Origin of the sequence: Sporosarcina sp. E16_8 (assembly GCF_017347095.1) — a bacterium.
Classification (GTDB): Bacteria; Bacillota; Bacilli; order Bacillales_A; family Planococcaceae; genus Sporosarcina.
Window position 1 is genome coordinate 1 of record NZ_JADPRZ010000030.1, and the last position, 41,350, is coordinate 41,350.

A 41,350-nucleotide genomic window follows, 5' to 3' on the forward strand; every position below is an offset into this window, starting at 1 on the left:
CAGCGCCTAGCCCCTCGAGTCGCTTCAGTCCTTAAGTTAAAGGCAAAAAGCGCCTTTCTCTTAAGGCCCTCCAGCGCTTGTCGGGTCTACCAGGCGCTTGCGCTTTTCTCGAATCCAACTCTTATCATTGCCCTTTCTCGCATATACATAATTGGCAGGACTTACACCTAATTTGAAGATAAGGAATGTATGAGAGGGGGCATAGAAATGAAAAAGTTTTGGCTACTTAGCATAACACTATTGCTGTTGTTATGTAGTGCGTGTGAGCAATCAGAAATTGCTGAGGTGACAAAAAGCGAAGTTCAGTCGGTAAAAGCGGTGGAGATTGCTGCAAATTGGGCAGCGACAGCGAGTCTTGTGCAAGCGGGTGGGGTCTATGCAGAAGGAGAATATAAGAGGTTCAACTATAAAGGGAAGACATACCGCTACATGGCTAGCCAATTGGATACGAAGAAGGAAATGAGGGCTGAACTGGAGAAATCGGTGACAAAAAAAGTTGCTAAACAGTTCATGAAGGACCAAAATTTTATTAAACAAAAAAGGAGATTGGCGCAGGTAGAGGCCGACGGTGGTTCGCTTCTTCAGTGGAGCGAGGCGACAGCGATAGAGGTGAAATCGAAAAAGAATAAAAGCGTATTCGAAGTGCGTGTACCCGTTGGTTATACAGGCACATTTGATACCTTTACAGTTACGTACGAATACGTGAGAAAATTGGGTTGGCGTATCAGTAAGCTTCCGGAATATAAGAAATAAAACAAGACATCCTCTCCGAAAGCTGGGAGAGGATGTCTTGTTTTGAAATTAGTAGCTCAGCGTGCTGGATAACTGTCATCCAAGAGAGAAATCTTATCTACCTTGCAGTTTATCCGCAAATTGTTTCAAGTTCATGTTGGAGTGGATGCGCTGACGTTTTAGTTCAAAGAGGGAATCACCACGGAAGACATTGCCCTCATCAATTGTATAAGCGCTCGTTATACCGGCTGCTTGTAAGGCAAGAATCGCCGTTAGACTACGTTTGCCGTACGGGTAGGCGTGGGCCATGACTTGGTAGTCCCTGCCAATAATTTGTTCGATGGAGTCATTCGCTTGTTGGATGTCCTCTAAGATTACCAGTTCCGATTCATATTGCAAAAGGCTTAGGTTAGTAAATGAATTGAACATATGGAATAAATGTGTGTGATTTTGATAGGAATAGACATCCTGTGTTTGAAAGATGTCTTGTTCCGAGACCACGCCATGTCGATCGATACGACTTGTAATCAGGAAAGAGGTGGCTTGGAATCCGTGATTTTTCAAAATAGGATAGGCCATGTCGATTGTCGATTTATAGCCGTCATCGAATGTGATAAGGACTGATTTTTTTGGAAGTGTACCCTTTTTGGCAACCCAAGATTCTAATTGTTGTGGCGTGATTGTCGTCCAGTTGTTTGCCTTCAAATAATCCATCTGCTCTTTAAATTTAGCAACTTCTAATGTTGATGCATTTTGATCGGTTTTGTTGACTACAAGATCGTGATACATCAAGACAGGGATACCAGCTTCGATTAGCAGGTCGTTCTTATGTATATATCCTGTTTTACCGCCTAATAAGACGGGGTAATAATTACCCTTTACTCTCTGTACATTAATCGTCATATTCGGTTGGATGTGTCCAAAGCTCTTCGCTTTAACTGCTGGGCGATCCAAGACTTGTACAGCTTTTGAAGTTTTGGCTCGAACTGGATGTGCGGCTTTCCAGTTATTCGGTGTATCTTTACTAATAACTGCTTTCTTTTTCGAGAACTTAACTTGGTCGTTTCCGATGACCGTATGATAAAACAGGTTTGATTCATCCACCACGGTATGCGAAGTACCTTTTAGAAATACAGCGACTTTCTGGTAATCATCGAAAACGGGTGTGGTTTCGGTAATTTTTATCGATTTTACAGTGGATGCTTCAGTCGGTTCTATAAAAATTGGAAATGCTACAAAGAATAGTAGTAAAAAAATGATGAGTTTCTTCAATTTCAAGTATGCCCCTTTAATCTAGTATCTCTCTCTATAATAGATAGAATGGAAGGAACTAGCAAGAAGTAGTTGGTTTAAATGATAAGTATAGAATAATCAAAACTTATCAACAAAAGTGGTGGATATCCTGTGAGTAACTTGTTTGAAATGTTACTGAATACAGAAAACTCAGTTGGCAGGGTGTTAGTAACTTTATCCACAAGGGATTCAGGCAATTATATTCGACAGCGATCAATATTCAACTAAGCCGGTATAACTTGCATGTTCATAAAGGTTTCGTTGGAAAAGTGGCTTTATACGGAGAATTTCGCTTGTTTTTTTATGGCTAACCGTAACGTCTACCTTTTGGTTAAAAATTGAAAATATTTGAAGCCGAAGAGCTGACCGAGCGAATCCGATCTAAAGCTTGCCTACATGGCAGATACTCAAAATAACGCCTTCCATTCCGGGTTGTGGAACTAGCTGTCTAATTGCCATTTAATAGATGAGTAGATGAGATTAACTCCTTATATATACAAATAAGGGAATGCATTACGCTTGGTAATCCATTTGATAATAGCTTGTCGGGTGCAATACCTTTTGTGGTAAGCAAGCAATAAATAGCAGTTATTGCTGCAATTTCAATATCTAAAGGGTTTAGTTCACCCCTTCTAAAATGAACGCTATTTAAGGGATACTTCATGTTCACCGTTATCAATACCGATTTTATTAAAAACAATTACTTTTGTACTTTACGTCCCAATATCAGGTCCTACTACAATCAAATTTATCAATTGATCCACCCTCTACCTATAAAAAAATCTATTTAATCCGTTTCACGGTAATCGCATATCTAAGATTTTGTAGCGATGTTTTCATACGTTCTTTCAGTCGGATACTCACATTAACATATAACGCATCAATTATACTTAGCTGTGCAAGACGTGAAGCCAAGGCTTCAGATCTGTATTCTGTTTCCACAGAGATAGTCAGAAGCGATATATCGGCTTTTTCACTTAGTGGTGTTTTTCCAAATTGGGTAATACCGATGCTAGTAACACCCTTTAATTTCGCAATTTCCAACGCCTCGATTACGTCCCTGCTAGATCCCGAATGTGAAATACATATAACAACATCCTCTTCAGTCAATTGTGCAGCACTCATGGCCTGTAAATGACCATCCGTATAACAGCTAGTAAGTAATCCGCTTCTGAGAAATTTATGATGTGCATCCATTGCAATAGCTCCAGAGCCACCGTTTCCGTAAATTTCAATTTTTCTTGCGGCCACCAATGCATTTACAGCTAGTTGAAGTTGGTGTTGATCAAGAACTTGGAGCGTATCTTCTAACGTTCTAATATTTGATTTGAAAACTTTTTCGGCAATCGTTTTTTCATCATCATCTTCATCAATTGTTTCATGAATATCTTTCAAGGTGGTAATGATTTCGGACGCAAGGGCTATCTTCATTGATTGGTATCCTTTATAACCTAACCGCTTGGTAAAGCGGAAAACAGTTGCATCCGCAACGCCTACTTCTTCGGCAACTTGATTAATGGTAGAGTGAATAATTTTTTCTGGATGATCAAAAAAAAAGTCAGCTATTAATTTTTCCTTTTCGCTAAGTTGTGTATAGATTGCACGTATCAGTGTGAAACAATGTGGTGTCTTCGAATTAATCATATACTTTCTCTCCCTCGATGTAGATATCATCATTGCATTAAATCATTTATCAATCATACATGAAATTTTATTTCGCAACGTTTTTTTAGTGAGGATGCAATTACATGCTAGATTGACAAGGTTTACAACATCTGGAGTTATGAATTGCCTTCTTATTCAATCCTATTAACTTGAAATGATAATAATCCTCATTTCATTTTAACGGTTTTGAATGCTTAAGGAAAGTTTCGAATTGTCTAAATAATGCTTGTGTAAAAGAATATTCGGTATATACTGGTTTTAGGTGAAATATTATTTCATTCAGACTAATGAAAGGGGTTACAATCTTATGAAACTAGCTATGATTGGTCTGGGTAAGATGGGATATAATTTAGCATTGAAATAGATTGACCATCGTTATTAGGTAATTGTTCATGACGATGATGTGGCTGTAGTTGATAAAATTACGGGAGAAGGCGAGTTTATAGCGACTAGCTTGGAGGATGTTGTTCAAAAGTTAGAATTCCCTCAAGTAATTTAGTTAATGATACCCGCCGGAGACGTGACCGAAACGGTCCTATTACCTTTAGAAACGTAATTGGAAATAAGAATTCACTTTCTCGACTGTGGTGCGAGTGTAGGAGTAGATGGTGGAGGAAATAGTATTTGCACCATGATTGGCGTAGAAAAAGAAGTTACTGAGTCAATCGAACAGATTATTAAAGATACTGCAGTGGAAGATGGTTGTTTTTATGCGGGGGAATTGGGTAGTGGTCACTTTTTGAAAACGATTCATAATGGAAGTGACATTCTTGAGAATAGTAAATTTGACTATGGTTTTGAAGATGTGGCAAAAAAACAAAAATAGGAGGAATACAAAATGAAAAAGTTTTTAACTGTTATTCTATTAGCTGTTATGGTTCTGGCCCTTGCTGCTTGCGCTGAAGATAAGGGAGATGCTGGTGAGAAAAGTGCTGGAAGTAGTAAAGCTGAAGTGAAAAAGATTCGGGCAGGACTGGGTTTAAATGATTTACACCCCCAATACAAAGGTCTAATTAAATTTAAAGAAATTGTCGAAGAGAAAACAGACGGACAGATTATCGTTGAAACGTACCATAGTGGACAACTTGGCGATGACCGTACAATGACTGAAGCACTACAATTAGGATCGCAAGAAGTTACAATTCCTTCAACTGCACCATTAGCTAACTTTGTTCCTGAATTTGGTATATTCGACTTTCCCTTTCTATTCCCAACTGTAGAAGTGGCTGACGAAGTATTAGATGGTGAAGTCGGTAAGAAGATTTTAGATAAGTTAGAATCTCAAAACTTAGTTGGTCTAGCTTATTGGGAAAATGGGTACCGTGATGTGACAAACAGTAAGCAGGCTATCGCAACTGCTGCAGACTTTAAAGGATTGAAACTACGGACAATGGAGAATGAGCTTCATTTAGAAGCATTCCGTGCATTAGGTGCAAACCCGACTCCAATGGCCTTTACAGAACTATTTACAGCGCTGCAGCAAAAAACAGTGGATGGGCAAGAAAATCCGCTCGCAACTATTTATCTACAAAAATATTATGAAGTTCAATCACATGTTTCAAATACGAATCATGTTTACAGTCCTTTTGTATTCTTGATGAGTAAATCATTTTATGATGATTTAACAGAGGAACAACAAAAAATTGTTAAAGAAGCTGCAATTGAAGCAGGAATTTATGAACGCCAATTGAATCGCGAAGCAAACGAAACGAATCTAGCAGATCTTCAGACTGAAGGAATTACTTACACTGAAGTTACACCTGAAGCGCGAGAAGAAATGAAACAGCTTGTACAGCCTACAATTGATAAATTCACTAAAAAAATTGGTTCAGAGATTGTAAAGGAAGTATACGACGCAATTGAAGCAGCTTCAAAGAAATAAATCAGGGAAATGTATTTTAGAAGTATTTCTTGGAAGCGCCATTTAAGTGAAAAGTGGGATGTATATTTGATAGAAGCTGACTCTCTTTGTGGCAGAGCTGCAGGAGGGTCAACATTCTTTATTTAATAACGAGTTATTTGAATTTATTGTATAAAGGAGATTGGGATGAATATAATTCGATGGTTTGATCGACATATTGAAGAGTTACTACTAACAATCTTATCAACAATTATGGTGGCTGTGATTTTTGTTCAGGTGGTAATGAGACAACTTGATAGTTCATTATCGTGGTCGGAAGAATTAGCCCGATTCTGCTTTATTTGGTTAATTTATATTGGAATCAGCTATGGTGTTAAAAAACAAAGGCATATTAAAGTAGATGTCATTTTAGTGTTTCTTAATCAAAAAGGCAAAGTGATTATAAATATTATTGCTAATGTATTATTTATGGCGTTTGCAGTTTTTGTAATAATCTACGGATTTGAAATTGCAAATAAACTATTGGGTTTTGGACAAAAGTCTCCTGCATTACAAATTCCGATGGGACTAGTTTATATGTCGGCACCTATAGGAATGGGCTTAACGCTCATTAGATTAATTCAAAATCTTATTAAACATTTACGAGTTTTACAGGGCAAAGAAGAATTTGAGGAACAAACGATAATATAAATGTTTCAGGACATAGTCGCTGGAAAAATTTTGGAGGTTAAATGATGACAACTGCTATCTTGTTCGGTAGTTTTGCGGTGCTGCTATTTTTAAGTGTACCTATTGGTATCTCAATCGGTTTGGCAACGCTAATAACAATATTCTTTACGGGTACTTTACCAGTTGAGTTTTTGGCGAAAGAATTAGTTACATCTGTCGACTCATTTCCATTAATGGCTGTTCCTTTCTTCATTTTGGCGGGAGAAATTATGGGGAAAGGCGGCATATCTGAAAGATTGTTTAATGTGGCGAACGCGATTGTAGGGAATAAAACAGGTGGATTTGCCATTGCGACAATTATTACATGTATGTTTTTTGCAGCTATTTCGGGTTCAGGCCCGGCGACCGTTGCTGCAATCGGTGGGATTATGATTCCTGCAATGGTTCGTAACGGGTACGATATAAAGTTTGCAACGGCAATAGTTGCCTCAGCCGGATCAATTGGAGTCATTATCCCTCCGAGTATTCCAATGGTTATTTACGGTGTCGTTGGAAATGCTTCAATCGGCGATTTATTCATTGCGGGAATTGTTCCTGGGATTTTAGTTGGTCTCTCTATGATCATCTATGCGTACATTTACTCAAAGAAAAATGGATACAGGGGCATGGACGAACCAACATCGTTAAAGAAAATTGGTGTGGCTTTTTGGGACGCCAAATGGGCGTTATTGATTCCTGTCATCATTTTAGGCGGTATTTACGGAGGATTCTTCACACCCACTGAAGCAGCAGTTATAGCGGTTGTATATGGTCTATTCGCCTCAATGGTATTATATCGCGAGCTTAGTATTAAGGATTTGCCGAAAGTAATGGTCGATTCAGCGTTAACAACGGCAACAGTCTTAATTATTGTCGGAACGGCAACCGCATTCGGGCGGTTCTTAACGATTGAACAAGTTCCTACAAAAGTGGCGCAAGCACTTATGAAAGTATCAGATGAACCAATAATTATAATCATGCTCATTATGGCACTATTGTTAGTTGTCGGCATGTTTATGGATACACTTGCAGCGATTATTATATTAACACCGATCTTATTGCCAATTGCCGTTCAAATCGGTTATGATCCAATCCATTTTGGGATTTTGATGGTCGTTAACTTAGCAATTGGATTTATTACACCACCGCTTGGTGTGAACTTGTTTGTGGCATCAGGAATATCCGGATTATCACTTGAATCGCTATCACGTGCTGTTTTGCCATTCATTTTTGCCATGTTATTCACTCTAATGCTAATTACGTTTATTCCACAACTATCTATGTTTTTAGTAGGTCTATCAAAATAATGAATATAACTAAAGAAGGTCGGATTGTATGAGTAAAATAGATGTCTTTACGTTGGGAGAAACGATGGTTTTATTCCAACCGGAGAAAATGCTACCCCTTGAATATGTTCGCCAATTCCCAAAAAGTATTGGAGGTGCAGAATCAAATGTAGCAATCGGATTAACTAGATTGGGCCATTCAGTCGGATGGTTCAGTAAACTGGGGGATGATCCATTCGGACGGTACATATACAAGTCCATTCGCGGAGAAGGTGTAGACGTATCATCTTGTCTTTTTACAGATAAAGCACAAACTGGATTGATCTTTAAAGAACAACTATCAGCAGAAGATTTAAATGTATACTACTATCGTAAAAATTCTGCAGCAAGTTTAATGGAAGCTGCAGAATTGGATGAAAGCTACATTTCACAGGCGAAAATACTCCACATTACAGGCATTACGCCTGCACTAAGTGAATCGTGTTATCAAACTGTGATGAAAGCCATCCAAATCGCAAAAAGAAACAAGATGACAATTGTTTTTGATCCGAATTTACGCTTGAAACTTTGGGCAGCAGAACAGGCGAAAAGTGTTTTTAATGAAATTGCTTCTTATTCGGATGTTATTTTACCAGGACTTGATGAAGGTCAATTCATGACTGGAATGACAGAGGTGGAAGATATCGCCGACACATTAATGGGAATGGCCGAGGGCGATAAGACGATTATTATTAAACTTGGACATAATGGAGCTTATTTACGTACTAGAGATGAAAGTTCCTATATTGAAGGGTTCCCTGTTCAACATGTAGTTGATCCGGTAGGTGCAGGGGACGGTTTTGCGGCGGGTATAATTAGTGGAATCTTACGAAAAGAGCCACTCTCATTAGCCGTTAGACGGGCTAACGCAATTGGTGCAATGGTGGTCAGTGTAAATGGCGATGTGGAAGGTCTGCCAACACTACAGGCTATTGAAAGATTTATGGATCCAAGAGGCACGGCAAGAGATGTAAAAAGATAGTAAGGACGGGGGATTTTACGCATGAAAAAATGGGAAAACCTAATACGTCTTAAAGAGTCTGGACTGATAGCTGTTATCCGTAGCCCAAAGCAGTCGCAAATACAGTCTATTGCTGAAGCGCTTGTAGAGGGAGGCGTAGGAGCTTTGGAAATTACGTTGGATACACCAGGTGCGTTGGAAATGATAAAAAGTCTGAAAGAGAAGTTCAATGATAAAGTCCTTGTTGGGGCAGGTACAGTATTAGATGCTGTGTCAGCTAAAGGAGCAATTGATGCAGGCTCGGATTTTATTTTCTCCCCTACTTTTGATGTAAATACGATTCAGCTTACAAATCGTTACGGGAGAATATCGATTCCTGGCGTGATGACACCCACCGAAATTCTTCAAGCATACTCTGCAGGAGCAGACTTGGTAAAAGTATTTCCAGGAGAGTCGTTAGGCGTAAATTATCTTAAAGATTTGCAAGGACCATTGGGACATATACCAATGATGCCTACTGGCGGAGTAACTTTGGAGAACGTTGAGCAGTTCATAAAAAATGGTGCGATTGCTGTAGGTGTGGGGGGATCTTTACTTGATGCGAATGCAATTGCAGAAAAGCGTTATGATGTATTAACCCAAATTGCCAAAGCGTTCATCTGTAAAATTCAGAATGCTAGAGTTTAAGTGGTAACAAGAAAAGTTGGTAATAGGAGGTTTGAAAGTGAAGATTACTAAAATAGAAACATTCATTGTTCCACCAAGATGGTTATTTCTAAAAATCGAAACAGATGAAGGTATTGTCGGATGGGGAGAGCCAATCGTAGAAGGTCGTGCAGCTACAGTTCAAGCTGCCGTCAAAGAATTGAGCGAGTATGTAATTGGTAAAGACCCTCTCCGAATAGAAGATCATTGGCAAGTGATGTATAGGGCCGGTTTTTACCGTGGAGGCCCAATCTTAATGAGTGCAATTGCGGGAATTGACCAGGCACTATGGGATATAAAAGGGAAATTTCACAATGCACCAATTTCGGAGTTAATGGGTGGTGCATGTCGAGATTCTGTTCGAGTATATTCTTGGATTGGTGGAGACCGGCCAAACGATGTAGGGAAAGCGGCTAAACAGGCAGTAGAAGCTGGATTTACTGCAGTTAAAATGAACGGGACTGAAGAGTTGCAGTATATTGACTCCTATCAAAAAATTGATGAGGCGGTCGAAAGAATTGCAGCTGTACGTGAGGCTGTTGGGGACTACATTGGTATAGGAATTGACTTTCATGGACGGGTCCATAAACCGATGGCAAAAGTACTAGTCAAGGAGCTAGAGCAGTTTAGGCCAATGTTCATTGAGGAGCCGGTATTACCTGAGAATAATGAAGCGCTTCGTGAAATCGCACACGCAACGAATATTCCAATTGCCACTGGAGAGCGCATGTTTTCTAAATGGGATTTTAAAAAGTTGCTTTCGGATGGCTATGTAGATATTATACAACCTGATCTATCGCATGCTGGGGGAATTACTGAATGCAAGAAGATATTCGCGATGGCGGAAGCTTATGATGTTGCGGTTGCACCTCATTGTCCACTCGGACCGATTGCGCTAGCATCATGTCTTCAAGTAGACGCCACCTCGCATAATGTATTTATCCAAGAACAAAGTTTAGGTATCCATTATAACCAAGGTAGTGATTTGCTTGATTATTTAAATGACCCAAAAGTATTTGACTATAAAGATGGTTATGTCGATATGTTAAAAGGGCCGGGACTTGGTATTTCAATAAACGAAGAATTTGTAAAGGAACAAGCTAAAATTGGTCATAGTTGGAAAAACCCTGTGTGGCGCCATAAAGATGGAACTATTGCGGAGTGGTAATAATGGAAAGAGTGTATTTGCCCAAGCAATTATCTATTAGATTTTTATTTACTGCCAAGCATAATGTTAGCTGAAACACTGAAAACCAATTTCAGCAATGCATTCCTACAAAGTCTATTAGATAGAGTAAAAAGGAGTGGCTAAAATGAGCCGTTATAAAGTTATTGTTACCGATTACGAATACACAACATTTGCACCCGAACAAGAAGTGTTAAGTAAAATCGGCATTGAGTTAACGTTTAAACAGTGTCGCACGGAAGAGGATGTAATTGCTGAATGTAAAGATGCAGATGCGCTTATTAGCCAATACGCTCCAATTTCTCGTAGAGTTATTGAAAGCTTAGAAAAGTGTAAAGTCATTGCTCGTTATGGTGTGGGATTTAATACGATTGATATTGATGCGGCAACTGAAATGGGAATTATGGTAGGAAATGTAACTGACTACTGCTTGGATGAAGTATCAGATCACACAATTGCACTGCTCCTTTCAAGCGCACGAAAAATAACGAAACTAAATAATGCCGTGAAGAGTGGAACGTGGGACTTCAATGTAGGAATACCAATTTTTCGACTAAGAGGACGCACCCTTGGTCTCGTTGGATTCGGAAATATCCCGCAAATGGTTGCAAAGAAAGCACAAGCATTTGGCTTGACTGTAATTGCTTATGATCCATTTGTGTCTGAAGTAATAGCGCATGAAATGGATGTAAAGCTCGTAACATTAGAAGAGCTATGTAAACAATCGGACTATGTATCTATTCATGTTCCGTTAAATAAGCATACTGAGGGCATGATTAGTTATGATCAATTCAATAAAATGAAAAAAGAAGCATTTATTATTAACACTTCCCGTGGTCCAATTATTGATGAAAAAGCACTTATTAATGCATTAGTAGAAGAGAAAATAGCAGGGGCAGGACTAGATGTACTAGAAGTTGAACCTATTGATCCAAACAACCCTCTATTAAAAATGGATAATGTCATTATCACCCCCCACGGTGCGTTCTATTCTGATGAGGCAGAAGCTGAATTAAAACGGAAAACTGCGCAAAATGTTGCAGATGTATTATCCGGTTATTATCCAGTATACCTTGTCAACAAAGAAGTAAAAGAGAAGGTGAACCTAAAGGAACGGATATAAAATTAGTTGGTGTCTAACGAACGTCAATTTGTAATTTATATTTAGGGGGAGACGTGAATGGAGAAAAGTGTTAGCAAAACTATTGTTGTAAATATATCAGAGAATGTAACGATTGTTGAAGTAAGTAAGGCTACACAGAAGTATCAATCAGAAATCTATCTAAAGAAGAATGTGAATGGATCAATTTATGAAATAAATTTAAAAAGCTTTCTTGGATTGATTACATTACAGCTTAGGAACGGCGACCATTTATTTGTTAAGGTCGTTGGAGAAGATTGTGAAAAGGCGTTAGAAGAGGTAGTCGGCTATCTTAGTGAAAATGATAAATAGAAGAAAAGAGATATACGAAAAAATGGGCTAGTAAATTCAAAAAGTATTGGTAAAGAAAAAACTGAGCAATAACTTCAGAGTATTGCGGTCAATTCCTATCAACTCATATGGAACTATTTAATCTGTATATTTATTTAATATGTGAAAAGGAGAATGTAATTATGCGAGTACTATCAAAAGAAAAAGTATATAAAAACCTGATTAACAACGAATGGGTAGAATCATCTTCTCAGGAGACGATTAGAAGTATCAGCCCGTTAAATAAAGAAAATGTAGTAGGTTATGTCCAAAATTCGAAAAAAGAAGACTTAGAGAAAACAGTAAATGCAGCGCATGAAGCAAAAAAGGCATGGAGAAAAATTGGTCAAGCTGCCAGAGGGCAATATTTGTTTAAAGTTGCAAACATTCTCGAAGAAAACATAGATGACATCGCTGAAACAATGACTAGAGAAATGGGTAAAACACTTCCGGAAGCAAAAGGAGAAACTGCGCGCGGCGTTGCGATTCTTCGGTACTACGCTGGTGAAGGGATGAGAAAGGATGGGGATGTAATTCCATCTACCGATAAAGATGCGCTTATGTTTACGAAACGAATGCCACTTGGAGTTGTTGGTATCATTACACCGTGGAACTTCCCCGTCGCTATACCAATTTGGAAAATTGCACCTGCACTTGTTTATGGCAATACAGTCGTATTTAAACCAGCTACCGAAGCTGCTGTAACGGCTGCGAAAGTAGTAGATTGTTTCGTTAAAGCAGGGCTGCCAGCTGGAGTACTGAACTTCATCACAGGTGCAGGTTCAGTAATTGGTCAGGATTTGATAGATCACCCATTACTAAATGGGATTACATTTACTGGTTCTGAAAATGTGGGTGAAGGTGTAGCGAAATCTGCATCAGCACGGGGGATTAAGTTTCAATTGGAAATGGGTGGGAAAAACCCGGTTATTGTTACAAAAGACGCCGATATTGATGCAGCAGTAGAAGCTGTAATTAGCGGAGCTTTCCGTTCATCGGGTCAGAAATGTACAGCCTCAAGCCGCGTAATTGTAGATGAGCAAATTTACGATGTTTTCGTAGACAAGCTGATCACAGAAACAAAAAAAATCACTGTAGGAGACGCGCTAAAAGAAGGAATTTGGATGGGACCGTCGGCTAGCGAAAGTCAGTTTAATACAGTGAAACAGTATATTGAAGTCGGGAAAGAGGAAGGAGCTACTCTATTAGTGGGGGGGGAGGTCTTAACTGGCGAGGAATTTGACAAAGGATTTTACATTACACCAGCCATTTTCGGTGATGTGCAATCAGATATGAGAATTGCTCAAGAAGAAATTTTCGGGCCAGTTATTGCATTGCTTCGCGCAACAGATTTGGAAAACGCAATTGAAATTGCTAATGATACAAAATACGGATTGAGTGCATCAATCTTTACGACTAATATTGCATCTATCCTTGAATTCATTGATGAAATTGAGGTAGGTTTGGTTCGTATTAATGCGGAAAGCGCCGGAGTTGAACTACAAGCACCATTTGGGGGAATGAAAGCATCGAGTACTGGGTCACGTGAGCAAGGACAAGCGGCAATCGAATTCTATACGGCTATCAAAACTGTTTTTATTAAAGGTTGATTATTAACAAAAGGAGAAGCTGGTTTAGGAGCTTTACGGAAATATATAACAGAGTATTCCTTCAACTGAGAGAAAGGAGTTTTTACTATGTCAGTTCAATTTCCAAAAATCACAAACTCTATCAATCCATATAGAGATAATGTTCAGGGGAAAGCTAATGAACCAATAACGGTCGCGGGAATACTAGATAGAGCAAAGCTGATTTTAGGCGCAGAGTATATAGGGGGAACGCCAGACTGGTCGTTAGATGAAATATATAATCGTTTGGAAGAAAATGCACCGCGAATCGCAATAATTGGCGGATCGGCTGATCATCCAGCCCATATTATGGATTATAAAACATCATCACATGCTGCTATTCGGATATGGCAAAATGGTGGGGTGCCCTTTTACTTTTCCACGCCTGTAATGTGTGACGGAACTGCTCAAAGTAACCAAGGGATGAGTTATTCCTTGCAAAGCAGAAATGCAGTGGCGCAAATGGTAGTGAACCAATTAGAGGCTCACAGTTATCACGGCGCATTTGTTTTGCAAGGATGTGATAAGCAACCTTTAGGTGTTGTAAGTGCGTTGGCGCATTTAGACCGTCTCCGACAATATCGGGGTGAAGCTCCTTTCTTCGCGACTTTTGCCCCTGCACATGTTTTGCAAGGCGGAACTATTCCAGAAGATTTAATGATTGAGTTTAATCAATTGGCGGAAAAGGCAATAGAATTAGGTGCTACTGATATTGCGGATGATTTAAGAGATGCAATGGATTATATTTTACAATGCACATCTAACACTGCCTTTCAAGGAGTGTTACAACGTGCTGTTGAAAGAGGCATTGTGTCTAAAGAGGCCCACAAAGATTATGAAAAACGCTTGGCTATAGCGACTTGTGACGGTAGCGGTGGTGTGTGTGCGTTTAATGGAACTGGGAATAGTTCTCGGCATTTAGTTGCAGGTATGGGGCTTGTACATCCAACACTTGAATTACTAACGAGCGCACCTAACCAGGCGCAAGTAAACGAAGGTGTAGACAGTTTAGCTAAAATGATCAATGATCCAGTATTTGGTGTTGCAAACATTATGGCTACAAATATACGGAATGCAATCCGTATCCACAGCTCTTCAGGCGGTTCTACCAATTTAATAATGCATATTGTTGCTGGAATGCTATATGGCGGATATAAATTTAGTCTTCAAGATTTGAATGATATTCATCATTCCCATCCAGTCCCAGACTTATTTAATTATAGCCTAACAGAAGGTCGTGATATCTTCTCGCTAGCAATGCAATGTTGTGACGGCGATAGCAAAGGAATGGAATCATTGTTCTACGAACTATTAGAGAACGGTGTACCTATGGATGTGGATGCTCCAACGGTAACGGGTCAAACATGGAAAGAAAGACTCCAGGACGGAAATGGATTATCGGCTGACAATGTAACTGAGAACCCTGTTATCTTATCCACACCGCGTAGATCGTTTAGTGGAGTAGATGTCCTCACTGGTAATTTTTTTGAAAGTGCCGTTGTGAAAATTAGTGGGATGCCAACTCAGCAATTGAATCAATTTGATAAGAAAGTTGCATTTGTTTTATATTATACAAATGAAGATGACGCGAATAATGGTCTATTAGATTTTGAATTACTATCCAAGTTGAAAACAGAAAAATGTTTCAGTTATGAAAACTTATTGTCAATGTTGAATGTGAATGCTCCAGATAAGTATGAGGAAAATAAAGACCTTGATTACGAGGAATTATTCGACGTCATGGTAGATAAACATATTATGAAAATCGCAATTACTATAGCAGGACAAGGGCCAATCGCATTTGGAATGCCTGAAATTTTCACACCGATGCAACATATAAACGCTAACCGTAAACTCAAACGACTGGCAGTACTCATTAGTGATGGTCGTTACTCGGGAGTTACATATGGTGCGGCAATTGGTCATATGACTCCAGAAGCAATTGAAGATGGGGGGATCCTCTATTTGCAAACGGGAGACCTGTTATATTTGGACTTAATAGGAAACCAAGTTAACTTTATTGATGCGGATAAATTTAATGAAGGAACATTATCATTTTCATTTGATACTATTCGGGATAGCAGAAGTCACCTAGCCCAAGAACGACTTGGGAAAATGTTGAAACGTCAACGATCCGTCGCGGCTAGCAACCGGATTGTAGGGCATACCGATGCAGCAAATGGGGTAGTCCCAATTATTGTGGCTGAAGAGGCCCAATTAGATTACCGAAAAGATGTGTTATTCCCGAAGGATAAAAAGCAGACAATTACCTCACAGTAAAGAGTTAAAACATTGGTTTGGAAATAGGGTTATTTATAGATTTAGTCGATGAAATTAATACTTAAATATAGGGGGAATTATTGATGAGAATTATTCGTTATATAAATAATCAAAACCAAAAACAATTGGCTGCCGTTAGCAATGAAAATAAGGTATTCGATTTACCATATGAAGATTTTATGTCATTGGTTCAACAAGCTAATGAACAAGGGCAAACAGCACTTCAAGTTGTATCGGATATTATCTTTAAAGCCAAGGATGAAAAAGAGTTGGAACAAGTGACGCTGACAACACCAATCGATGCACCCGAAGTATGGGCAGCCGGCGTTACATATGAGAAAAGTAAAGAGGCCCGTAATTATGAGGCGACTCAAGGAAAATTAGATAGCCAAACATTTTACGATAAAGTGTACGATGCTGAACGTCCAGAAATATTCTTTAAATCTACAGCGGCTAGAACAGTCGGACCAAACGAACCTGTTTATTTGCGTTCCGATTCTAACTGGCAAATTCCGGAACCAGAACTTGGTCTAGTTATTGATTCAGATGGAACTATACTTGGCTATATTGCGGGAAATGACATGAGCTGCCGCGATATTGAAGGAGAAAACCCACTTTACCTACCGCAAGCTAAAATATGGAAAAACTCATGCGCTATAGGCCCAGCCATCCTGTTGAAAGATGCAGTTGAAAATCCATATGACTTGACTATAATTTGCCGTATTTTTAGAAACAATGAAAAAGTATTTGAGGGGGAAGCGCAAGTAAATCAACTAAAACGGAAATTAGATGAACTCGTATCATACTTGGTTCTCGACAATGACGTTTTCGCTGGTACAGTCTTACTGACGGGCACGTGCATCGTTCCTCCCAATGATTTTACACTTGCCGATAATGATCGGATTGAAATTGAGATTCCTGAAATTGGAATCTTGAATAACCCAGTAAAAGTACAAGGAAAAGTTGCGGTAGAAGTAAAATAAGTGACCCGATTATTAAATAACGAAAAACTTATCGAGTATTATAAATCCATGAAAGCGTTTAATGGAAACATGATCGCCCTTTACATCTTAGTGAGGTAACAGAAAAAAGGAAGTAGCCTACAGTACTTATTTCCGTAAGCTAGTCATTATTTATAGTAATAGTAATAGTAGTAGTAGTAGTAGTAGTAGTAGTAGTAGTAATCAGTGATTTGTTCAAAGGTATTTGTTAATGGGAAGTAGAGGTGAATCAGGTGGATGAACAAAAAAGAGATATACAGAAAAAAATAGCAGGTGAAAAAGCCGCAGAATATATCAAAGATGGAATGACAATAGGGCTTGGTTCAGGCTCTACAGTATATTGGATGCTGAAAAAACTTGGAGAAATGGTTGAGCAAGGCATGAATGTTAAGGGAATTCCTTCTTCCATCCGAACAGAAGCATGGGCCCGAGAATTTGGAATTCCACTTACCGATTTTTCGGAAGTTCAACTACTCGATTTGTCTATAGATGGTGCTAATGAAATTGATCTACAGTTTAACCTTTCAAAAGGCGGCGGTGGATCATTGGTTCGGGAGAAGATTATCGATGCTAATTCTACAAAGTTAATTATTATTGCTGATGAATCTAAATTGGTTTCTCAATTGGGGAAGGCTCCTTTGCCGGTAGAAATTCTTCAATTTGGCTGGGAAGTAACCGTAATGAAAATTGCACAACTCGGATGCAATCCTGTTTTAAGAATTAGAGAAGGGGTAAGTTTCGTTTCCGATAACGGAAATTATATCATCGATTGTAAGTTCGATTCGATACCGAATCCTGTAAAACTTCATCAAGAATTAAAAGAAATGGTCGGAGTTGTTGAGACTGGTTTATTCATAGGAATGACAGATATAGTGATTCTTGCGGGTGAAACAGAAGTGAAAGTCATTGAATCGAAATAAAGTAGAGAGATGTGGGGATGTACAATGCGGAATCTCTTTGATGTAAAAGACAAGATTATTTTAATTACTGGTTCAACTAAAGGAATAGGTTACGCTCTAGCAAAAGGATTTTTGGATGTCGGAGCAAAAGTCATTATCAATGGGAGAGACCCTGAAAAAACAAGAGAAGTAGCTGCTCAATTAGGTAAACGTGCGTTTAGCTATGCTTTTGATGTTAGGGATCAACAAGCAGTAAAAAAAGGAATTCAACATATTGAAGAGACAGTTGGGCCAATTGATGTATTAATAAATAACGCGGGAATACAGCGCCGTGCACCTCTTGAAGAACTTACAGAAGAAGATTGGGAAACAGTCATCAATGTTAATTTAAGTTCGGCCTTCTATGTTTCGCAGTGTGTGTTCAAGTATATGAAATTAAGATTAAAAGGAAAAGTTATTCACATAACTTCATTGAATGCAGAGGCTGCAAGACCAGGTATTGCGAATTATTGTGCCGCGAAAGGCGGATTGAAAATGCTGACGAAAGCGATGGCAACTGAATGGGGAAAATATAACATTCAAACTAACGCTATTGGACCTGGCTATTTTCTAACTGATTTAACGGAGTCACTTGCAAGTGATACTACATTTGATAGTTGGGTAAAGGCTGAAGTTCCATTACAGAGATGGGGAAACCCAGAAGAGTTAATAGGAACGGCAATATATCTAGCCTCTAATGCATCTAATTATGTTAATGGTCATACTGTATATGTAGATGGCGGATGGCAAGCTTCCTTATAAGGCGTTAAATTATCAAAATCCCCTAATTGAATCACTCGGTTTGGGGATTTTATATTTATACTGAAATAAATTTATGGGACTGCCGTGAAACGCTAACAATTTGGTACATAGCACTAGTTCAGATAATGAAAGGCTAATGGTACAAAATAAGACTATGACATGCGAAAGAAGAAGGCGCTTTAGGCAAGCCCGTTATTTACACGGGGTGTGATGGAAGCACTATCAATTGATTCGAAGTTCAATCATGATTGCGAGTCCGTATCTTAAACTAGCCACCCATCTAAAAAACACGACTACTTGGAGTGAATAAAATTGAAGCCACAAGAACCCCAAAAAATTAGAGCTAGAGGTATTACGATTGGTCGTTTTCCGGTCGGGGTCAAGAATTGTATGACGGATGTAGAGGGTGTGAAAGTAGGACATGTCACACTGGACAATCCATTGCAGGGGGATGAATACGCTGCTACAGGTGTGACGGCTATTCTACCGCATGGTGATAATCTGTTTATGAATAAGGTAGTGGGCGCGAGCTATGTATTGAACGGTTTCGGAAAAACAACAGGGCTCGTCCAAGTCGATGAATTAGGGCTAATTGAGTCTCCGATTATGCTGACCAATACATTTGGGGTTTCCGCGGTAACACAAGGGACGCTCCACTATATGTTAGAACAAAATCCTGAGATTGGCGATACAACGGGAACCATTAATTTGGTTGTTGGGGAATGCAATGACAGCAGGCTAAACTCAATTCGTGAGCTGCCGATTCAACCAAGTCACGCGGTTGCTTCTATTAAAGGGGCTTCTACTGATGCTTCCCTAGAGGGGGCGGTTGGAGCTGGAAAAGGCATGATTTGTTTTGGTTATAAGGGCGGAATCGGCTCTTCCTCACGAATTATCAAAGACGACGCAAGTGGAAAGACCTATACAATTGGTTGTTTAGTTCTTAGTAACTTCGGGCGGAAAGAAGATTTTCAAATTGACAGATACAAACTGAGTGACAATCAGGATGTGCCTACCTATCCTAAACCAGCAGATGGATCCATCATGATTGTCTTGGCTACAGATGCACCGCTGGGCAGCAGGCAGTTAAGGCGGGTCGCTAAAAGATGTGGTATCGGACTGGGGAGAACGGGCAGTCATTTTAGTAATGGCAGTGGTGACATTGTTATTGCTTTTTCGACAGCTCATAAAATACCACATTTCACTACGGATACTATCGAAACAAGGCTAGAGCTTAGAGAAGATCATCCGATTATGAATGACCTCTTCTCTGCCGCGTCAGATGTTACAGAGGAAGCGATTTTAAATTCATTATCACAGGCGGTGACGACTACCGGACGGATGGGAAATACCGTTTACGCTTATCCGTTTGAATGAACTGAAATAAAAAAGCACGTCTGTTGATTAACCAAACCAGTGAATAACATGATCACCTACTGGGCGCTACGTGTATAGTTGTTTTGGATTCGCTTTGGATTGAATGACTTCTATAAGATTACCGAGATGTCTGGGCGTGTAGGAATGCGGCTTTGTCGCATCCCTACACAGTCTTTTCGGTAATCGTATGGTGGTCCTTCATCCGTCGCTCTTCAAAAACACAGATACACGAAGTGCTCAAGCTTTTTGGGACGAAAGAATAGTGGGCTCCTTAGCTGGAGAAAAGCCGCCAAAGATGCAATTTTGGCGGCTGAAACTTTCTCTATGGATTTTCCTTTCTTTATTAAAGAAGTGTCGCATTCTAGTAGACATCACATAATTAGATGCATAAGCTTTACAAGAAGTAAGCAAGATGCACATTGTACAACGTGCAAGAGTGCCCGAAATTGCATCTTCGGGCACTTACACGCTGTATAGAATATCATCTACTCTTATCTTCCAAAACAACTGCATTTTTCACTTGGAAATTGTAGGATCGCGACAGGCAACTATTCGCAACAGGATTACTGAAAGAAGTGTGGCTAAAAGTGACTCCGTCACTTTTAGCCACACTAGGACCCCTCAGTAAATCTGTCATGAATAGTTCGCCGAAAGCGAACCGGAAATGATCCAGTGAAAAGGAATCTATTCATACATGACTGTGTGAATAGGTTTTTTTGCTTTATGAAAATGACTGCGCATATATGGTTGATTATTGCAAATAGACAAATAAGTTTGACTAGAACGAGTTTCCATTTTACAATTAATGAAAACATATCTAGTTGAGGGACCATATAGTAACAGAGTACTAACTAATTCCTGGGTACCTTGCAATCGTTTATATAATCAAAAGGGGGTTTTTTGATTGAAGAAAAAAGGTCTATTTAGTATGTTGCTCGTTCTGTTTCTCCTTGTTGCGGCTGCGTGTGGTAATGACAAAGGGGAAAGCGACACTAAAAAGGAAGATGATGTAGTGAAAGAAGAAGGCGCTTCAGGCAAGCTCGTTATTTACACAGGGCGCGATGAAAGCGTTGTTGAGAAGGTCGTTGGGATGTTTAATGAAAAATACCCTGACATTCAAGTCGATAATTTGACGATGGGGGCACAACAAATTCTTGAGCGTGTCCGCGGTGAGAAAGCGAATCCTCAAGCAGACTTCTGGTGGGGTGGGACACAATCCGCAATGATGGTGGCGGCGAATGAGGATCTACTTATGCCATTCAAGCCTTCATTTGATGATGCGATTGCGGCCGACTATAAAGATGCTGAAGGCAGATGGTACGGGGAGATGCTGTTGCCGGAAGTCATTATGATCAATAGCGATGTATTAACGCCGGAGACGGGTCCGCAAGATTGGGATGATTTGTTGAAGCCAGAATGGAAAGATAAAATCGTTATCCGAGGTGTTCTAGCTTCTGGGACGATGCGTACAATTTACTCATCAATGATTTATCGTCAAGGTGCGGATGATCCTGAAAAAGGCTATGAATGGCTTAAAGGCCTAGATGCTAACACGAAAGATTACGCACAAGATCCGACAAATCTTTATTTGAAGTTGGTTCGCCAAGAAGGAATTGTTTCGTTGTGGAATTTGCAAGATATCCTGTTGCAAAGCAAGTTGAACAACCAGCCATTTGACTATATTTATCCGAAGAGTGGCGCGCCGATTCTGGTAGACGCGGTCGGTATTGTCAATGAAGCAAAAAACGAAGCGAATGCGAAGCTGTTCTACGAATTCCTCTTTGACCCAGAAGTGCGTGCAGAACTTGCAGAAGAATTGTATCAGATTCCGACACGCTCGGATATTGCCAAAGAAGATATGCCTGAATGGTACCAGGAACTTGACCTGAAGGCACTTGATATCGATTGGGAAGTGATGGCTGACAAAGAAGCGGAATGGATGGAGCATTGGGATTCGAACATCAAAGGAAAAGGGAAGTAATTATTCTTTTATCAGCGCGGCAAGCAGGGCCTCGGGTTATTACTCTCGAGGTCTTTCCATTACATAGTGACTATATGTGTTGAAATAAAGAATCCCATTGAATTCGCTACGGCGCTCGGGGATGCCTCCCGCCCTAAGCCAAGCAGCTTCGCCGCCAGTCTTAGGGCTTCGGCGACCCCTTGGAAGGCGCCTTCGCTAATTTGATATAAGTATTCATTTTTTCAATATAGATAGATTGGAACAAAAGGGGTGACGGGATGAAGGGTGTTCGATTACAAGATATAACAAAGACGTTCGGAAAAGTTCACGGCGTAAAAGAGTTGAATATCGACATACAGCCTGGCGAGTTTTTCACATTTCTTGGACCGAGCGGATGCGGAAAGACGACGACGCTCCGGATGATTGCCGGATTTTATTACCCAACGGATGGGAAGATTTTTTTCGATGAACGTGACGTAACCAGGTTGCAGCCGAATAAGCGGGACATTGGCATGGTGTTCCAGAACTATGCGCTCTTTCCACATATGACGGTGAATGAAAATATTGCGTTTGGCTTAGAAGTGAGAAAGTTTTCGAAACAGGCTATAAGTGAAAAAGTAGATGAAGTGAGAGGCCTTGTGCGGCTTGAACAATATGGCGAACGGAAAATCAATGAACTTTCGGGTGGTCAACAGCAACGTGTCGCATTGGCTCGGGCGCTTGTCATTAAACCGGATATTTTGCTGTTGGATGAACCGTTATCGAATTTGGACGCCAAGCTGCGCGAAGAAACCCGTATTGAAATAAAACGGCTGCAAGCGGAACTTGGTGTGACGACGGTCTATGTTACTCATGATCAGACGGAAGCGATGGCGATGTCTGACCGCATTATGGTGATGGAAAACGGCTATGTACAACAGATTGGTACGCCGCAGGAAATTTACAATCGTCCAGTCAATAGGTTCGTATCATCATTCATTGGCGAATCGAATACGCTAGAAATGACCGTCATGTCAATTGATGGTGAAAAAGTTATTGTGAGAAATGAACATGGTGTCAAGCTGTCAGGACTTCTTAGCAACAGTTCTCCGCTAGCGCCGATGAATAAAGGGGAAACAATCCATGTGTCAATTCGTCCAGAATCAATACTTCAAGGTGACGGGGAAAACACACTGACCGGAGAAATTACATTTGTTGAATTCACTGGACTAAGCGTCAATTATAGTGTGAAAGTTCCGGGGGTTACGCTTAAGGTGATGATTATTAATACAGGCGGAAAACTGTTGCAAATAGGGGATTCCATCCAGTTATCTATCCCATCTCGCAGCCTTTACTTTCTTGGGGAATAGGGGGCTTGCAAGTGAAAAAACAACCATTCCAGTCGTCACAAGATAGCTTATGGGCGCGTATTACACGGTCCCCTTCCTTCATTTATGTCCTGATTTCACCATTGTTCCTCATTTTATTTGGATATGTTATTTTTCCATTTTACCAGTCGTTCATTCAAAGTTTCGGCAGTGAAACAGGGCTGAATAATTATAAAAAGTTTTTCAGTTTAGAAAGTACAGCCAATCTGGAAGCACTCTGGACGAGTGTGTACATTTCGGTTATTAGTGTTATTACATGCGCAATTGTCGGCGTGTTGATGGCTTTTTTACTTGAGCGCTATGACTTTCCAGGGCGTCGTGTGTTATCCATTCTCGTGCTAGTACCCATGGCGTTGCCACCGCTTGTCGGTGTGCTGTCATTCACATTTTTGTATGGAGAAAGTGGTATTATTCCACGTGGTATTCAGCATTTATTCAATTTAGAGCAAGTACCTTTCAAGTTAAAAGGGGTATGGGGCGTTATTGTGGTCCATACGTTTACGATGTATACGTACTTCTATTTGACAGCTTCGGCGGCGATTAAAGGGCTCGATCCGTCACTCGAAGAAGCGGCGACAAACCTAGGTGCAAGCAGACTGCGGATATGGCGAAAAGTTATTTTACCAATGCTGACACCGTCGATTGTGGCCGCGGCACTTCTCGTGTTTATGATTTCAATGGCGTCCTACACTGCACCGCTTATTTTTGGGGTGGAGCGGACGATGACGATGCAAATCTATTTATCGAGGACGAATGGCAACTTGGATATGGCCGCTACGCAATCAACGATATTATCATTTGTATCCATTTCATTTTTAATCATCATGAGATGGTACCAAAATAAGCGTAATTACCAAAACTTGAGCAAAGGAATTAGTGTCCATCGTTCGGAAGTGAAATCAAAGGCCATGAAAGTGGTTTCCATCGTTCTATCTGTTGCTGGCGTTATCATCTTGTTATTGCCAATTTTGACGCTCATTCTCATATCGTTATCTGTGGATGGTACGTGGACGACCCAAGTGTTGCCGCCGGCGTATACATTTGATCATTATATTTCATTATTTACGGATGAACGGACGTGGCGACCGATTTGGAACTCGCTGCAAATGGGCTTTGTCGCAACGCTTGGTAACATCATATTTGGCGTTGCGGCGGCATATGCGATGGTAAGGCTTAATTTTAAAGGGAAGACTTTGCTTGATATATTAATCATGGTTCCGTGGGCACTTCCTGGTACCGTCGTAGCAGTGAACTTGATTGCAGCATTCAGTGAAGAAAATATTTTCGCTTTCAATCAAGTTTTGATTGGGACGTTTTGGATATTGCCACTCGCTTATTTCATTCGCCATTTGCCACTCGTTTTCCGCTCGACATCAGCGTCGTTAATGCAGATGGACCAATCAATAGAGGAGGCTTCTAGGAGTCTTGGCGCTGGTTGGTGGATGACGTTTCGAAAAATAGTTCTACCATTGACATTGACAGGGATTTTAGCGGGAACACTTCTTGCATTCGTTCAAAGTATCGGGGAATTTGTGGCGTCAATTCTCATTTATAGTACGTCGACGATGCCTTTATCTGTCGCAATCTTCCAAAAGATGTACGCGTTCAAATTTGGTACGGCCTGTGCATACGGCGTGCTGCAAATTGTTTTAATTCTGATTGTATTGACGATTTCTGAGAGGTTGTCGAAAGGAACTGCTGGTTCGGCAATTTAATTACTTACTTCCGAATGAAAGGTGGAATACCTCGTGATCAGGAACTTCAAGGATCGCATCAATGCGCTTGAAGGGGAAGAGTTCCCGTCCAAGACCTATCGGGAAATGGTTTTGCAACCTGCTTATGATGAAGCGAAGAAGTACTTTTTACATTCAATGATCCAGATCCATACCGCACATTTAAAAATGTTGGAAGAGCAAGGTATTGTCAGTCAGGCGGATGCGTTGACGATTGGCAAAGCGATCCAGACACTCGATGTCGATTATTACAGTACGGACCATTACAATCCGCTGTTTGAGGATCTTTTTTTTCGCATCGAGCATGATTTGATTGAAGACGCGGGGGAGATTGCGGGAAATTTGCATATCGCACGAAGCCGAAACGATATGGGAATCGCCATTTATCGGATGACGCTTCGTAAAAAGTTACTAGAATTAATGAGTGAGATGATAGCGTTGAAAGATGCACTGATTGCCTTTTGTGAAGAGCATGTCGATACGGTGATGATTGGTTATACGCATACACAACAAGCGCAACCGACAACGCTCGCTCATTATTTAAAGGCCGTTATTGATCAACTAGGCAGAGATTTCAAGCGCGTTCAGTCGGCGTTTGGAACGGTAAATCGAAGCAGTATGGGAGCTGCTGCACTGACGACAACGGGTTTTGCAATCAGTCGTGAACGAATGCGGGAGTTGCTAGCGTTTGACGATATTATCGAGAATTCATGGGATGCGGTGGCAGGCGCAGATTATATTACGGAATCGGCGAGTGCAGTCCAGTTGTCCGCGTTAAATTTGGGGCGTACTGTTCAAGACTTTCTAACATGGGCGACGCAGGAGTTTAATGTTTTCACATTGGCTGATCCATATGTCCAAATAAGTTCAATCATGCCGCAAAAACGCAATCCGGTTTCGATTGAACATATGCGTTCTTTATTGTCAGCGGTTGTTGGTGATACGAATACGGTGTTGACGATGGTACACAACACGCCGTTCGGAGATATTGTGGATACGGAAGATGATATGCAGCCGTTCTTGTGGAAAGCGATTGATCGGCTGATTGGAATCTACCAATTGTTCGGCAGTGTCGTTCTCACCATGAAAGTGAATAAGAAAAAGTTGCTTGAACGGGCGGAAAATAGTTTTGCAAACGTGACTGAACTGGCGGATACATTGGTGCGTTCGGAGAAGATTAGTTTTAGGCAATCCCATCTAATCGTTAGTAATTGTGTGAAGGCCTTGGTAGTGGCGGGCGAGGAATCGTTGATGAGCCTTACGTGGCAACTGGCGAATGACCAGGCACAGCTAGTTTTGAATAAAGATTTACTACTCACTGAAGAGGATTTCTATACAACGTTACGTCCGCAACATTTTGTCGCTATACGAACTATCTACGGCGGACCTTCTGCGGAAACGATGAAAGATTCACTTGAACAATCGAGAGAGTTTACGAAAGAAGCGATGCAATGGCTGAGTGAAAAAGAACGAGTAATACTTGATGCGGAGATTCTGTTGGAGTCATTTAAAGCTGACTGGAGTGGAGCATGATGGCGGTCACTTACTTAAGGCCAACAGAAGCATGAAAGTTTGAACGGCAAGTACACGCTATTTTGTTGGTGGGAATCGCATAGAATAGGACAGTTATCCTCCGACCAATTACTGGTTGGAGGATAACTGTCCTATTTCTCATCATAGGAAATACATAAAAAACGCACATCGCTATCAGTATAATTATACCAATAATGGAGGTCGCGTGAATCGACCATAATGGAGTCGAAGGCATCGAGTGTATGTAGATTCTCCCCGATTTGTACAGTCAATTGCCCCTCAAGAACATATAAGAATTCCTGCCCTTTATGGGTGATGGGATCACCTTCATTTTGATTAGGTTTCATGACAACAAGAAGTGGAGTGAAAGCTGGTTGATTAATTTCACCGCTCAAGTCTTTGTAATAAATATCATGTTCTTTCATCTGGATAGGAACGGCTGAATTCCGATGAACTACTTCTTTTTCTTCATTTGGGTCGAGGAAAAAGGTACTTGGATTCACTTCGAGAGCAATGGAAATCTTTTTAAGTGACTCCAGTGTTGCTGAAGATTTCCCTCGTTCCAATTGAGATAAAAAGCTAATGGAAAACCCAGTCATTTCGGCAAGGACTTTCAATGTCAAACGTCTTTTTGTTCGAATTTCCTTTATTTTAATACCCAAAGTACTATCTTGCATCTAAACACTCCTTAAAATAAACGTTGACAGAATATTATAGTATCATTATGATGGAATTAATACAAATTGAAGTGTCACTTCAATTCACTTAGCAAACAAAGGGGAGTTTGGTATGGAAAAGAAAAAGATGAATCGAGTCTTGCTTGCGAGTCTCATAGGGAGTTCCATCGAGTGGTTCGATTACTTTTTGTATGGAACGGTAGCGGCACTCGTTTTTAATCAAGTATTCTTTGTTACAGAAGACCCGTCAGTTGGGCTGTTGCTAGCATATGCATCGTTTGCACTCGCGTTTTTCATACGTCCGTTTGGGGGAATCATTTTTAGTCATATTGGTGACCGGATTGGAAGAAAGAAAACACTTGTCATAACACTAACGTTGATGGGGGTTGCAACATTCGGGATGGGGCTATTGCCAACATACCAAGCAATCGGAATTTGGGCACCGATTCTACTGATTACACTACGCTTGATCCAAGGATTAGGTATCGGCGGAGAATGGGGTGGAGCATTACTGCTCGCTGTCGAATATGCACCAAAAGAAAAACGTGGACTTTATGGAAGTGTACCACAAATGGGAATTACAATTGGGATGCTACTTGGAACAATTGCACTTTCGATTATGACACTTCTTCCAGAAGATTCATTTATGACATGGGGATGGCGCGTTCCGTTCATCTTAAGTGCATTGCTTGTCGTGTTTGGATTATGGATTCGTAAAGGAATTGACGAAACACCGTCGTTTAAGGCAGTACAGGAAAAAGGGGATATTCCGAAAGTACCGCTATTCCATACGCTTAAATATCACTGGCGCGAAGTACTTATCGCAATTGGCGCAAAAGTTGTTGAAACTGCACCATTTTATATTTTCAGTACGTTTGTCGTATCTTATGCAACGACAAATCTTGGTTTCACTCGGACCGCAACACTGGGAGCGGTTATGGTCGGAACAATTGTTACAACGATTTTAATCCCAATTATGGGAGCATTATCTGACCGTGTTGGTAGAAAGCCATTGTATGTATTCGGTACAATCGCCATGGCATTGTATGCGTTCCCATACTTCTGGTTAGTGAAGCAAGGTTCGGTAACACTTCTCGTAATTGCTACAGTTATTGGACTAGGCGTCATCTGGGCACCGATTACTGCAGTTCTTGGCACAATGTTATCAGAAATATTCTCGGCAGAAGTCCGTTATACAGGTATTTCACTCGGGTATCAGATTGGTGCAGCGTTAGCTGGGGGAACAGCACCACTTGTTGCAACGGCACTCTTACTAAAATTCAACAATTCATATGTACCAGTCGCACTGTATATTATCTTTACAGCAGTCGTTTCATTGTTAGCGGTTTGGGCTGTTAAAGATCGTAAAGGTCAAGAATTGGATGCATAACTAAAAAAAGGTGGTATAAACATGCTTTTATTGAATGAAAAACAAATCCAATCCATGTATGGAATGAAAGAAGCATTAGTAGACATCGAAAAGGTATTACGTTCTAAGGTGGAAGGGAAGATAAAGAATCCGCCACGGACAGTCGTTGAATTTCCAGAGCATAACGCATCTTCACTGTATATGCCAAGCGCGGATCTAGTTGAAGAAGTGGTTACTGTGAAAACGGTTACAATTTTCCCGAACAATCCAGCGGTTGGCAAGCCGACAACTCAAGGGGTCGTGCTCGTCACGGATGCACAAAATGGTGAGCATCTAGCATTGATGAATGCATCGTATCTGACAAGATTGCGCACGGGTGCACTTAGTGGATTGGCGACAGCGAAATTGTCAAAGCTGAACTCAACTGTGTTGACAGTTATTGGTACAGGCGGAATGGCATTTGAACAAGTTTTAGGTGTTCTAGCAGTTCGCGCTATCAAAGAGATTCTTCTTGTTAATCCGACAGAAGAAAAAGCGGTGAAGTTTGGTGAAAGGCTTCAAGCATATGGAATTAACGAAGCAATTCAAATTACTAGTGTAAGGGATGTAGCAGAAGCAGTTCGCCGTGCAGATATCATTTGTTGCAGCACTCGCTCTACTACACCAGTTTTCAACGGCAATGATGTTAAGCCAGGGACGCATGTTAATGGGGTTGGATCCTATTTACCACATATGAGGGAAGTAGATTTTGAATTCATTCAACGTGCTAGTAAAATTGTTGTTGATGATCTGGAAGGTGTAACAGAAGAGGCTGGTGAATTGATCCACGCTGCTACTGAGCCCGACTGGGGATTCGAAAAGATTCACGGGGAGTTAATGGATGTCGTTATTGGAAAGGTCGATGCTCGTACGGATGATGAAGAGATTACTTTCTTCAAATCAGTAGGTGCGGCCTATTTCGATTTGGCCGTTGCAAAGGGTGTCTATCGAAAAGCGAATGATCAAGGTATCGGGATTCAGTTCGAGATATAAGTTGTTGGGAAATAGAAAGAAGACCATTTCGATAGTAGAAATGGTCTTCTTTCGTGTGGTGCATTTGTATGAGTTTTACGATTTGTGATGAGTTCCTTCTATTATATAGACATATTTTTAACTATGGCAGTCGACGGGTTGGAAGATAGAAGTATGGTAGACTGTTTTAAGCGTCCGGTTAACGGGTATAGATTACTATAAGGTGAATGAAGCGCTCCTCGTCCCAGGTGATGTCGGTTGCAGTTTAATTCATCCTATTTACGTTGTTCCAGTAATGCTTAATCTGTTTGTACCTTCTACTCTAGTAAACAACTATACCCATAAATTGGACCAAGGTAGACTTTAAACTACATGCTACGATAGAGGTGCAACAAAGAGGTACACAAGCAGTACCACTAACATTTGGTAATTCACAAGCGATACCATAGTTTTTAAGAGGAGGAAATTATTTTATGTCTATTAATCAATCAGCGAAGTACAAAAAATTTATAGTAGGTGCTGCATCTGCAGCATTGGTAGCGTCTGCGGTAGCACCAGTAGCAAGCGCGAAAGATTTCAAGGATACAAAAGGTAACACGCACGAACCAGCAATCGACGCACTATCTGATGCAGGTGTCATCACTGGCTATCCAGACGGTTCATTCTTGCCAAACAAAACAATGACTCGTTCTGACGTTGTTAAATTGATGGGTAAATGGCTTGTATCTGAAGGCTATAAAGTACCAACAGACTACAAAACTAAGATGCGTTTCGATGACTTGAAAACAACATCTAATGATGAACTATTGCAATATGCTGCAGTCGTTAAAGACAATGGCGTATTCAACGGAAGTAACGGTAATCTGCTAGCAGGCGACAACATCACTCGTGAAAACATGGCTGTTGTTATCGTTCGCGCATTTGACCAAGTAAAAGACATGGATCTTGTAACTTTCGTTAAAGCACAAGAGTTCAAAAAAGACGTTACTGATCTAGCGAAAGCGAAAGCTGAAGCTCGTACAGCAATCGACGTTCTTGATTTCTTCGATATCACGAACCCGGCTGCACCAGCTTTCAACCCGAAAAACACGACAACTCGTGGACAGTTCGCTACATTCCTACACAAAACAGTTAACACAGATTTCTCTGCAGTTAAAGCACCTGAAGTAGATGAAAATCAAGTAGCAGTAGATGCAGCAGCTGAACAAGTTAAAGCTGGCGCAGTAACTGTTGCTCGTGGAAACTATGCAACTGATGCTAACAAACTAGCGGCAGTTCAAACATATGTTACTTCACTTGTAACTGAAAAAGACGTAGTAGCAACAGTAGTAGCTGGTAAAACTGCTGGAGAATTTGCTGTGACACTTACTAAAGGTGAAGCAAAAGCAGAAAAAACTATCGCTATGACATTCGACTTCGCAGCAGATGATCGCTTTGTTACTGAAGTTAATGCATTGAACGCTACACAAGTTGAAGTTAAATTCAGCGCAGCTGTAGATAAAGCTTCATTGTTTACAGATGGTAAAAGTGGTGCGTTCAAAGCTACTGTTTCTCTAGGTTCTTTAGATACACAGCCTTCAGGCACACTTGCAGGCGAGCTTAGCGCAGACGGTAAAACGCTGAAAATCACAACTCAAAATGTGATTTCAAAACGTTATGACGTTGTTGTTGACGGATTGAAAGCAGTAACTGGTTCTACTTTCGATAAATACGAATCTACTATTACAATTGCAGCTGACAAAACAGCTCCTACAATTCTTGGAACTGAAAGAGTTTCTGCTTCACAAGTAAAAGTTACTTTCTCAGAACCACTAAAATCACTTGGAACTGTTTCATACAAACTTGCTGATGGAAGTACTGTTGTTGCAGGTGAGACAGGTATAACTGCTTCTACATTCAATGCGGGAGATACTGAAGTACTCTTCACTATCGGTAGCGGCGTTGCAGCTAATAAAGAAGTTATTGCAACATTCATCGGAGCACAAGACCAAGCCGGTAACTTAATGACTCCAAACCCAGCAACTGCTTCATTAACTAAAGGTGCTGCTGATGGGGTTGTTCCAACAGTATCTACAATTACTCAAACGAGTGCTAAAGAATTTGCAGTTAAGTTTTCAGAACAACTTTCTGCAGCTCCGACTGTAACGGTTGGTGGTGTAGCTGTAAGTTCTGTAGTCAAAGATAATACTGATCCTACAAAATACATCGTAACTACTACTGGTGTATTAGATGGAGCTAAAACAGTTGGAATCTCGTCATTCTCAGACTTAAGCGGAGAAGTAGGAGCTACTACAAGCAAGGTAGTTACATTCGTTAAAGACGCGGACGCTCCTAAGGTTGTTTCAAGTTCTGTAGTTCAAGACGCTACTAATGGCAAAGAATATCTAGAACTTTCATTTGATAAAAATGTTAATCTAGACGGTATAGTAGCAGATTCAAAAGTTAGCGGAGTTGGTACTTTTGTAAAAGACTATGTAACTAGCGCTTCGACTAACTTTACTGCAACACAAGTAGCTTATAAAGATTCTAGTAACAAAAAAGTTGTACGCGTTGAATTAGATGCATTCTTGGGTGATACTGCTACTGACATTAAAGGAGCAACTTATACTCTAGATTTAACTTTTGTTAAATTAACAAGTGATGCGAATACAACAGCAGCTACTACTGCAGTTACATTCACTCGTGGTGTAGACGGAACTCCTGTTAGTAATCCAGTGGTAGCCGTATCTACTTTAGCTCAGGACGCTGCTGATAATAACAAAGTAAATGTTACTTTTGACAAAGCTGTAGATGGAGCTTCTGCAACAAATCCAGCTAACTATAAAATTGATGGTGCTGTAGTTGAGTCAGTAACTTTGAAACCAGTAACAACTGGAACTACTACTACTCAAGTAGCTGTTCTAAATCTTAAAGCAGGTTCAAATAACTTTACTGGCACTCGTAATATTACTATTGAGAATGTAAAAGCTCTTGGTTCTACTAAAATAATGGAGCCTTATTTCATCAACACTGTCTCACTTAAAGAAAATATTGCTCCAACAGTAGCTTCAGCAAAATTGACTGCTACTAACAAAATTACTCTTACTTTCTCTGAAAATGTAAGTGATGTTGCAGGTCTTGATTTCGAGGTTTTAGTTGGAGGGAAATCACAAGGTACTGCTAATGAAGTAAATGCAGGTATTCTTGCAACATCTCCTAAAACAGTCGAAATATCGATTACTGAGTTAGATGCCGCTGCGCTTGCAAAAGGAATTTCTCTTAAAGCACTATCTACTCTTGATATCACAGACGTAGCTGGAAATAAACTTTCAGTACCTGCAAATATCTTAGTAACACAATAAGAGTTTCAACACAATTTAAATAACACTCTACTTGTCATAAGTGGAAGTTAATAATATGAATCTGAAAATCCACCCAAGTTTATCGCGACCTGGGTGGATTTTCTTTCTGCGTGAAAAAACTGAATTTCAAGTTGAATGATTGAATCCTGTGTAATTACTGAGCGTAGGCGCCTTACCAGGGGTAGCCGAAGCCATAAGACTGGCGGCGAAGCTGCTTGGCTTAGGGCGGGAGGCATCCCCTAAGCGCCGAAGCGGATTTGATGGAAAATCTTTATTTAAACTCTTTATATACACAGAAAAAGCGGAACAAGCTCATTACGAGCTTGTTCCGCTTTTTCAATTCTACCTATCTACTTACTTCTTCAAAGCCTCAGCTTTTTCAAACTCTAACTCTAATTGTTTAATATACTCTTCCATGCTGATTGCGTTTTTGATAACATCAGCTGGGATCTTGATTTCTTTCACCGCATTATAGTCGCTGAATGTACCAGTAATAAGTTGTTTGATAGAGATTAAATCTTCATCAACACCCATTGTCATATGCGTAGTTCCTGATGTTGCAATCGGGAACAACGTTTTTTTGTCAATTGTCGTGACAACGTAGTATTCTTCGATGTTGATAGCAAGGTCAGCAAAAATATCTTCTACTCCTTCTGATTCTTCAGTTACTTCCCCTTCAACTGCTTCCACTTCAGTAGCTTCTGTAACTTCAGTGCCTTCAACAGTACCTTCAATAGAATCTTCAGTAGCACCAGGTGACAGTATACCTGTCAGTAGTACCAGTGCATCTTCCATGATTTCACCGAACTCTTCGTTTGTTAGCGTTTGTGTCATAACATACATATCTTCGTATTCAAAGATGTGGATGCCTTTAGTGAACTTTTTCATTAATCCCAACTGTGCCAAAGGATCTGCTTGTGCGATAGAAGCCTGTAGCAGGCCTTCCGTCATTGCATCGTCAAATTTAACCCATTTGTCGCCAGTCTTTTGGAAATAGCCATCTTTAGTGAAGTACGTTTCGGAAACATCCTCCGTCTTTTCACCTTCAAGATTCATTGTCATCTTAGAGAGCATGTACATTGCAATTGGGTCCTGAATCACGTTCATATCAATATCCATCAGCATATCCATTGAACCCAGTTCAGATGATGTCTCCATCTTTTGATCCAATGTCATTTTTGAAGAATAGCTCTTCAAGTCAGCTGCCAGCATTTTTTCTAAAAATGCAGGGACGTCTGTTACACGGTTCGTCGTAACGTTTACCGTTTTTTTGTCTTCAGAAACGTTAACTTCAAAACCTTCTACTGTTGCTAAAAACTCACCAGAAACATAGTTTCCAGCGTTTTTCAAAGTAAGAGGGAATTCAGTGTCCGCTTTCTTGCCGTTTACTTTAATCGAATTTACAGCTGCGTTAAAATCAACAGTCAAATGCGTGTTTGTTACGTTAACTTTACCTGATTTGTCCTTGGAAACTTTATAGCCAGCTTCTTTAAACAAATCTTCCACCGGAATTAAAACTTGATCATGTGACATGAACGGTTGCTCGTAGCTAGTAACCTCGACGCCATCTACTACTAACTTTAGTGCGGATGATTGTGCGGCCGCTGATCCGTGTGGCAATGCGAACGATAGTGCAAAAACGAACGCCAATGCCCATGTAATAATCTTCTTCATTAAAATAAAACCCCCATCAAATTATTGGTAAAAAAAACCTACTAAAATGTAAGTATACTACATTTACGAATATATTCCAGAAAGGTTTCGTTTATTACAAAAACTTTAAATACTGTAAAACTTCCAGGCGATTCAAATTGTGTGCGGATCGCAGAGGTACTGTCACCCAGACAACATAATAATGTGAACGATATGTGAAAGGTCTTGCTAGTTGTTTGACAACCTGAATCTATGAGCTATTATAGAAGAGAGATAGTTGATAATCGTTCTCACAAGGATTTCTTCCGCTGTGGAGGGAGGAGGTATTGCATTTTTGAAAAAGAGAATTGTTATTCCGTTTTCATTCATCCTATTTCTAAGTGTGATGGTTGTTTCTCATACGCCAGGGGCTATGGCTGCTGATTTATCAAATGGCACCTATATGGTCGACTACGAAATGTTGCAAGCCGAGAATGATTCCGTATCGATTGCAAATGATTATTTCCAAAAGCCGGCAACGCTGACGATTAATAACGATGAAAAGTATTTACAATTCACGGTGAACCATGCCAAATGGATCCAGTTCATAAAATCAACAAGTGGTGAAGCGTTTGCTGACGTACAAGTTGTCAGTGAGGATCTTGACGATGATAAGCGTGTTGTAGCCTTTAAAATTGAGGGAGATCTTACAGCGCCACTGCTCATGCAAATGCATGTTGTGATTGAAGAAATGGAGCCATCATATGACCACAAGTATTCAGTTCGTTTGAATCTGGATTTGGAAACAATGGAAGAGACTGACGCTCCGGCGGTTGTTGTAAATCCTCCTGTCGGCGAATCAAATTCAGCTGACACGAATGAATTGCAGGACGAATCAACCAGTAACAAAGCACTTATTTATGTACTGCTCGCAGTAATCGCTATCATTGCGATTATTTTTGTGCGCAAGATTACTTTATCCCGCATTAACGGGCAGTAAGACCCCACTTCAAGTCTTCGGGGACACAAGAAGAATATATGGGGGATCAACTGCCCGTAAAAGCCCGAATGGTTAAACTAACAATCAGTGGGGGATGAAGAAAACCCCCTCTGATTGAAGATTAACTTTATCGAAACAAAGAGGAAAATAAAACACTAAAAGGGGATTAACGAATGAAGAAGCAAATGATGATGTTATTTTCAGCACTACTCGTTTTATTTACAGTACTACCTGCTGGCCAAATCCAAGCAGCTGAAGTAACTACACCAGTGAAACAAGAATTTGAACTACCGCTTGATGTATTACAAGTTGAAAATGATGACAAATCAGCAACTGCGCAATATGTGAAAAGTCCTGCGAAAATCGTTGTTGAAGACGGTAAAACGTACGCATATGTAACACTATTAAGCAGTAAATGGTGGCAGTCACTGAAAGTTCAAGCAAAACAACCAGGTACATTTAAAGAAACAAACTTCACAGATGCAGAAGTAATCAGTGAAGATAAAGCAGCGGATACTAGACTTGTTAAATTTGAAGTTCAAGATCTTAGCAAAGAATTGAATGCTAAAATCCATATCATCGTAACGGGTGTACCGGGCCTAGGCGAGTATGATCACAGCTATGATATTCGTTTGAAATTTGATAACAGCAAAACTCCAGTGGTACCAGAAGTTCCAGTTGTAAAACCGGAAACGCCTGAAGTACCTGTAACTCCAGTACCAGAAGTCATTAAAGACGGTGCATATACAATCGGTTACAAAGCATTGCATGAAGAAGAAGACAAAGAGTCTTCAATGACTAGATATATTGAAACACCTGCAGCACTTTCGGTGAAAAATGGTAAAAACCTTGTCTCAATGACCCTTACAAACAATGAACAAATTACAGCTTTCCAAGTAGAACAAGCTGGTAAATTCATTGATACAACTGTTGTAAGCACAGATATAGAAGCAAATAAAAGAGTTGTTGAATTCGAAGTTGCTGATTTATCAACAATTACCAATGCGAAATTCACAGTATTTGTAGCTGCAGCGAACCACACAGGTAACTATACTGTACGTCTTGCTTTTGATAAAGAAAGCGTTAAAGCAGTTGTAGTTGAAGAAGTTCCAGGTGAAGAAGTAGAAACACCAGAAGAAGAAGTAGTAGTAACATTTAAAGATATTGCTAACACATGGGCAAAACCTTATATCGAGTCACTCGCTACGAAACAAATCGTTAAAGGCAAAACAGCTACAACTTTTGCTCCAAATGATCAAATTACAAGAGCGCAATTTGCAATCATCTTGTCACGTGCACTTGAGCTTCCTAAACAAGATTTCCAAGGAACATTCTCTGACGTAACAAAAAAGATGGATTGGATCTCTTTTGAAGCTGCAAGTCGCGCAGGCATTATCAGTGTCAATGATGGTAAATTCCGTCCGAACCAAGCAATCACACGTCAACAAATGGCTACTATGATTATCCGTGCTATTGAATACAAAGATGCAAGCGTATTAGAAGGCGTAAAAAATGATGTTACATTTGCAGATGCAAAAGACATTACTGCATACGCAAAAACATCTGTCGACTTGGCAGCTGGTCTTGGTATCGTTAACGGTAAAAAAGTAAAAGGTAAAGATGTATTTGAACCTAAAGCAAACGCAACACGTGCACATGCTTCGAAAATGGTTTATTACATGCTTGAAAAACTTCAAAAGTAACTATAAGTAATCAACCAATGCCGGCGTCACTGCTTCATTCGTGACAGCCGGCATTGTACTGATTAAAATGTTTAGGTAAAGGAGATTATAACTTGAAAAAAAATACGGTATTTACAACGGTGATATTATTCGCTTTATTTACGCTACTACCATCGCTTGCGATTGAGAAAGCCGCTGCGGCATCTAATTTCGCCGATGGTGAGTATTCAGTTCCGTTTACAGTGTTAAAAGATACAGGTAATGAACAATCAACGACGGCTGAATACATGGTTAGTCCGGCGAAAGTAATCGTTCAAAACAATAAAATCTTCGCTGTCGTAACGTTAAACAACAGTTCTTGGTGGCAGTATTTTAAAGTGCAGGCAGGCGGTGGTTTTGCCGATGTGCAAGTACTGAGCAATGATAAAGCAAATGATAAACGAGTGGTTAAGTTTGAAGTGAAAGACATTGAGCAATTGGTAAATGCCAAAATTCATGTCATTGTAACGGGCATCCCCGGTTTTACATATGACAATAAATACGATATCCGCTTCAAATTTAACAGTTCTACCATTCCTTTAGCGCCTGTCGCCGAGAAGCCCGCAACACCTCCAGCTTCTAAACCAACACCTAAACCAGTACAACCAACACCCAAACCAACGCCCAAACCTGCAGTAACGGAAAAGGCAATTGCAACACCTAAAGCAGTTGAAAACAAACAAGCTGTAACAAAAGTAGAAACGAAAACTGAAGCTAAATCAGTAGAATCTAAAGAAGTTACAAGTGAAAAGTCAGATACACTAGTAGAAGAAAAAAGTACTGAACCAACCGAACCAACCGAGCAGGCGAAAGATGAAGCTAAGTCTGAGATAAGCGAAGAAGAACTTGTTGCCGAAGATCAAGCAGTAGCAAAAGAAGAGTCATCCGAAGTAACGAAAGAAGCAATCGATGCAGAGGTTGAAGCAGATTTAACATCTGAGTCGAATTCGAAATCTACATTGTTAATCGTCATTTTTTCAGTTCTTATTCTTGGTGGAGCCATAATTTTTGCAATGAGACAGCGCACACGGACTGAAAAGTAAGAGGTATAGGGGAGTGGGGTCTTGAGAACAAACAGCAAGACCCTTTTTTTATAGAAGCTACAAGGAGTTGTTAACGAAAATGCAAAAAGTACGTAATGTTCTCTATATGCTTCTAATCATTGTAGTTCTGGCTGGTTGTTCGTCCGAAAAAGGTACTTCATCCAATGAAGAAAATGCTGATCCAGCGGGTGAGCGGATTGTTGCAACAACGGTCGCGTTGACGGAAATTATGGATGCCTTAGAAATTGATCTAGTCGGGATACCATCAAGTTACAAAGAGCTACCGAAACGCTACGCTGATGCAAAAGAAGTCGGGAATCCGATGAGCCCTGATATGGAAATGCTGCTGTCACTAAAACCGACAGAAATACTGTCTGTGACAACGCTGAAATATGATTTGCAAGAGATGTTTGACGAACGTGATATCGATATGACTTATGTGAATTTGGAAAGCATAGATGCCATGCACGGCGAAATCTTGAAATTAGGCGAGAAGTATGATCGCGAAGAACAAGCGCATGCGATTGTCGATCAATTCGAAGAGAAAGTTGCCGAATTGGATAAGCTGTCAGAAGGCAAAGAGCAGCCGTCTGTGCTTATTTTGCTTGGGATTCCGGGGAGTTATCTAGTGGCAACAGAACATTCCTATATCGGTGACCTTGTTAAGCGAAGCGGCGGTAAAAATGTTATTACGGGAGAAAAAGTAGAGTTTCTTTCTTCTAATACAGAATACTTACAGCAAGCAAAACCGGATATCATTTTAAGAGCATCACATGGCATGCCCGAGCAGGTCATTCAAATGTTTGATGATGAGTTCAAATCGAATGACGTTTGGCAACATTTCGAAGCTGTTAAAAATGACCGTGTGTATGATTTAGACGAACTTCTATTTGGAACAACAGGCAGTCTAGCGGCAGTCGAAGCACTTGGCGAACTGCAAAAGATGTTGTATCCAAACTAAAGGCAGGGATAATAATGTTACGGAAAAATAAAAAGGCGCTTAGTTTTATCAGCGTCATTATTCTACTCATACTAGTTAGCATTCAATCTGCACTTATGGGAAGTATTAAAGTCACACCGTTCGAACTGATTCATGGCCTACTAACGGGGACAAATGATCAGGTTGCAATTATTAAGGATTTACGGCTTCCACGAATTCTAATCGCTTTATTTGCAGGAGCAGCTTTATCCGTGGCGGGTGTACTATTGCAAGCGGTTATGCGTAACCCATTAGCAGACCCAGGAATTATTGGTGTTTCTGCGGGTGCTGGGTTTATGTCCATAGTTGTTGTCGCATTTTTCCCGACACTGTACTTTTTCGTGCCCCTTTTTGCATTCTTGGGCGGAGCTTTAGCATTTTTCCTTGTGTACTCACTATCGTGGAGATCCGGGCTTGATCCACTGCGCATGATTTTAATCGGGATAGCGGTGAATGCCTTATTTACAGGGTTGAGCCAAGGACTTGGTTTTAGCGGAAGTGCCCTTACACAATCGATGAGTCAAGTGATGACTTCGACGCTTACGATGAAAAAGTGGAGTGATGTCGATGTACTCATGTTATATGGAACGATAGGCCTCGTGTTAGCGTTTGTGGTTTATTCCTGGTGCAATTACTTGGCATTAGATGATAAAACCGCTAAAAATCTAGGGGTTAATGTAAATCTAGCGCGATTGGTGATTTCGTTAGTGGCTGTTCTGCTTGCTTCAGTTGCAACAGCAGTCGCGGGCCTATTTGCGTTTGTCGGCTTGCTAATTCCTCATATTGGACGGTCATTGGTCGGAACGGATCACAAAGTGCTGATTCCGTTTTCAGCGCTGGCAGGAGCCTTGCTGATCTTAACGGCGGATACGTTAGGCCGAACGATTATCGCGCCAAATGAAATCCCGGCATCTATCATTATGGCCGTCATCGGGGGACCTTTCCTAATATTCTTGCTGAGAAAGAGTGATCGTATTTATGGACATTAAGGCTATTTCTTTCTCTTACGATAAAAAAGTAAATACGTTACATGGCGTCAACAGTAAGATTGATAGCGGGAAAGTGACGACGATTATCGGACCGAATGGTTGTGGGAAATCGACACTGCTTAGCGTGATGGCTAATAATAATCACCCGCAAAGCGGACAAGTTCTATTAGAGGGCAAAGCACTCGCTGACTTTAAACCGAAAGAGCTGGCGAAAAAATTAGCCGTTGTTCACCAGCAAAATAAAGCTCCGTCGGATATGACCGTCGAAAAACTAACGGGTTATGGCCGGATTCCATATAAGAGTTTGTTCACTTCAGCAACGGATGACGATCAACAGGCAATTGAGTGGGCGCTCGCGTGTACCAATCTGACGGATAAGCGAACGGTACCGATTGATGAACTGTCTGGAGGTCAAATGCAGCGCGTCTGGATTGCGATGGCACTAGCGCAAAAAACGCCCTTCCTCCTATTAGATGAACCGACGACTTATCTTGATATTTATTATCAATATGAATTATTGGAACTGATCAAGGGCTTAAATCGCACGCACGGTATGTCAATTGTCATGGTTTTACATGACATTAATCAGGCGATACGTTATAGTGACATCATTATTGCGATGAAAGATGGAAAGATTGTTGCTAAAGGGACACCAAGTGAGGTTATTACCGTTCAAACTGTAAAAGAGATTTACGGCGTTGATGTGGTTGTGAAAAATGATAAAGAGACAGGGATGTACATTATTCCTATAGGAATTTGACTTGTACATGTGACTGTTGCTCATATAAGTAACCCCTCCAGTAAACGCCTCTGGAGTGGTTTTTTATCGTTTAGACTCCAGGGCTTGGGCGCACAGGAAGTGGGTCAGGGATTACTGAAAGATGGGGAGTGAATTAGAAGTTGTGCTAATACCGCTTCTGCGCTTTGTGGATGCCTCCCGCGATAAGCCGGAAAGGAGACCGCTTTCAGTCTTATCGCTCCGGCTACCACGAAGACGCGCCTTCGCTGGATGGTCTATGTAAGGAGGCGCATTTCGTTCTCTATAATTGCGGAGGAGATTAATAAAAGACTCATTGTAATGGGTAGATTCAGAAATCCTGCT

33 protein-coding genes are annotated in these 41,350 nt (G+C 40.5%); 29 read left to right on the forward strand and 4 right to left on the reverse strand.

The window, feature by feature from the left end:
* The first annotated feature begins 207 nt into the window (after window positions 1–207).
* Window positions 208–753 carry a DL-endopeptidase inhibitor IseA family protein gene (locus I2484_RS14785; RefSeq protein ID WP_207151814.1) on the forward strand — a complete coding sequence of 182 codons (546 nt, stop codon included), beginning with the start codon at window positions 208–210 and terminating at the stop codon, window positions 751–753.
* A 93-nt stretch (window positions 754–846) separates the two neighbouring features.
* Here the strand turns inward: I2484_RS14785 and I2484_RS14790 are convergent, their stop codons facing one another.
* On the reverse strand, window positions 847–2,004 hold the full coding sequence (locus I2484_RS14790) for a polysaccharide deacetylase family protein (protein ID WP_207151815.1): 1,158 nt from the start codon (window positions 2,002–2,004) through the stop codon (window positions 847–849).
* Between the two features lie 804 nt (window positions 2,005–2,808).
* Window positions 2,809–3,669 carry a MurR/RpiR family transcriptional regulator gene (locus I2484_RS14795; protein ID WP_207151816.1) on the reverse strand — a complete coding sequence of 287 codons (861 nt, stop codon included), beginning with the start codon at window positions 3,667–3,669 and terminating at the stop codon, window positions 2,809–2,811.
* 577 nt (window positions 3,670–4,246) lie between these two features.
* Between I2484_RS14795 and I2484_RS14800 the strand changes: the two genes are divergently transcribed.
* The 19 genes from I2484_RS14800 to argH all read left to right on the forward strand — a co-directional run bounded on the left by I2484_RS14800 (window position 4,247) and on the right by argH (window position 26,486).
* Window positions 4,247–4,516, forward strand: coding sequence for a hypothetical protein (locus I2484_RS14800; protein ID WP_207151817.1), 270 nt, complete (start codon window positions 4,247–4,249; stop codon window positions 4,514–4,516).
* Between the two features lie 12 nt (window positions 4,517–4,528).
* Window positions 4,529–5,572 carry a TRAP transporter substrate-binding protein gene (locus I2484_RS14805; protein WP_207151818.1) on the forward strand — a complete coding sequence of 348 codons (1,044 nt, stop codon included), beginning with the start codon at window positions 4,529–4,531 and terminating at the stop codon, window positions 5,570–5,572.
* A gap of 165 nt (window positions 5,573–5,737) precedes the next feature.
* Window positions 5,738–6,241 (forward strand): TRAP transporter small permease, encoded by a 504-nt coding sequence (locus I2484_RS14810; protein ID WP_207151819.1) that lies wholly within the window; start codon window positions 5,738–5,740, stop codon window positions 6,239–6,241.
* Window positions 6,242–6,285: 44 nt separating this feature from the next.
* Window positions 6,286–7,566: a TRAP transporter large permease gene (locus I2484_RS14815; protein ID WP_207151820.1), complete on the forward strand. Its 1,281-nt coding sequence runs from the start codon at window positions 6,286–6,288 to the stop codon at window positions 7,564–7,566.
* Between the two features lie 28 nt (window positions 7,567–7,594).
* A complete protein-coding gene (locus tag I2484_RS14820; RefSeq protein WP_207151821.1) occupies window positions 7,595–8,566 on the forward strand; it encodes a sugar kinase in 972 nt (323 codons plus the stop codon).
* 21 nt (window positions 8,567–8,587) lie between these two features.
* The gene (locus tag I2484_RS14825) at window positions 8,588–9,232 is read left to right on the forward strand and encodes a bifunctional 4-hydroxy-2-oxoglutarate aldolase/2-dehydro-3-deoxy-phosphogluconate aldolase (RefSeq protein ID WP_207151822.1); all 645 of its coding nucleotides are present in this window, start codon (window positions 8,588–8,590) and stop codon (window positions 9,230–9,232) included.
* A 37-nt stretch (window positions 9,233–9,269) separates the two neighbouring features.
* On the forward strand, window positions 9,270–10,418 hold the full coding sequence (dgoD, locus tag I2484_RS14830) for a galactonate dehydratase (protein ID WP_207151823.1): 1,149 nt from the start codon (window positions 9,270–9,272) through the stop codon (window positions 10,416–10,418).
* A 145-nt stretch (window positions 10,419–10,563) separates the two neighbouring features.
* On the forward strand, window positions 10,564–11,559 hold the full coding sequence (locus I2484_RS14835) for a C-terminal binding protein (RefSeq protein ID WP_207151824.1): 996 nt from the start codon (window positions 10,564–10,566) through the stop codon (window positions 11,557–11,559).
* Between the two features lie 57 nt (window positions 11,560–11,616).
* Window positions 11,617–11,889, forward strand: a complete 273-nt coding sequence (locus tag I2484_RS14840) for an HPr family phosphocarrier protein (RefSeq protein ID WP_207151825.1) — start codon at window positions 11,617–11,619, stop codon at window positions 11,887–11,889.
* Window positions 11,890–12,050: 161 nt separating this feature from the next.
* Window positions 12,051–13,517, forward strand: a complete 1,467-nt coding sequence (gene gucD, locus I2484_RS14845; protein WP_207151826.1) for an alpha-ketoglutaric semialdehyde dehydrogenase GucD — start codon at window positions 12,051–12,053, stop codon at window positions 13,515–13,517.
* 87 nt (window positions 13,518–13,604) lie between these two features.
* Window positions 13,605–15,815 (forward strand): dihydroxy-acid dehydratase domain-containing protein, encoded by a 2,211-nt coding sequence (locus I2484_RS14850; protein WP_207151827.1) that lies wholly within the window; start codon window positions 13,605–13,607, stop codon window positions 15,813–15,815.
* 83 nt (window positions 15,816–15,898) lie between these two features.
* Window positions 15,899–16,798, forward strand: coding sequence for a fumarylacetoacetate hydrolase family protein (locus tag I2484_RS14855; RefSeq protein ID WP_207151828.1), 900 nt, complete (start codon window positions 15,899–15,901; stop codon window positions 16,796–16,798).
* Between the two features lie 251 nt (window positions 16,799–17,049).
* Window positions 17,050–17,736 (forward strand): ribose-5-phosphate isomerase RpiA, encoded by a 687-nt coding sequence (gene rpiA, locus I2484_RS14860; protein WP_207151829.1) that lies wholly within the window; start codon window positions 17,050–17,052, stop codon window positions 17,734–17,736.
* A 24-nt stretch (window positions 17,737–17,760) separates the two neighbouring features.
* Entirely contained in the window at window positions 17,761–18,516 is a 756-nt protein-coding gene (locus I2484_RS14865) for an SDR family oxidoreductase (RefSeq protein ID WP_207151830.1), read from the forward strand.
* Between the two features lie 390 nt (window positions 18,517–18,906).
* Window positions 18,907–19,893 (forward strand): DmpA family aminopeptidase, encoded by a 987-nt coding sequence (locus tag I2484_RS14870; protein WP_207151844.1) that lies wholly within the window; start codon window positions 18,907–18,909, stop codon window positions 19,891–19,893.
* 928 nt (window positions 19,894–20,821) lie between these two features.
* Complete coding sequence (locus I2484_RS14875) at window positions 20,822–21,874, forward strand: extracellular solute-binding protein (protein ID WP_207151845.1); 1,053 nt, start codon at window positions 20,822–20,824, stop codon at window positions 21,872–21,874.
* A 257-nt stretch (window positions 21,875–22,131) separates the two neighbouring features.
* Complete coding sequence (locus I2484_RS14880) at window positions 22,132–23,202, forward strand: ABC transporter ATP-binding protein (RefSeq protein ID WP_207151831.1); 1,071 nt, start codon at window positions 22,132–22,134, stop codon at window positions 23,200–23,202.
* A gap of 11 nt (window positions 23,203–23,213) precedes the next feature.
* Window positions 23,214–24,935, forward strand: coding sequence for an ABC transporter permease subunit (locus I2484_RS14885; protein WP_207151832.1), 1,722 nt, complete (start codon window positions 23,214–23,216; stop codon window positions 24,933–24,935).
* A gap of 33 nt (window positions 24,936–24,968) precedes the next feature.
* Window positions 24,969–26,486: an argininosuccinate lyase gene (gene argH, locus I2484_RS14890; protein WP_346014200.1), complete on the forward strand. Its 1,518-nt coding sequence runs from the start codon at window positions 24,969–24,971 to the stop codon at window positions 26,484–26,486.
* A 131-nt stretch (window positions 26,487–26,617) separates the two neighbouring features.
* Here the strand turns inward: argH and I2484_RS14895 are convergent, their stop codons facing one another.
* Complete coding sequence (locus I2484_RS14895; RefSeq protein WP_207151833.1) at window positions 26,618–27,163, reverse strand: helix-turn-helix domain-containing protein; 546 nt, start codon at window positions 27,161–27,163, stop codon at window positions 26,618–26,620.
* 112 nt (window positions 27,164–27,275) lie between these two features.
* Between I2484_RS14895 and I2484_RS14900 the strand changes: the two genes are divergently transcribed.
* The 3 genes from I2484_RS14900 (at window position 27,276) to I2484_RS14910 (ending at window position 32,884) form a co-directional block, all read left to right on the forward strand.
* Entirely contained in the window at window positions 27,276–28,553 is a 1,278-nt protein-coding gene (locus I2484_RS14900; protein ID WP_207151834.1) for an MFS transporter, read from the forward strand.
* A gap of 21 nt (window positions 28,554–28,574) precedes the next feature.
* Window positions 28,575–29,564 carry an ornithine cyclodeaminase family protein gene (locus tag I2484_RS14905; RefSeq protein WP_207151835.1) on the forward strand — a complete coding sequence of 330 codons (990 nt, stop codon included), beginning with the start codon at window positions 28,575–28,577 and terminating at the stop codon, window positions 29,562–29,564.
* Window positions 29,565–30,016: 452 nt separating this feature from the next.
* The gene (locus I2484_RS14910; RefSeq protein ID WP_207151836.1) at window positions 30,017–32,884 is read left to right on the forward strand and encodes an S-layer homology domain-containing protein; all 2,868 of its coding nucleotides are present in this window, start codon (window positions 30,017–30,019) and stop codon (window positions 32,882–32,884) included.
* A 354-nt stretch (window positions 32,885–33,238) separates the two neighbouring features.
* On the opposite strand, the gene I2484_RS14915 is transcribed toward I2484_RS14910, so the two are convergent.
* The gene (locus I2484_RS14915) at window positions 33,239–34,558 is read right to left on the reverse strand and encodes a DUF6612 family protein (protein ID WP_207151837.1); all 1,320 of its coding nucleotides are present in this window, start codon (window positions 34,556–34,558) and stop codon (window positions 33,239–33,241) included.
* Window positions 34,559–34,871: 313 nt separating this feature from the next.
* Between I2484_RS14915 and I2484_RS14920 the strand changes: the two genes are divergently transcribed.
* The 6 genes from I2484_RS14920 to I2484_RS14945 all read left to right on the forward strand — a co-directional run bounded on the left by I2484_RS14920 (window position 34,872) and on the right by I2484_RS14945 (window position 41,008).
* On the forward strand, window positions 34,872–35,516 hold the full coding sequence (locus I2484_RS14920) for an NEAT domain-containing protein (RefSeq protein WP_207151838.1): 645 nt from the start codon (window positions 34,872–34,874) through the stop codon (window positions 35,514–35,516).
* A 173-nt stretch (window positions 35,517–35,689) separates the two neighbouring features.
* A complete protein-coding gene (locus tag I2484_RS14925) occupies window positions 35,690–37,219 on the forward strand; it encodes an NEAT domain-containing protein (RefSeq protein ID WP_207151839.1) in 1,530 nt (509 codons plus the stop codon).
* A 92-nt stretch (window positions 37,220–37,311) separates the two neighbouring features.
* Window positions 37,312–38,280 carry an NEAT domain-containing protein gene (locus I2484_RS14930; RefSeq protein ID WP_207151840.1) on the forward strand — a complete coding sequence of 323 codons (969 nt, stop codon included), beginning with the start codon at window positions 37,312–37,314 and terminating at the stop codon, window positions 38,278–38,280.
* A gap of 79 nt (window positions 38,281–38,359) precedes the next feature.
* Complete coding sequence (gene isdE / locus I2484_RS14935) at window positions 38,360–39,241, forward strand: heme ABC transporter substrate-binding protein IsdE (RefSeq protein ID WP_207151841.1); 882 nt, start codon at window positions 38,360–38,362, stop codon at window positions 39,239–39,241.
* A gap of 14 nt (window positions 39,242–39,255) precedes the next feature.
* Window positions 39,256–40,248 (forward strand): FecCD family ABC transporter permease, encoded by a 993-nt coding sequence (locus tag I2484_RS14940; RefSeq protein ID WP_207151842.1) that lies wholly within the window; start codon window positions 39,256–39,258, stop codon window positions 40,246–40,248.
* Window positions 40,238–41,008, forward strand: coding sequence for an ABC transporter ATP-binding protein (locus I2484_RS14945; protein ID WP_207151843.1), 771 nt, complete (start codon window positions 40,238–40,240; stop codon window positions 41,006–41,008). Before I2484_RS14940 ends, I2484_RS14945 begins: the two co-directional genes overlap by 11 nt.
* Window positions 41,009–41,350: the final 342 nt, after the last annotated feature.

Coding starts and splice junctions, on each gene's coding strand:
- I2484_RS14900 (WP_207151834.1), top strand. CDS start 27,276: ATGGAAAAGAAAAAGATGAATCGAGTCTTGCTTGCGAGTCTCATAGGG.
- gucD (WP_207151826.1), top strand. CDS start 12,051: ATGCGAGTACTATCAAAAGAAAAAGTATATAAAAACCTGATTAACAAC.
- I2484_RS14880 (WP_207151831.1), top strand. CDS start 22,132: ATGAAGGGTGTTCGATTACAAGATATAACAAAGACGTTCGGAAAAGTT.
- I2484_RS14815 (WP_207151820.1), top strand. CDS start 6,286: ATGACAACTGCTATCTTGTTCGGTAGTTTTGCGGTGCTGCTATTTTTA.
- I2484_RS14805 (WP_207151818.1), top strand. CDS start 4,529: ATGAAAAAGTTTTTAACTGTTATTCTATTAGCTGTTATGGTTCTGGCC.
- I2484_RS14915 (WP_207151837.1), bottom strand. CDS start 34,558: ATGAAGAAGATTATTACATGGGCATTGGCGTTCGTTTTTGCACTATCG.
- I2484_RS14895 (WP_207151833.1), bottom strand. CDS start 27,163: ATGCAAGATAGTACTTTGGGTATTAAAATAAAGGAAATTCGAACAAAA.
- I2484_RS14870 (WP_207151844.1), top strand. CDS start 18,907: ATGACGGATGTAGAGGGTGTGAAAGTAGGACATGTCACACTGGACAAT.
- I2484_RS14910 (WP_207151836.1), top strand. CDS start 30,017: ATGTCTATTAATCAATCAGCGAAGTACAAAAAATTTATAGTAGGTGCT.
- I2484_RS14875 (WP_207151845.1), top strand. CDS start 20,822: ATGTTGCTCGTTCTGTTTCTCCTTGTTGCGGCTGCGTGTGGTAATGAC.
- I2484_RS14785 (WP_207151814.1), top strand. CDS start 208: ATGAAAAAGTTTTGGCTACTTAGCATAACACTATTGCTGTTGTTATGT.
- isdE (WP_207151841.1), top strand. CDS start 38,360: ATGCAAAAAGTACGTAATGTTCTCTATATGCTTCTAATCATTGTAGTT.
- I2484_RS14820 (WP_207151821.1), top strand. CDS start 7,595: ATGAGTAAAATAGATGTCTTTACGTTGGGAGAAACGATGGTTTTATTC.
- I2484_RS14865 (WP_207151830.1), top strand. CDS start 17,761: ATGCGGAATCTCTTTGATGTAAAAGACAAGATTATTTTAATTACTGGT.
- I2484_RS14835 (WP_207151824.1), top strand. CDS start 10,564: ATGAGCCGTTATAAAGTTATTGTTACCGATTACGAATACACAACATTT.
- I2484_RS14925 (WP_207151839.1), top strand. CDS start 35,690: ATGAAGAAGCAAATGATGATGTTATTTTCAGCACTACTCGTTTTATTT.
- I2484_RS14810 (WP_207151819.1), top strand. CDS start 5,738: ATGAATATAATTCGATGGTTTGATCGACATATTGAAGAGTTACTACTA.
- I2484_RS14795 (WP_207151816.1), bottom strand. CDS start 3,669: ATGATTAATTCGAAGACACCACATTGTTTCACACTGATACGTGCAATC.
- I2484_RS14840 (WP_207151825.1), top strand. CDS start 11,617: ATGGAGAAAAGTGTTAGCAAAACTATTGTTGTAAATATATCAGAGAAT.
- I2484_RS14905 (WP_207151835.1), top strand. CDS start 28,575: ATGCTTTTATTGAATGAAAAACAAATCCAATCCATGTATGGAATGAAA.
- I2484_RS14855 (WP_207151828.1), top strand. CDS start 15,899: ATGAGAATTATTCGTTATATAAATAATCAAAACCAAAAACAATTGGCT.
- I2484_RS14940 (WP_207151842.1), top strand. CDS start 39,256: ATGTTACGGAAAAATAAAAAGGCGCTTAGTTTTATCAGCGTCATTATT.
- I2484_RS14945 (WP_207151843.1), top strand. CDS start 40,238: ATGGACATTAAGGCTATTTCTTTCTCTTACGATAAAAAAGTAAATACG.
- I2484_RS14825 (WP_207151822.1), top strand. CDS start 8,588: ATGAAAAAATGGGAAAACCTAATACGTCTTAAAGAGTCTGGACTGATA.
- I2484_RS14850 (WP_207151827.1), top strand. CDS start 13,605: ATGTCAGTTCAATTTCCAAAAATCACAAACTCTATCAATCCATATAGA.